Here is a 57,671-nt window from a genome sequence, read left to right as displayed (position 1 = left end):
CTGCTAGACTTCTGGAAAAGAGATTTTTTATTAAGTAATTTCTATGAAATCTACTCTTTCAAACCCAGCGCCCTCCATCCCATCCAGAGAATGTTGGTTGGGTAAGGAAACCCAACCTAAACCAGCGACAATTAATCAATTAGCGCATTTAACAAAACATCAGTCAAAGACATATTTTGCATATCCTCAAGGGTAACAGTATCAACGATGTCATATTTAGCGCCCGCCGACTCCAACAAATCATCTAATGCTTTAAAATACTCCGTAGCCCTTTTATCCTTGCCAACTTGAATAAAAGAAATACCTAACTCCTCATCCCGATCAATTTTTTCCGTAGCTTCCATGATAATGCGGATAATTTCCTTCGGCTCATCAGGGATACCATCAGTAATAATTAACATAGTTTCGCCACTTTTTGCCTCTCCCCTAGCCTTGCGCAGGAAATAATTATCTAAAGCATCCTCTAAAACGCTTCTCAAATCCGATTTTCCCATGGGTTCATTGTGGGCATAAATCTGCTCAATTTTACTGGCAGTCATGTTATCATAACGTTTAAAACGCCCTGAATAGAGATAAATCGTAATGCCATCCGGATCAATTTCTTCACATTTTTTAGCCAAGGCAATGGTGGATTCTTGAGCAATTTCCCACCTCGTTTTACCCTGCCCATCATCAGCATTTAAACTACTACTTTTATCGATGATTAAAGTATAATCACGATTCATCACCAAACTATTATTATCAGTATTCATCAGTATTAATTCCTAAAATTTCTGCCTACTCAGAATCATAGCGAAAAAAAAAGAAGCTAAATTGTAAATTGTTATTGCAAATCTGGGGAAAATCCTTAAATTTAAGCTAGAACGGACTTACAAGGTTAACTTAAATATAGAAAATTATTAGGATTAAAACAATGGATCAAGAAAAAAAATATCGCATGGTTTGTACCCTCAGCTTTGGGGATATTTACGCTCAAATTATCATTTGGCTAATCGTTATTTTTGTTAGTTTAGCAAGTACCCTAGCCCTGTGGAGTAGCACCCGTCAAATTTATGCTTTTGCCACCGTTGGCATCGTTTTAGTGTTATCTTTACCCTTCCTTCTCTTCGCTTTTGTCACTACTTTATTTAATCACATTGAATTTGTGCCTATGGAAGAAGTAGAAAATAATCGGGGGCGTAATCGAGAAAAAATGATGACTTCTAAACCAGCACAAGCCATTTAACAAAATTATATAGTAATGGGTTGAATAATATTCAACCCCTACGGCGTTTTCACTTCTCCAAAAATGCAGACAGGGTGACTGTTTCACCGTGCAATAATCTTTATATCTGCTTCTTCTTCCAAGATTTAGATTTTTGGTTCGACTTTGAAAATCCCCTGCTTAAACTTTTACGATTCAACTTCCACCGGTGCGAAAACTTTTAATTTGTGGGGAATTACTTTAAATTTTGCAGGGGTGATGGTAGTAATTTCCCCATCAGTGTTAATGCTGTAAGATTTACGGGTATGTACTTCAAATTCTTGCCCTTCTAAAGTCCTCACCCATTGTAACTGATGCTGTCTTCCTTCTGGTAAATGCCAAATTAAAGGAAAAATTTGCCACCAGTGTTTTAACTCTAAGCTATATAAATCTAATTTTTGGTCATCAATAGCAGCATTTTCTGCAACAGCCATGCCACCGCCATAATAGCGCCCGTTACCCACCGCAATTTGAATGGTTTTAAAGCTAGGTAAAGATTCCCCGTCAACTACCACAGTAGCAGTAAAAGGACGAGTAGAAGCTAATACCTGTAAAGCAGTTATGCCATAAGCTAAAACTCCCCAACGTCTCTTTAAACCCTTAGATAGTTTTTCGGTAATATCCACACTCAAACCAATACTAGCCACGTTAAAAAAATATTTACCGTTAACTAATCCTAAATCAATACACTTGAGATGACCATTAATAATAACATCACAAGCATCCTTAATATTAGTGGGTATTCCTAAAGTCCGAGCCAGATCATTGGCAGTGCCAAAGGGTAAAATACCTAAAGGTAAATTAGTTTCTACTAAACTATCCACCACGGCATTAAGAGTGCCATCTCCGCCACCAACAATGACTAAATCAATGCGAGAATGGTATTCTGTGATTACAGTCTTTAATTCTTGAATACTTTGAAGGGGTTTAACGATTAACTCAAAACCATGGGAGTAAAAATGTTCTACTGCCATGGGAAATAGTTTTTTGCCGTTACGAGAATGAGTATTGATCAATAACAAGGCTTTTTTTCCCACAGCGCCCTTCACCCCCTAATGATTTTGGACATAGTTAACTAAAGCACGTAAGCCAAGACGGTAACTATCCAGCCCAAAACCGCTAATTTGACCAATGGCCACGGGCGCTATATAAGAATGATGACGAAAATCTTCTCGCCGATAGATATTACTAATGTGAACCTCCACCGTAGGGAGATTCACCCCAGCTAAGGCATCTCGAATGGCAATACTGGTATGGGTATAAGCACCAGCATTAATCAAAATTCCCTGAGCATAACCCCTTGCTTGATGAATAAGATCGACCAATTCTCCTTCGTGGTTAGACTGATGGGCAAAAATCGTTGCCCCTAGGGTTAGACTATCGTTGACTAAAGTCTCATTAAGATCAGCTAAGGTATATTTACCGTAAATATCTGTTTCTCTAGTACCCAATAGGTTGAGATTTGGTCCATGTAATACTAGAATTTTTGATCTAGTATCCATTTGATCGGTTTCTACCATGTTTTCCACAGTTATTAACGATAGCGACGATCATTAACTGGAATAGGAATTAACTCAGGTTCAGGTTCGGCGGAAGGTCCAGCCAATGCCTCAATTAACTTTTGAGTCCACTCTTTGATTTTTTCGATGATTTTCTCTATTTGACCCATTAATAAAGAAGACTCCTTTTGATTGTTTTTAATCTTTACAATCCATCATAACTGTTCATATTCGGAAATGCAACTATTCAAAAGAATAGAAAACGAAGAATGTAGAAGTAATTGTTGTCTAAATTCTAACTTTTCTTGCCCTTTTGACACTATTTAGGTGAGTTGATCGACAAATCGAGCAAATTTATCTAAACCTTTTTCGATAGTTGCCATGTCAGTGGCGTAGGAAAAACGAATACATTTATCTTCTCCAAAAGCAATACCCGGAATGGTAGCAACTTGTTCTTCTTGGAGTAGTTTTTGGCAAAAATCAAGGGAATTTAAACCTGTGGCACTAATGTCCACAAAAAGATAAAATGCGCCGTCAGGGAGAGGGGCGCTGATTTGAGGTATAGCTTTAATTTTGTTGTACATTACTTCTCGGCGCACGCCGAAGGCTTTGAGCATTTCGCTGACGCATTCTTGGGAAGATTCCAGCGCACTTATGCCCCCATATTGAGCAAAAGTACAGACATTAGAGGTACTATGTCCTTGTATTTTAATCATAGCTTTGGTAATTTCAAGTGGTGCAGCTACATAACCTAAACGCCATCCCGTCATGGAGTATGCTTTAGCAAAACCATTACTAATAATAGTACGTTTAAAGATTTCTTCATTAACCGCACCGATACTTAAATGAGTGGCGCCGTCATAGAGAATTTTTTCGTAAATTTCATCGGATACTACTAAAATATCATGGTCAATAATCACTTGCGCGAGGGCTTTAATTTCTTCAGGAGTGTAAACAGCGCCCGTCGGATTAGAAGGAGAATTAAGTACAAATAATTTAGTTTGGGGAGTGATGGCGGATTTTAATTGTTCAGGAGTGATTTTGTACTGGTTGAGGGCGCTGGTAGGCACAATCACTGATTTTCCTGCGGCGAGTGTTACCATTTCGGGATAACTTAACCAATAAGGGGAAGGGATAATTACCTCGTCACCCGGTTCAATCAATGCCATGATTAAATTATAAAGAGAATGTTTTCCCCCGTTGGTGACAATAATATTTTCAGGTTGATAGCTAAGGTTATTATATTCCTTCAGTTTACGAGCAATAGCTTCTCTTAACTTTAATTCCCCTGCGGCAGCACCGTATTTAGTTTTACCTTCATCAAGGGCTTTTTTAGCTGCTTCTTTAATATGAATGGGGGTGTCAAAATCAGGCTCACCAGCACTAAAACTACAAACATCAAGACCTTCAGCCTTCATGGCTTTGGCGCGCGCCGTAATGGTTAAAGTAATGGATTCATTGACCTGAGCAATTCTCTGGGCTAATTTAATCATATCTTGCTATCAAATATTATTTTCTCACTATTTTAATTAGTAATTACCAGAGAAAACTCTAATTTTAACAATAAGTCAAGAAGTCAATACTTAGGCGTTGATAAAAAAGTATTTTGGGTGTCGGTGATGAGACATCTCCAAAAATTACTTTTCCTTAGCTTGTAGGGGTTGAATAATATTCAACCCTTACCGGATTCAGCCCTGAAAATAGCTCTAATAGAAGAAATCCAATAATTCTAAGGTTTTATTGTCTTGTTGACCATCAAAAAACTTAGCCAAAACCTCCTCAAAAACAGGAGACGAGTCAGAAATAAGGTTAAAAAGAGTCATAGATGACTGTAGTTTTTTATTGTCAGGAAAACCAAAGATACTGTCTGCGGATGTTTCTTCAATGTCTAATAAAATTTGACTACATTCTTTGAGTCTGCTTCCTAAGCAGGGCGTTTTCATTCTCAAAAATGTTAGTTTCTCAAACTAGCCAATAATCTGAAATTCAGAGGTTTTTAACTACTAATAAATCAATTAATAGTAAAAAATCCTCCTGTCTCCCTGAATCTCCCCCCTTTTTAAGGGGGGTTGGGGGGGATCATCCTTATATTGTCTTCTTGTCAAAAACAAATCAATTTTGATCCTGACTTTGAAAATCCCCTGCTTCCTAAGATGGCATGATCTAAATATGCTTCGGCTTCAAAGGGGAATTTACCCCTTATTTTTTTGCCTGTCTAGGGTGGGCGCTTAATAATGTTAAACAGATTTTAATAATTTAGTGATAAGATGCCTCGAATATTTTTTCTCGCCCCAGCGCCCTCCAATTACCCATTATCAATTATCAATTATCAATTGTTTAATGGGGTTCACCAAATAAAATAACCGAGCGCCGCAGTTTTTTGATAGTCTGAGTTGTGACATCACTAACGGATAAACCTCCAGCCGTGCGTCTTCTAACTGAACGCAATACAACTAAATCAAAATCATATTTATTAGCAGTATGAATGATCGCCTCTGCTGTATCTTCATAACGAAGAGTTTTGATGATAATTTCCACCTTTTCAGAAATTTGAGTAATAGCGCCCCTCAAGGCAGTTTGAAATAAAGTAATTTCATTTTTAGTGGCTTTTCGGTTGTGAATGTGCAAAAGAGTTACACTGCCATGGTTACTATCAGCAAAAATAGAAGCAAAATGGATCGTTTTAATAGTTTTTAGATCAATATTTTTAACCGGCACAAGAATACGGCGAATATTACTGGGTTCATCCAATAACTTCATCACTGCCACGGGGCAATGGGAAGACCAAAACACGTTATCAATCAAATTACCAAATAAACGAGCCTGAATAGTAGTAATAGGAGTCCAACCCATGACAATTAGACTAGCGTTATTTTCTCTTGCCGTGCGACTGATACCCTCCGCCACGTCATCATCAATACGCACCACAGGTTTTGAGGTAATGGCAAACTCTTCGCTATATCTCAGCGCCCTTGCCATTAATTTATCACTTTGGTTCATTTCTTCATCCAACTCCGGTTCATCCATGTGAACATGAGCCTTAGCCACCGACAGAGGAATAATCATCCCCGACTCATAACGGGCTAACATGGCTCCCATTTCAATCAAAAACTTTTCCGTATTAGGATTATTAATCGGCACAACTACGGTAAAAGGATGATTAATCAGAGAATCCTCACCAATAAAATTCTTCTCCTCATCGTTGAGGGGAAGATCAGTTGCTTTTGTAGTAGGTTTTTCAGGAAACGGAATAAGGGAAGGGCGCAGTTTGGGAGCAAATTTACCCGTTAAAATTGGTCCAGCCAAAGAAGTAGCCAACATTAATACAATTACCGCATTAAAAACCGAATCAGAAAGTAATCCAGCCTTAACACCAGCTAAAGTCGCCGCCAAAGTTGCTGCTACCTGTGGTAAAGATAAAGACCACATGGTCAAACATTGATCCCAATCATAACGAAACACATATTTAGAAGCTAAGGCCGCTAAAAATTTCCCAACAAATAAACCGACCACAATGGCAACAGTTAATAAGAAATCTTCGCTTAAAGTGGTGATAAAACTAGAAACATTCAACAATAAACCCATGGAAACGAAAAAACAGGGAATAAATAACGTACTACCCACAAACTCAATTTTTTCCTTAACAGGACCATTTCCCACCACATCATTAACAGCTAACCCAGCCAGAAAAGCGCCCACAATAATATCAATATTAATCACCTGAGCGCCCACCGACGCAAGAAAAACCGCTAAAAGAACAAATAAAAACTGGTTACTCTGCTCATCCCCCGTACGACGAAAATACTCTTTTCCCACCCGATCAAATCCATATAACACCACCACCGCATAAATAGCTAAACTTAACAACTGAATTACTAAACTAGCTAAAGAAAAATCACCACCGTGAATAGAAATACAAATGGCTAATACTAACAAAGCAGCAGTATCAGTAACAATAGTCGCACCGATGGTAACCACTACTGCTTCATTACCTACCACTCCCAAACGATTAACGATAGGATAACCCAACAGAGTATGAGAAGCTAAGAGAGAGCCAATTAACACCGAAGCATTTAAACCTATACCAAAACTTAATCCTAAAGCAGTGCCAATAATCAGGGGAAAAATGAAAGTAAAAACCCCAAATAAAAAAGATCGATTACGACTACGACGAAAATCTTCCAGATCAATTTCTAAACCAGCCACAAACATTAAATAAATTTTGCCAATATCCGCCAAGAGTTTTACTGACTCATTATTAGCCTCTAATAAGCCTAAACCATCAGTACCAAATACTACCCCAGCCACCAGCAAACCAACTAAACCGGGTAACTTAATTTTTTCAAAGATAGGCGGTACAGTGAGAATGATTAATAATAAGATGGTGAAGGTAATAACGGGACTACTGGGAATTGAAGATAATAAGTTTTCCATGAACCTCTTTAAATGGACAACAGTCAAATTGATCAATAATCTAACATTTATTAACCACTTCAATTGCAGAGGATTTTCCAAGTCGAATCAAACATATCAATTTTAGAAGGGGAAGCAGAGTCAAAAGTAATATAAAGTTCGGATAATTAGGGTTTGCTGAAAAAGTATTTTGGTGAGGGGAGGTATCAGGCTTCAGGTGTCAGGTTTCAGGTAGAATGCTGATAAATTAAAGACTTTAGCATAACTGAATACTGTGATAAATTTTGAGCTTTTATTAAAAATTGTCGATTAGTGACCAGAAAATACAGTATTTTCTCTTAAAAACCCCTATTTTTGGCACTTTTTTGGGTTTTTATGATGCTAAAAATGTTTATTTGACAAGATTTTTGATTTATTCAGCAACACCTAATTAAAAACAGCGCCCTCCACCGTAGCTTGAGAGAGACTGGTGTTAGTCAAATTAGTATTAATGAGATTAGCATAACTAAGGTCAGCGCCCATCACATTAGCCAAAGCCAAACTAGCCGATTGCAAATTACAGTAACGAAGATTTGCCCCTTCCAGATAAGCGCCCGTCAAATCAGCGCCATTGAGACGAGAATAACTCAAATTAGCCTCACTCAAATCAGTATCGGTCAAATCAGCGCCTCTCAAATTAGCATACTTTAAATTAGCACTACTTAGCTTTAGCCCACTCAAATTAGCGCCCGTCAAATCAGCACCGGCAAAATCCGTTAACAAATTCAACTCCGCAATATTTGCCAACTCGACAAAATTATCTTGATTAGCTTGATAAATTAACTGTAAAGTATCTTTTAAATTTTGGTGGAGGGCGCTGGTTAAAGTATCAGAATTATGATTAACTTCCCTGTCAGTAGTAGCAAAAATTACCTCACTAACAAAAGGATTTAACCTCGTTTGATAGATAAACTTAGCCAACTTTCTTTCTAAAATGCCATGTTTATTCGGGGTAATATCGTGACGCCATAACCCCTCAATATCGCTCAGATAGACGTGCGCTGGTTTACAAGTCAATGTTACTCCAAGACGAAAATCTTCTGCATTAGTTATCTTCACCACCCCCAAAGCAACATCAGTTAAATCATCCTGTAAAAACTTTTGGTTAGGTAAATGACGAATTTCCCAATGAGGCAAACGAGATAAAGGATTATTAACCCTTTTGATGAAAGATGAATCCAAATCTTTAACCGCCACCAAACTCACATCCTGCAAATCTAATCCCAATGTCAGCGCCCGTAACCCCAAGCGCATCTTCCCCGTTAGAATACTTATCTCAGGTTGTGCCAAACTAACATTAAGACGTAATTCAAACTGCTGACTGTCGAGAGGAATCATCTTTAAATCCATCGATACACACTCAGGGCAGTGATTTTCTAACTTTAATAAAGGGCAGTCTAACATCGTCTTAATTTAGTAGTAAAAAATATCTCTTCTGATACGTTTATGCAGAATAAAACGGCATATACCGTAATAAACTGCAATAGCATTTGAGTAAAATACTCAAAAGGAGGTATCCCTCAAAGCCTTAAAAAATATTTTTAAGACACTTATGTTATCTGATTTAACAGACTGCTTCACCCACGGAAGCGTTAATAGTATTACTATCCTATTTTTGTAAGGTACTTCCCCAAAAGGGGCAACCAAAATCTCCCTTTATCGTACATCAAATATTACTTTTCTGAAACCGAAATCGAATACTTTCACAAACTTTTTATTTATTTGTCCTTTTATGTCATTTTATATCCGTTTATATAGAAAATCTAAGATTTAGTAAATATCTCTTTCACCATATCACCGTTTTTCAAAAAACCTTATTTCATAACAAAATTTTACGCAATGAAATGTTATCATATTAATGAAACTTAACAAAGAGTTTTAGCAATAAATAACCACAAAAGGAAAAAATCATGGCAAATAACAAACCGACCACAACCCCCAATATGGAAGACCCTAAATTTGGTTTTAACCTTTATTCCGAAAAATTAAACGGTAGAGCCGCAATGATGGGCTTTATCATCACTCTCGCCATTGAATATACTACCGGACAAGGATTACTTTCTTGGTTAGGTTTAATGTAATGACTCATTAGTTTCCTTGACAATCACCCGTTTAATCAAATATGATGAAGGGTGATTTTTTTGTGCTGTAAAGGTGTCAGGTATCAGGTGTTAGGTATTAGGTGAAAGAATTGACAAAAAATATATCTTAATTCGGGTCTGCTGAATAAATCAAAACCCTTGTCAAATAAAGGTTTAAAGTCTATTACACATAAAAAAAAGTGTCATAAATTGACTTTTTTCTCTAAAAATACTCTATTTTTTCCATCCGAATCAAAAATAATTGATACAAATGAGCAATTTATAAAAAGTAACTATTTGGCTAAAGTCTTTAATTTATCAGCATTCTACCTGAAACCTGACACCTGAAGCCTGATACCTCCCCTCACCAAAATACTTTTTCAGCAACCCCTAATTCATTTCGTCGGTTCAACTTTTTGCTCGAATTATATCATCGTCTGAAAATTACACCTGAAACCTGCAACCTGCAACCTGAAACCTGCCCTTATCAGGCATTCTTGCATCCAACTGAGGTATTATTGTCAGAAAGCCAAGCGCCCGTCGTCTCAGGCACAATGGGGGTAATTAAATCAAGAATAGCTTGGGCATAAGCGCCGATTTCTGACTGCGCCCCGGCGCCCCTCCTCAAAGCAATAAAATTTAACAAAGCCTGAAGAGAAACAGTCCAAACCCAAGAAGTATAAACAGAAGGAACTAAAACCCCCCTAGCTTGTTCCCTACCTACTCCTAACTGTAATAATTGACTATAGGCTTCATAACTAGCCTGACACTGCTTTTCATAAATAGAAATCGCTAATTGATTTTCGGAGGGCGCTAAACTACCCTCCGTAGCCTGTTTATTATTGCTTGATTGCTGTCTGAAATTTTGGGGAATATAAAACTCATTACTATCGTCTATCGATACATAACGAAAACTTTTTTCATTCCAGCCTAACTGCTCATCATTGTGGTTACTAGCGATGACGTGTTTCCACCACTGACGGCAAATGTAGAGGGGCGCTTTTACCTTAAACTTAAACACCACCCCCCGAAAAGGGCTAGTATGTTCATGTTTGATCAAATACTTGATTAGCTTAATATCTTTTTCCTCTAACGCCGAAGAAACCTTGTCAAAAGAAGCCCTTGCATCATTAACAATACTTAAATCATTGCCTAAAGAATCAATTAACTCGATTCTACTCTTGCCATCATTTAAAGGGTCTCGATAATTCATTATAATTCCTCAATTTATCCCAGTTGCTTTTTTTTCTAACTACAATAGTTTTTTCTTCTTCTTGTTTTAATTCTTGCGCTCTTGCTATGATTTTGTTTTGACGTTCTTCCGGCATTTTTGCCATTATTTCTTCTAGTGTTATAGCCATTATTTTTCCACTAAAGTTCATTCAAATATTTTTTATAGCGAGAATCAGCTTTTTTAATCAATTTTTTATAAAACATTTTTTGACTTATACCTGATTTATCACCACCCACTAACAGAATAGCATTTCTTTGAGGATCAAACGCAAAAGCTATTCGCCAAACACCATTATCAGCATTGAATCTAATTTCTTTCATATTACTGTGTTTTGAGCCTTCCAATGTATCTACTAATGGTCTTCCTAGTCGTGGTCCTTTTTCTTGAAGGCGATTAGCAATAGCTAATAGTTCATTTTGTACATCTTGACTAAATTCATCAAATTCTGGCATGAAGTCATCGTGAAATAATATTTGCCAATTCATAGATTAAAATATAAAACTAATATCAAGTTCGTTTGATCACTTATAAATTAATTAAAATAATCTTAGTTCAATTTATTGAACGTAATTCCGTTGGTTCCGTGTAATTCATTACACGGTGGGTAAAGTGCGAAGCTAGAATCTCTTTGTAACTAATTATCCGAACTTGATATTAACGGTTTAACTGTTGGTTCTTGCTTTTTGCTTATCCTTACCAGTTAACTTAGATGTGCGCCTAGCTTAACGATTATCACCATCACCCTGTAAAGTTTGATTTTGCTTTCTTTGTAATAATTTGTCAATGTTTTGCTCCATCACCTCTTCAGGATTTAAGCCCAACTCATCACATAACCTTGCCCAATACCATAACACGTCGCCCAATTCCTTCGTTAATTTTTCCTTTGCTATATCTAGGCTAGTATCTTGACGGATATATTTTTTCACCACGCCACTAACTTCCCCCGATTCACTCGCTAAACCTAGAGTTAAATATTCTAAAAACCTTGCCGAAGGATAAATGGCTGTTTCTCTCGTTAACTGGAGATATTCTTGGATATTCATAAATTTTTTGACGAAAAAATCGACTATATAGGCAAAATGTCACAGAATTATTAACTGACGTTACGCACTGATTCAAATGTTACGTTAAGGGAGGTTTCAGGTAGCAGGTAGCAGGTTTCAGGTTTAAAACCCTTCCCTCAATAGACTCTTGTACAACAAAAAGATCAATAAACATAAGTTTCTTGTCAATTCTTTAACCTAATACCTGACACCCGACACCTGACACCTGACACCAACAATTAATTCTATATTTTGCGTAACATCAGTTATTAATATACCAAAAAAGGGCAAAGGTTTAAAAAGGGCAAAAAGCAAAGGTAAATTTAGCTTGAATTACCGTGTTTCTTTGCTTATGTCTCAAAAGACGAGGTTTTAAACTTTTTATTTTTCGATAAGATGAATAAGTAGTAAAAAGAACAAAAAATAGGAGTATTCTATTTTGGAACGTCAAAATGCAAACATTTCCTCCGTAATTGCCGCCATCGTGACGGCTTTTATCGTTTTTGTGGGGCTTAATTCCTTTGTGATTATTAATCCCGGACAAACAGGAGTATTAAGTATTCTCGGTAAAGCTCAAGATGGACCACTTTTGGAGGGAATCCATTTTAAACCTCCCGTGATTTCCAATGTGGATATTTACGATGTTACCGTACAAAAATTTGAAGTACCAGCGCAAAGTTCTACCAAAGATTTACAGAATTTATCGGCGAGTTTTGCCATTAACTTCCGTCTCGATCCCATTCAAGTGGTTGATATTAGGAGAACTCAGGGAACTTTACAAAATATTGTCGCCAAAATTATTGCTCCTCAAACCCAAGAATCTTTTAAAATTGCGGCTGCAAGGCGCACGGTGGAAGAAGCCATCACTCAACGCAGTGAGTTGAAACAAGATTTTGATGATGCTTTAACTTCTCGACTGGATAAATACGGTATTATTGTACTAGATACCAGTGTGGTTGATTTAAACTTCTCTCCTGAGTTTGCCAAAGCGGTGGAAGATAAGCAAATTGCCGAACAAAGGGCGCAAAGAGCTGTATATGTAGCGAGGGAAGCTGAACAGGAAGCTCAAACGGACATTAACCGAGCCAAAGGTAGGGCAGAAGCTCAAAGGCTTTTGGCGGAAACTCTCAAGGCTCAAGGTGGTACTTTAGTTCTACAAAAAGAAGCTATCGAGGCATGGCGCACGGGAGGCTCTCAAGTGCCGAAGGTGTTAGTTATTAATGGTGGGGATTCTGGTAATAGTCTTCCTTTCTTGTTTAATCTTGAGGATGTCAATAAGTAGAGGAAGGGAAAAGGGCAAAGGGCAAAGGGCAAAGGGCAAACGTTTGATTTATTTACCTAATTGGGGAAGGGGAGACAGGGAGAAGGGGAAACTGAGACAAGATTATCATTCATAATTCATAATTCATAATTCATAATTCATTATGCGTATAGTTTTTTTTGGCACTCCTGATTTTGCGGTGGTGACGCTTCAAGAGTTATTGAATGATAATCACCATGAAGTCTTGGGAGTAGTGACTCAACCTGATAAGCGCCGGGGAAGGGGTAATAAAATGATTCCTTCTCCTGTGAAAACGGTGGCACTAGCTCATAATTTGTCTGTGTGGCAACCAGCGCGCCTCAAACGAGATTTAAACACTCTGGACATATTACAACAATTAGAAGCGGATGTTTTTGTGGTGGTGGCTTATGGACAAATTTTGTCACCTCAAATACTACAAATGCCGAAATATGGTTGTATTAATGTTCATGGCTCGATTTTACCTGCTTATCGAGGCGCGGCGCCCATCCAATGGAGTATTTATCACGGTGAGGCGGAAACGGGAGTGACTACCATGTTAATGGATAAGGGTATGGATACGGGCGCTATGTTATTAAAAGCCACTACTCCCATCACTTTATTTGATAATGCTGATAGTTTAGGGGCAAGGTTGGCGGTGGTGGGCGCTGGGTTACTTTTAGAAACTCTGGCAAAGTTACCAGAAATTACTCCCATTCCTCAAGATGATAGTTTAGCTACTTATGCCCGTTTAATCACTAAAGATGATTATGTCATTGATTGGTCAAAATCGGCTTTGGCAATTCATCAACAAATTTCTGCTTTTTATCCTAATGGTGTTACCTCATGGCGCACTCAACCGCTCAAAATTACTCAATCTTTACCCCTTTCTGAGATAGTTAATATTAATTTACCGCCCCATTTAGAAAAATTATCTGCTTATCTTCAAGGTATGGAGTCTTGGCGGGGGAAAATGGGGGAAGTGGTGAAAATTATTAAAAATATCGGTATGGTAGTGGCGACGGGCGCTGGATTATTATTAATTTTAGAAGTGCAACCAGCCGGTAAAAAAACACAATCCGCATGGAGTTTTGCTAACGGTAATCGTTTGGAAATAGGTGAAATTATGAACTAGGGTTTGCCGAAAAAATATTTTGGTGAGAGGAGGTGTCAGGCTTCGGGTGTCAGGTTTCAGGTGAAATGTTTATAAATTATCTATCATTAATTATCAATTATCCATTGTCCATTATTCATTCCCCTAATCCTTTAACTGTAAATTAGCGCGACTCTCACAAGCAAAACCATCCACATACCACTGTTGCAAATCCACATCAGATAATGGAATTATATTATTACAAACAGGATTGACAAATTGCCCCAGCCATGCCCAAGCTACCGTGCGAATGACATCGAGAATAGTTTTAACAATATTCTCATGATTGGCAGGAATACCGTCAAATTCGGGGATACCTTCCACTGTTACCGCAAAGCCTTGACTGAGTAGGGCAATTTTTGCCATTAATTTAGCACGGGGAAAATGAGTATCGGAAGTAATTACAAAGACGTGTTTTTTTTGCCATTTTTTTAGTAAAGAAATAGAGAAAAAAAAGTTATCAAATGTAGAATTAGCGCACTTCTCCAACCAAACATTATCAATGCTTACCTTTTCTTTATCAAAGATTAATAAAATGCAAGGCTCTTGAGAACCCTGAGAAATAATAATCGGTATTTGAGGATGATTTTTTCTTATTTTACTAACATAAATCTCCCTTGTAATACTTCCCCCTAATACCAAATAAATATCGATGGGATCATGGAAATATTGCCAAGATTTGAGGAAATGATTAATTAAACTAAAGCTATTAATACCACTAATAAAGAGAATTATCCAAACACATAACTTCAAAATTGATTTTATAAAAAACTGGTCTTGCTTAAAAAACATTGATGATAATTTCTATAAATAAAAAAGTTTTTCTAGTAATTATTTATGATATGATAATAGCTGATGGTGCGGAAAAAATGAGGAAAATTTACGATTCTGTACCAGCCATAAAAGCACATTTCTAATGGTCAGATAATTTAATGTTACAAGAAGTATTACATCCCTCGATTGATTTCAGCATTGAAACGGTTTTCATTTTAATTATTCTAGTGGGTTTAGAAGCAGTATTGTCGGCAGATAATGCCATAGCTTTGGCATCTATCGCCCAAGGTTTACAAACCGAAAAAGAACAAAAGTACGCCCTAAATGTTGGTTTAGTCTTCGCCTACATTCTCCGAATTACTCTAATTATCACTGCTACATGGGTAATTAAGTTTTGGCAATTTTCCGTAGCAGGTGGCTTATATTTACTCTGGTTAACATTTCGTTATTATACCAATTCTAAATCAGAAGAAGGAGAAGAAAATCACTCTAGTTTAAATTTAAAAGGGCTTTGGCAAGCGATTCCCATGATTGCCGTCACCGACTTAGCTTTTTCTCTCGATAGTGTCACCACTGCCATCGCTGTAGCAGATGAAATTTGGTTGATTATCGCTGGTGGTACAATTGGAGTAATTGCTTTAAGATTTTTAGCTGGTTTATTTATCCGCTGGATTGAAGAATATACTCACCTTGAAGATGCCGGTTTCATTACTGTTGGTTTGGTGGGCGCTAGATTAATTTTAAAGGTAGCAATGCCAGATTTTGTCCCTCCAGAGTGGGTGATGATTATTACCATTCTTGCTATTTTTACTTGGGGTTTTTCTGCTAAAAATACTGAAGAAACTTCAACAACCAACAGCTAAATTAATTACTTTTAAATTTAATACTTATTTAATTGTTAAAGTCTATTTATAGCCATTAATTTTGGATAAAATTAAGGTATGAAATTACTCTTAATTAATCGTGGCACAAAACAAACAACAGAAAAAAGGTTGGGGATGGATAATTTTTCCTCTGGTTATTATAGGAGGAGGGGCGCTGGGTTTCTATTATGGAAAAAGTAAATTACTGGGAGAAAAATTAACTCCTTTCAGTGGTTTAGAAATCCTTCCTCCCAGCGCCCCTCTCACCGCTTTTATCAACACTGATTCAGCAAATTGGCAACAACTATCATAATTTGAATTAGCTAGTAACAGAGAAGATTGGCTGGAATTACCATCAGAAATTGACCCGAAGAATAACGATATTAACTATCAACAAGAAATCGAACCTTGGTTAGGGGGAATGATGATTACCATGTTACCCGGTGGTGAAACAGGTTTAGATTATAAACCTGTTTTTATTGGCGGTATTAAAAATAAATTAAAGGCTAAAAACTTTTTCGATAAATTAAGAAAGGAGGGCGCTAGTCAAGTTGTAGAAACAAAACATCTTGATGTTACTTTATATCAAATAACTTCTGCTGACAATACTTCTTATTGGTTAACATTTTTTGATAACTATTTAGTCGTAGGAGAGAGTGAATTTGGTGTTCAGCAAATTATCACAACATATAAAACAAAAAACTCTCTAGCAAAACAAAAAAAATTGAGTCCAGGCATTATCAAAAAATTACAAACACCCGATCCATTTGTGCAAATTCACTTGCTTGACTATCGGGAAATATTGGTTAATATTGCTAGAAACTCAGTTGGTTTGAATGAAAATGATATTCCTGAAACTCCTATTAATTCAGCTATAATCAATGTGAATATTGAAAATCATGGCTTAAATTTTCGCACGTTAATTAATCTCAATCAACCCTATATAGATATTAAAACTTCTAGTAATAACTTAGTTAAAAAAATTCCCGATGACACTATTTTTATGATTGAAGGTATTGGCATTGATAAACTATGGCAAGAAATAGAAAATAATGGAGAGACAATTCCTGAATTATCTCCTGAAATTGAACAAATAAAGTCATTCCTGAAAACTGTGTTAAACTTAGATTTAAGTAACGATGTTTTTAGCTGGTTAGACGGGGAATTTATCTTTAGTTTATCCCTTGATGAAAATAACCCTTTTGCTGATACGGGAATTAGAGGAAAACTAATTGTAGAAACCAGTGATAAAAACTTAGCAGAAAAAACAATTAAGCGTTTAGAAAATATTGCAAAATCAATTTCTTTATTGGAAATTAATCAAACTAATATCGAAGGAATAGATGTCACGACATTGCAGACTTTTAATCGGGAAATAATGTCTTACGGTTGAGAAAATGATCAATCTTTATTATTGAATTTTAGTGAAAATACTAACTTAATAAATACTTCCAGTAGCAGTAATTCTTTAGCTGAAAGTGCTACTTTTAAATTAACAACAGCAACTTTGCCTAAAAACAACTATGGTTATGTTTATTTTGACTTACAAAAAAGTGTTAATTTGATGATAGACATTAACCCCAGCATTTTTGATGACTTAGATAACGATACTGAGAAACTATTACAATCAATAATAGCAATAGCAATGACTTCGATAACGACGAATTCTAGCACTATCCAAGTTGATGTTAATGTCGCTTTATCAAAAAAAATGAACTAATTAAAGTCTGCGGAATAATTCAAAACCCGTGAAAAACAAAAGAATTAAACATATTACAAACACGACAAAGTGTAAAAATGGCTTTATTCTTTAAAAATACTGTATTTTTTCCATCCCAATCAAAAATTCTAAATTCTACATTCTACATTCTAAATTCCCTTCACGACTCCACTTTATCAGCACCACCTAGTTATCTTATCATCAATGAAAATTCAAGACACCATAGCGCACCTCAAATCTTTAACAGAATTAGATATTAAACTTGATTGGTATTTCACTGATGAAAAGTTAATCAATCCTCCTACAAAAATTGAGCAAAATTGGCAAAAAGCAATTCCCAATGAAAAAAATTATTTAATTTGGTCAAAAGGTAATAAAGTGAGATGGTTTGCTCAAAAAATTATGATTCCCCACGCTTTAAATGATTATCCTTTAGAGGGTTTAAATCTCAGAGTAATGCTAACATGGTGGGCGCACTCCGCCGAAGTATTTATCAATGAAACTAAAGTTTGTGAGGGGGATTTATTTGATTCCTCTAGTCGAGTATTAGTAGCTAATAATATTCAACCAAATCAAGAATATATTATCAGTTTACGCTTAATTAGTCCTAGTCATGATATTGGTGGTTTGATGGTTTCTCGTTGTCTTTATGAAAGTGAGTATAACCAAATTGATCCTAGTTTTGTCGCTCAAGAATTAAATATTTTAGCTAAATATTATGAATATTTTAATCAAGAAGAAAAAGATAATTTAATTACATCTCTTAATAACTTAAATTGGCAAAAAGTTAATCAACAATTAGCATTTAATCAAGAATTAATTAGCCTAAGAAATAACTTATTAAATTTAAGTAATACTATTAAAAAAAGAAAGTTTTATTTATTAGGTCATGCCCATTTAGATATGGCTTGGTTGTGGACTTTAGAAGAAACATATCAGGTTGGAGGGCGCACTTTCACCTCAGTTTTAAACCTACAAAAAGAATATAATCAACTAACTTTTGGACATACCACTGCTTATCTATATCAATGGTTAGAAAGTCATAATCAAGTCTTATTGCAGCAAATTCAATCAAGAGTACAAGAAAGAAAATGGGAAATTTTAGGAGGAATGTGGGTTGAACCTGAAGTAAATTTGATTAGTATAGAATCTTTAGCAAGACAATTATTATATGGTCAAAAATATTTTTTAAATAAGTTTGGTAAATATAACAAAGTCGCATGGTTACCAGATAGTTTTGGATTTCCAGCACAACTACCACAAATTTTATTACAAGGAGAAATAAAATATTTCGTTACTGGTAAATTACACTGGAATGACACCAATAAATTTCCCTATGGTTGTTTTTGGTGGGAATCTCCGGATGGTAGTCGTATTTTTACGGCAATGTCACCCCCTAACGTTGCTGGAGTAATGGATACTAACCCTGACACCATGACAGATTACAGTATTAATTGGGAAAAACAAACAGGATTAAAAGATATTTTTTGGTTGCCGGGAGTGGGAGATCATGGCGGTGGTCCGACTCGTGATATGTTAGAAGTAGTGAAACGTTATGATGAGTCACCTTTTTTTCCTCAAGTTAACTTTACTACGGCTGAAGACTATTTGGATAAAATTAGCTCTTATTTCCCTGAAAAATTACCCGTTTGGCATCAAGATTTATACTTGGAGTTACATCGGGGTTGTTATACTACCCATGGCGATCAAAAATATTTTAATCGCTATTGTGAAAGGTTACTTTATCAAGCGGAATTATTTTTATCAATTAATCATTTATTAGCTAAAAAATATAATATTAATGATGACAGTTTAGGTTCTAAACAAGAAAATATAGAGCTATTATGGCAAAAAGTATTATTAAATCAATTTCATGATATTTTGCCCGGCACATCAATTACGGAAGTTTTTACAGATGCAAATAAATATTGGCAGGAAGTTATAAAAGAAACAAAAAAGATTTTATCAGTTTGTTTGTCTAGTATTACTCGATATTTAGCACCTCATCATTCATCAGATTTAGGTAGTAAAGAGATTGTTATTTTTAATAGTTTAAATTGGTTGCGCACGGAATTAGTCGCCGTTAATTTAGATAGTATTGATTATGATATTTATGATAGTGAAGGTAATTTATTAACTACTCAGGTATCTAGTGACAAGCAATTTTTATTTTTAGCAGAAAATATCCCTAGTATTGGTTATAAAAGATTTCTGGCAATACCTAAATCAATTCAGACTGTCAACAATGATTTATTAAATAATTTAGCTGATTTTTGTTTAGAAAACGATTATATTAAAGCGGTAATTGATAGCCAGTCAGGGAATTTAATTAGTATCTATGATAAAGTTAATCATCGAGAAGTTATCAAAGGACAAGGGAATGAGTTACAATTATTTCAAGATCAAGGACAATATTGGGATGCGTGGAATATTGATCCTAATTATGAGCAGTTTCCCCTAGAAAGTCCTAGTTTAAGTAAAATTCAATGGTTAGAAAAGGGCAATTTAAGACAAGTTATCGAAGTGGTTAAAATATATCACAATTCTACTTTTACTCAGCGTTATATTTTAAATGTGAATAGTGCGATTATACATATCGAGAATAAAGTTAATTGGCAAGAAAAATATACTTTATTAAAAGTAAACTTTCCTCTAAATTTTAGTAGTGATAATGTAAATTATGAGGCGACGGGCGCTGTTATGAGTCATACTACTAATCCTCAAAAGGCTGAAGAAAAAGCAAAATGGGAATTATGCGCCCACCACTGGCTCAATTTAACTGATAATAATTATGGAGTTAGTTTGCTGAATAATTGTAAATATGGTTATGATGTTAAACCTAATCAAATTAGACTTAGTTTGTTGAGAAGTCCAAATTGGCCCGATGCTTTTGCTGATCAAGGATTACATTATTTTACTTATGCTATATATCCCCATCAAGGAGATTGGAAAAGTGCTAAAACTATTCATCATGGCTATGAATTAAATACACCACTATCGGTAATTATTCAAGATAATTGTCATGAGAAAATAGGTGATTTGCCCAGCGCCCTTCCCTTCTTAACTATCAACTCGAATCATTTAATAGTGATTGCCTTCAAAGAATCAGAAAATAATCAAAATGAGTATATTTTGCGCTTATATGAATGTGAAGGAGAAAAAACAGAATTGATAATTAATAATGATTTTAATTTAAAAGTCAAGAATAGAGTCAATTTCTTAGAAAATGTAGTGAATAATGACGATGAAATTATTAATCCTTTTGCTATTGCTAGTTATAATTTGATCACGAAAATTCAATAAACTAAGACACATTTACCGCAGTTTTCATTTCCTTAAAGTATACTTTGGATTATCGCAAAGATTCTCTTTGCGTCTTTGCGCATCGAGGCGAGAAACAAAAAACGTGATTTTAGATGCGCACCTAACAGAACAATGATGCAATTTTCGCTTACGATAGGTAAAAATGTCATAAAAGTTACTAAAAACTGGATATAATTTGCTTAAACTGCCAGAAGAAATGCGCAACAAAAAAATAATCCCTCATGCTTAATCAAACCGCTTCAATGATAGAATCACCTTTCCCTGCTGAGGAATCCAGCGCCCTTCACCCCGCCATAGAGATATTATTGACAGGAAATTTTGAAGAACGTTGGGCAATGTCTAAATTTTTGGTAAAGTATGGTGAAACCGTCATTATCCCTTTAGCTGAAAAATTATTTGATAGCAATACTGATAGTGATGGGCGCTGGTATATCCTCAAAGTATTAAGTGAGTTTAAACATCCTCAAATTACCCTAATTATTAGTGAATTATTACAAGAAAATATTGATGACGATTTAATTATATTAGCTACTGAAATCTTAGCGAAACAAGGCAAAGACGCATTACTTCCCCTCTTACCTCTCCTCAATAACTCTCAATATCGCCTTTCAGTAATTAAAGCTCTCGCCCAAGTTACCTACCCAGAAATTATTTCTCCCCTCTTAAATATCATTAACGATGATAACCCAGAAGTACGGCGAGGGGCGCTGGCACTATTAGGCGGTTTTAATCGCCCCGAAATTACCAGCGCCCTCATCCACGCTTTAGGAGATTATAACGGTATAGTGCGCCAAGAAGCTATTATGGGATTGACTCGGCAAATGCGCTTTGAAGACACAGAAACCCCCGTTAAACTAATTATCCCTTATCTTGATGATGTCGCTCTCAATGTAGCGCAACAAGCCTGTTTTTCCCTTAGTCGTTTTGCCACCCCTTCAGCAACCCTAGCCCTTTATACTACTTTAATCAGCGATTATACTCCCACCGTATTACAAAAGAGTTTAATTCAAGCTCTGGCATGGCAAGAAACTGCTTTTAGTATCGAGTGTTTAGGGAAAGCATTATCTCTGGTGAAAGAATCCATCATCAGTGAAATAATTGCTAGTTTTGGCAGAATAAATAATCAAGCATTATATGCTCAAATTGCGAGAATTACCATTGAATTTTATGAAGATAACTACCCTCGTAAAGATGATATATTAATCTGGCAAAATCTTTGTTATACATGGCAAAAATTAGAGATTAAAGAAAGCATTAATCAGTTAAAATATATGGAAGAATCTGCACAAAATAGTGTTAAATTTCATGCACAATCAGCTTTAAAGGCATTGCGATAGAAAACTAGATAGAATTTTAAAGTAACAGCCAAACAAAATATGTAGGTTTTTGGCAAGGGGTTTAAACCTCTTGTTTTCCTTCAAGTCTTAGAATATTAAATAATTAATCATGAGTGCAGAATTTAGAGAATTATTAAAAAAAATTGGTAGCGGCGCGCACACTCACAAAGACTTAACTAGAGAGGAAGCCTATGAAGCTACAGAAATGATGTTACGGGGTATTGCCACCCCCGCACAAATTGGCGCTTTTTTGATTGCGCACCGCATCAAGCGCCCCACGGGGGAAGAATTGGCAGGAATGTTGGATGCCTACATGGATTTAGGCTCAAAATTATCCCCTCTTACTGCTACCAATCAGCCTTTGACAATTTTAGGCATACCTTACGATGGGCGCAGTCGTAGCGCCCCTATCTCTCCTATTACCGCTTTAATGTTAGCCTGTTGTGACGTACCAGTTTTAATGCACGGTGGTGCAAGGATGCCCACTAAATATGGTATAACATTGGCGGAAATATGGCAATATTTAGGCATTGATTTTACCCTATTATCTCTCACTCAAATTGAAGATTTACTGAATCAAACTAATTTAGGATTTCTTTATTTACCCACTCATTTCCCCCTTGCCCATAGTTTAGTAAAATATCGGGATGAAATCGGTAAGCGCCCTCCCCTCGCTACTTTAGAATTAATTTGGCAACCTTATCTTGGCAACACGAAATTAATCGCTGGTTATGTGCATCCCCCCACAGAAAATATGGTGCGGAGGGCGCTGGAATTGAGAGGAATAAAAAGTTTTACCATGATTAAAGGATTAGAAGGAAGTGGAGATTTAAAATTATCCCAAACTACTATTATCGGGGTTAATAGTGAAGACAATTATCAATATTTGAAACTTAATTCCCATGAATTTAACCTCAGTCATCATGATGTTTCTCTAGGGAGTGACGCAGAATATTACCAAGAATTAACTAAGTTAATTAATGGAGAAAAATCATCTCTTTTTGATAGTGCTATCTGGAATGGTGCTTTTTATCTTTGGCACTCTGCTTTAACAAAGGATTTAGCCACAGGGATTGATTTAAGTAAAAGCCTTTTAAGTAGTGGTCAAATTAGAGAAAAAATTGCTCAAATAAAAAGTTTTCTATAACAAATAATTAGGGGGTGCTGAAAAAGTATTTTAGTGAGGGGAGGTGTCAGGTGTCGGGTGTCAGGTTTCAGGTGAAATGCTTATCAATTAAAGAGTTAAGCCAAATAGTTATTTTTCATAAATTGCTCACTTGTATCAATAATTCTTGATGGGGATGAAAAAATACAGTATTTTTAGAGAAAAAAGTCAATTTATGACACTTTTTGTTATGTAAAATAGACTTTAAACCTTTATTTGACAAGGTTTTTGATTTATTCAGCAAATCCTAATTAATTATTAATTTCCTTTGCCCTTTAAAAAACTTTGCCCTTTGCCCTTTTATCAATTACTAAGTTTTCTTAATCTATACTTAACCAAGTTCCTGACTTTTCTTGATATATTAAAACCAGAATAAAACAAGGAAAATTGGTATATAAAAAATTTATGGCGATTAGAGTAGGAATTAATGGATTCGGTAGGATAGGAAGACTGGCGATGCGCGCTGGTTGGGGAAATCCAGCCATAGAATTTGTGCATATCAACGAGATAAAAGGTGGTGCGGTGACGGGCGCCCATCTCCTCACCTATGACTCCGTGCATGGGAAATGGGATCGAAAAATTGACGTAGAGGGTGAAAAAATGACCATAGAAGGTCAAGAAATCACCTACAGTGAATTTTCTACCCCCCAAGAAGTGCCATGGGCAGACTACGGCGTGGACATCGTTATTGAGAGTTCAGGAAAATTCCGCACTCCCGAAACCCTTAACCCCTACTTTGATTGTGGTGTCAAAAAAGTAGTAGTAGCAGCGCCCGTCAAAGAAAACGCTTTTAATGTCGTTGTGGGAGTAAATGATCACTTATACGATCCTGACAAAGATCATATCTTAACGGCTGCCTCTTGTACCACCAACTGCCTAGCGCCCATCGTCAAAGTCATTCAAGAAGGGCTGGGCATCAAACACGGTGCCATCACCACTATTCACGATGTGACAAATACTCAAATTGTCGTCGATGCACCTCATAAGGATTTAAGAAGAGCAAGATCATGCCTAGAATCCCTCGTGCCTACCACCACAGGATCAGCCACCGCCATCGCTATGATTTACCCTGAACTGAAAGGAAAAATTAACGGATTAGCGGTCAGAGTACCTTTATTAAACGCTTCGTTAACGGACTGCGTTTTTGAGGTAAATCGTCCCACAACCGTAGAGGAAGTCAATAAAATGCTCAAAGAAGCATCAAATAAAGAACCCCTCAAAGATATTTTAGGTTATGAAGAATTACCATTAGTATCTGTGGACTACAAAGACGATCCCCGTTCGAGTATTGTGGATGCACTTTCCACCATGGTAATTGACGAGACACAAGTAAAAATTCTGGCTTGGTATGACAACGAATGGGGTTATTCTAATCGTCTTGTGGAATTAGTCGCCAAAATCGCCTCATCTTTATAATTTCGCCCTTCCCCCTCTTTTTCTTGTTGGGTTTCGTAAACTCAACCCAACCTACTTCTTTCGTTATTGGTGTTGGGTTTCATAAACTCAACCCAACCTACTTCTTTCTCCCCTCTCCTATGGGAGAGGGGTTGGGGGTGAGGGTAATTGATTATTGACAACAAACAATACATCAGCAAAAAAAATGGATAAAAATATTAGAAACTATTGCCTAGTAACCGCAGCCTACTGGGGTTATACCATTACGGATGGGGCGCTGAGAATGATAGTATTATTGCGATTCAACCAACTTGGCTATACTCCCATCGAAATCGCCTTTCTTTTCCTCTTTTACGAAGTTTTTGGCGTTGTTACCAACTTCTTTGGCGGTTGGATTGGTTCAAAATTTGGCTTACGATTAACCCTTTACGGCGGTATTGGTTTACAAATTTTCGCCCTTGTCATGTTAGGATTTCTTAACCCTGATTGGGCAACACCGGTACAAGTTTTCTATGTTATGGTTTCCCAAGCCTTCTCGGGAGTTGCCAAAGACTTAACCAAGATGAGTTCAAAAAGTGCCGTGCGCTTGGTTGTGCCAAAAGAAGCAGAATCAAAATTATTTAAGTGGGTGGCAATTCTCACCGGTTCAAAAAATGCCCTCAAAGGTTTAGGGTTTTTTGTGGGTGCGGCGCTTTTGGAAATTTCAGGGTTTCAAAATGCTTTATTCATTCAAGCTGGGGTACTATTTATCATCTTCCTGAGTGGTCAATTTTTGCCGAAAAATATGGGCAAAATCAAAGCTAAAATTAAATTTAAACAGCTATTCTCAAAAAGTAAAGCTATCAATATCTTGTCACTAGCCAGATTTTTCTTATTTGGCGCTAGGGATATATGGTTTGTGGTGGCTTTACCCGTATTTTTTCAAAGTGAATTGGGTTGGACATATATTCAAGTTGGTAGTTATATGGCTTCTTGGGTAATTGGTTACGGCTTTATTCAGTCTTTTTCCCCAGCTATCCTAGGGCAAAATCGCAAAAGTACAGCACCTCAAGCCAAAACTATTCAAATTTGGACTACCGTCTTAACCGTTGTGCCTGTGGGCATTGCTTTAGCATTTCACGCTGGAGTTGACCCCCAACTTACTATCACGGGGGGATTAATTATTTTTGGTATCGTCTTTGCTTTTAATTCTGCGGTGCATTCCTACCTCGTGTTAGCTTATACCGAAGATGATGACGTGGCGCTTAATGTTGGTTTTTATTACATGGCTAACTCCGGAGGGCGCTTGTTGGGTACAATCACTTCTGGTATTTGTTATCAACTATATGGCATTGTCGGCTGTCTATGGTTTTCCGCCTTTTTTGTCTTAGTGGCATCCTTAGTTTCTTTTAAATTACCCTCGCCGAAACAGCATAAAGAGTTAATGGCGGAGAATAATTAGGGGTTGCTGAAAAGTGGTGAGGGGAGGAGTCAGGAGTTAGGATTTAGGAGTCAGGAGAAATGCTTATAATTAAAATCTGCCGTTGCTGATTTAAGCTATGAACATAAAAATTTCATAATCTCAAATATTGGTTATTTAATCGTTTACTGATAGGTATTAAATATAAATCATATTTAAAATCAGCAACGCCTAAAATCTTTATTTGACAAAGTTTTTGATTTATTCAGCAAACCCGAATTAATAATGGATCAAAAGGTTAAAGGGCAAGGGGCTTAAGCCCCTTGTTATCAAAATTCAATTGCTAATAATCTCACAACTCAGATAGGATCGCTATATATACAATTATTTTGCACGAGAACTTAAAGTTAATCCACACCATGAGCAAAACGATTGTACAGAAAGTCTAAAGCATGATTACGCAAATCGTAATAGCTAGGGTCTTCCATCATTCTTTCTCTGTCTCGTGGGCGAGGAAACGGAATGTGCATAATTTCTCCGATGGTTGCTTCTGGTCCATTGGTCATCATCACGAGGCGATCGCATAAAAATAACGCTTCGTCTATATCATGGGTAATCATTAAAACGGTGCAACGGTGTTCATTCCAAATATTGAGTAATTCCTCCTGTAATTCCTCTTTCGTAATGGGGTCAAGGGCGCCAAAAGGTTCATCTAAAATCAATACTTCTGGGCGTATTGCCAAGGCGCGCGCTATGGAAGTGCGCTGTTTCATTCCCCCCGAAATTTGATCTGGCTTTTTCTCAGAGGCATCAGTTAAGCCCACTAAAGCTAAATGATCTCGCACAATGGCTCTTTTTTCTGCTTCTTTTTTGTTCGGGTGAACAGAATCCACCCCTAAATAAACATTTTCAAAGACTGTTAACCAAGGCAATAAAGCATAGTTCTGGAATACTACCATACGATCTGGACCTGGTTTCGTGATGGCTTTACCTTGCACATGAACAGCGCCCCTCGTCGGTTCAGCAAAACCAGATACCATATTTAAAAGGGTGGACTTACCACAGCCAGAATGACCAATGACGCAAACAAATTCTCCTTCTTCCACCACCAAATTAACATCCTTGAGAACCGTTACAGAACCTTTGGCTGTGGGATAAACTTTAGAGACATTATTAATGGTTAAAAAAGAATTCATGTGTAATTGTTGCTCCATTTGGTTAATGATTTTTCTATTTTTTGATACTTGCATAGTGCATCTCCGCAATTCAGTCATTGAACAAAGTATTTTTCTTTTTTGAAATAGAAAGACGCTGATAGGAAAGGGAAGCAGAGAGGAATGGGAAGGAGGGGAGAAAGGAGAAACAAGGAGATATTATTCATTACTTCTTACTTCTTACTTCTTACTTTTTACTTATTCACCCTTTGCCCTTTCCATCAATTTAGGCGGTAACCAGAACACGAGAATTAAGAGCAATTTCCGCCATAGTAATATCACGTTTAATGGTTAAGCTATTTAAGTAACCGACAGGATCTTCTCCATCAAAAGGAACATCATCAAATAGTTTAATTGCCTCACGGCGATATTTTAAATCAGTTAAACCCAATTCCCGACAAGCGGTACTAAAAACACTGACTCGACAAACTCTTTCTAAAATTTCTACCCAGTTACGGGGGAAAGGAATATCACCCCAGCGCGCCATCTGTGTAATCATCCATAAATGTTCCGTACGACTAGGGCGATTCATACCATCACCAAAAAAGTGATGGTGCGCATACTGAACATTATCACCTAAATTACAACTGTAGTTTTGGGGATCCCCTAGTTGGATGTAATCAATATTGGTACTAAGGTACTGGCGAGAAGCGAGAATCTCTCTAATTTCCTGATGATTTTGCGGATTGGCGCAATATTGACAGGCTTCTAATAAGGCTTTAACTAAAGCAATGTGAGTATTAGGATATAGCAGAGCCCAATCTTCTCTTACACCTAAAACCTTGCCCGGATGTCCATTCCACACTTCCAAGTCAGTGGCGATGGTAAAACCAACATTTTCCATGGCAGCGCGTAAGTTCCAAGGTTCTCCCACACAATAGCCATCAATACTACCAGCTTTTAAATCTGCTACCATTTGGGCAGGGGGAATAGTTTGCAAATGAACATCTCGGTCTGGATCAACCCCTTCACCGGCTAACCAGTAACGTAAGAGAAGATTGTGCATTGAGGAAGGATGCACCATGCCAAAGCGATGGCTACTATCAACGGACTCCAGAAGCATTCTTTTTAGTTTTTGTCCGTCATAAATACCTTGATCATAAAACTGTTTAGCGAGGGTAACGGCATTTCCGTTACGAGTCATGGTTAAACCCGTGACAGTGGGTAAAGGTTCATTATTATTACCACCGATAGTTAGCCAACTGGGCATCCCTGCGGGCATTTGCGCACCATCGAGGTAGCCTCCAGCGATACCATCGACAATACCGCGCCAACTGCTTTCCCTAACAAGATTAACTTCGTCTAAGCCATGTTTACGGAAAAAACCCTTTTCTTGGGCAACGGCGAGGGGCGCTGAGGCAGTTAAAGGCACAAAACCGATTTCTAGGTTAACTTTTTCTAAGCCATGACGGGCAACAACTCCTTGTTTTTGGGCTCGGAATTTTTTAATGCGTTTTTGTTGATTGAGAAAATAAATAATTTCACTGCGTAAACTGTAATAACTAGGATGATTAACTACTTCTAAACGTTTACGAGGGCGAGATATATCTACTTCTAAAATACCACCAATTTTTGAACCCGGTCCATTAGTTAGCATCACAATGCGATCGCTCAGAAATACTGCTTCATCAACATCATGAGTTACCATGACGGCAGTGATTTCATTTTGGGCGCAAATTTCCATCAGTTGTTCTTGTAAATTACCTCTGGTTAAAGCATCCAGCGCCCCAAATGGTTCATCGAGTAATAGTAGTTTGGGACGAATTGCCAGCGCCCGTGCAATAGCAACTCGTTGTTTCATTCCCCCAGAAAGTTGATTGGGTAGTTTATCGGAGGCTTGGGATAAACCGACGAGGTTAATATGCTCATTAACTATGTCTTTTTTCTCGCTTTCGGAGTAACCTTTCATTACTTCATCCACAGCGAGCGCGATATTTTGACGGACAGTTAACCAAGGTAATAAACAGTAACTTTGAAAAATTACCATTCTTTCTGGTCCGGGTTTTTGGATTTTTTTGCCTTCTAAAGTTACAATGCCTTCACTGGGTAAGTCTAACCCGGCAATCATGTTTAAAAGAGTGGATTTCCCACAGCCAGAGTGACCAATCAAGGAGATAAATTCACCTTTTTTGATCTCTAAATTAATGCCTTTGAGGGCTAAGTATTCACCGCCACCCGTGAGGGGAAATACTTTTTCGATATTATCAATTGCTACAAATAAGCTCATCTTTTTTCCTCAATTTTTTATTTAAAAAGTTAAAAGGGCAAAGGGTGAATGAGTAAGAAGTAAGAAGTAATGAAATAAATATCTCCCTGCTTCCCCCTCTCCCCTGCTTCCCCTTCTAGTTCAAAACAAATGGGTTTTGTAATGACAAGCCTTGATTTAGCGCCCGGGGGCGATCACTTTCTGTAAATAGGCGATGGCACGATCAAGAATTAAACCGACAGCACCGATATAGATAACGGCTAAAATAATTTCACTGATATAGTTTTGTTGGTAAGCATCCCAGATAAAGAAACCAATGCCGACAATACCTGACATGACAATTTCGGCGGCGATAATTGCTAACCATGCTAAACCAATACCAATTCTTAACCCTGTAAAAATGTAAGGTAAGGCTGAGGGTAATAAGATTTTGAAGAAAAAGTTTTTATTCGATAACTGTAATACTTTTCGTACGTTGATGTAATCTTGAGGGATTTGTTTTACTCCCTCGGTGGTGTTGATGAGAATAGGCCAAACAGAAGTAATAAAGATAACGAAAATGGCTGCTGGTTGGTTTTGTTGTAGGGCAACGAGCGCGATAGGTACCCAGGCGAGGGGCGCTACCATGCGCAAAAATTGGAAAATAGGGTCAAGGGCTTTGTCTAAAAATTTGTTTGTACCCACGACAATTCCCGTCGAAATTCCCACGATAGCGGCAATAGAGTAACCTTGGGCAACTCTGCCTAAACTAGCCATAGTTTGCCAAAATAAACCCTTATCTAAACCCCCTCGATCATAAAAAGGATATAGCAACAGGATGCGAGTGCGTTCCTCTGTAAATAGGCTCGTTGGACCGGGTAAGCGCATACCGGGCAGTAGGGAAACCATTTCCCAAACGAACAGAAATCCAATTACGCCGATAATAGGGGGAATTAAGTTTCCTTGATACTTTTGCCAAAAAGTTATAACGGGGTTACTACTCTTTTTTTTGCTAGAAACTCTCACGGAAGTGGTCATAATTTAGTCCTCTTTTTTCTCAAAATCAATATTGCTATTAAACTTTTTTAATTTCTAGGCTATCGAGATAGGCTTGGGGATTATCAGGATCAAAGGTTTTTCCATCAAAGAATGTTTCTACTCCCCTTGAGGTGGTGGCTGGAATATCGGCTGTAAATCCTGCTTCGGTGGCTGCTTCTTTCCATAAATCTTCTCGATTTACTTTGTCAATAATCTTTTTGATTTGATCAAAATCTTTAATTTTGCCATCGTGAAATCCCCATCTTAAGGTTTCGGTTAAAAACCATAAATCATGACTTTTATAAGGGTAAGAGACACTACCTAGGTCGTCTTTCCAATATAAAGGTCCCATTTTGAAGTCTTTTATTTCCGCTTGTCCATCTCCCATGATGTAATTTCCGTTGTAGGGAGGGGTAACAACTTCTGCGGGAATATTAAAGTAATTTCTACCAGAGACGATGGTAACTAATTCGGCTCGATTATTAGGATCATCGCACCATTGTTGGGCTTCCATTAAACCTTTTAAAACGGCTTTAGTTGCTTTGGGATTTTGATCAACCCAATCGGCACGAATGGCAAGATATTCTTCGGGGTGAAATTTCCAAATTTGGGCCGTTAAACATGCCATGTGACCAATTTTATCAGCAATAATACGATAGGGCCAAGGATCACCTGTACTAAAAGCATCCATTGTACCGTTACGCATTCCTTGTACTGTTTCGGCGGGAGGCACTGCTAATAAATCAATATCGGTATCTGGATTTATTCCCCCGGCCGCAAACCAATAACGAATCCAAAAGTCTTGGTTAACGTTGGGGAAGGTGTGGGCAGCTTTAAATTTTCTGCCGTTGGTACTGGCAAAACCTTTGATGTAATCGGCGGCGTTGCTAAGGTCTAAATGTAATCCTTTTCCTGCATGAATCCCTGCTACGGCGACACCGTTACCGTGGGTAATGAGTTGTGCTAAAACGTACATAGGTACTTTGTTGCCGTTGGTGATAATGCCTTCGCTCATGAGGTGAGGCATGGGCATTTGCCATTGTCCACCGTCGATACCTCCTCCTTGTGAACCGATGGTGACGTTATCTCTGGCTGAAGCCCAACTGGCTTGTTTGGATAGTTCTGCTTCTGTCATGCCATATTTGGCAAAAAAGCCTTTTTCTTTAGCAACAATTAAGGGCGCTGATTCAAAGATAGGTATATATCCGAGTTTAACTTTAGTGGTTTCTGGCATCATTTCTGGGCTGATGGCGGAGGGCGCTGGGGTGGCTGGAGTGGTAGTTCCTGTATCGCTCCCTTGTGGTTCTGGTGGATTTCCTGCACATCCTTTGAGCAAAACTGCTCCAGCTGAAATACCTGCAGTCACCATAAATTTACGACGAGAAAAGTATGACATTTAAAACCTCTTTTACTATGTGTATATCTAATTTTTGATAAGCAGACATAGCATTATGACTATCTGTAACTCAATAATGATTGTCTTTTATCTATAGCAAATAGTATATCGCTAGGATTAATCCTTGTCTATAATTTCGTTTTACTATTTTATATTTTTTTGATAAGCTTAGATTATAGCATTTTCTATCCTTACGAGGTACGCTTAATTCTTTTAATGACAATAACTAATAACTTTAATTTTATTTTTGTACCTCGTAACTATGAAAAACGCTATATCCCTCTTTTGTCACTACCCGAAAACATTTGCCATTCTGAAATTACAAGACCTTGATCACTAAACTACTTCAGAAGTTTTTAACTAATAACAATTATCAGAATTTAAAAATGGCTGAAACTATATCTATTAAAGCAACTTGATCGGAAAGTGACAGATCAGGGATATTTAGGGTTTGCTGAATAAATCAAAAACATTTATTCATAAGGGTTAAAACATAGTACAAACATTAAAAATCCCCAAAATTAGGCTTTTTTCGGGGAACAAGGAACTCAAAATACTGACTATATAAGCCTTATTATGAAACGCTTTATTGAGAGTATTTAATATGTTAGTTATGTTAGTACATATTACCTAGTGTCATTGTAATTCAATCTATCTTACAGCAGTTTTCAGATTAATGAACCACAATTCTTCTTATAAAGATCGGGCGATGCACCCCTCACCATTGGAAGGTGTGGTTTACCCAATTAAAAAGCGCTGTAAATGTAATCAGTTATCCTCATAAGATATTAGACAAAAGCAAAGAATAAATATTAAATTTGAATAATCTCAAAACCTTCTACTTAAAACCTTTGCCTCTGCCTATAATATCAAACTAAGAGCGATCATCCCCCACTTTAAACCTTTCCACTGAAGAAATTAAATCTCTAGCGATACCCACCAGATTCTGTAATGAACCAGCCACCCGCTGAGACTCTTGGGAAGTGGCTTGAGCGGTTAACTCTACCGCCTGCATAACCTTGGCTACACCCCGTGAGTTTTCCCTTTGTTCGTCTGTGTCAGCAGTGATAGAGCGCACCAACGCATCAATACGATTGGATACTTGAATAATATCCTCCAGCGCCCGTTTCGCCTGTTCAGAACGATCGGTTACATCCCTTACCTGTTGGATACCTTCTTCCATGGCCGTCATAACTGAGCCAGTTTCCGTTTGAATTTGTAATACGATTTGCTCAATTTCTTGCAAAGATTTCGCAGAACGATCCGCCAACTGGCGCACCTCATCCGCTACAATAGCGAAACCTCTACCAGCTTCCCCGGCGCGCGCCGCCTGAATAGAAGCATTTAACGCCAAAAGGTTAGTACGAGAAGAAATGTTAGAAATTACCGCTACGATAGTAGAAATTTGTTGAGATGCCTCCGCCAAACGTTTTACCTTTCGGGTAGTTTCTGACACCGTTTCCCTAATCTGTAAAATCCCAGCTACCGTTCTTTCTACCGCATCACCACCTTTTAATGCCGTGACACTGGAGGAGCGCGCTACCTCTTCCGCTTCCCGGGCGTTTTCTGCTACCCTCTGAATAGAATCAGTCATCATCTGTACCGAATTGAGCGTTACCGCCAACTCTTCCGCCATGCGTAACGCATCACTAGACTGATTTCGAGCAAATACTTCACTATCTGTACTCGCTTTATTCACCTGCACCGCCGCCTGTTTCACCTGACGAACGATTTTGCGCAAATTAAAAATAGTATTGTTAAAAGAATCAGCAACCGCCCCCAAAACATCCGCCGTTACTTCCGCTTTCACCATTAAATCACCCCTAGCAGCGCCCTCCACGTCATCCAAAAGGCGAATAACTTGCTTTTGTAAATCTTCCCTTGCTTTTTCTGTTTCTTCTACCCTTTTTCTAGCCTCAGCAGTGGTAGTTTTGATCATTTTTGCCATCTGATTAAAACTAGATGCCAAAGAGCCAAATTCATCTTGGGAATAAATAGTGATTTTCACATCATAATTACCTTGATAAATAGACTCAAACTGATTTTGCAACTCCGTAGTATATCGCTTAATATGGCGAGTTTGGAAATAACCAGCGCCCGTCGTCATCGCCCCAGCACTCACCCCCGTCAACAAACCTAGTAAAAATTTATTACCAAAAGATAGTCCCCGATTTTCTTCCGTAGAACCAGCAAAAATGGTACTAAAAACCATTACCGCTATGAAAGTGACAACACCAGTAACCGCGCCCTGAAGCAACTGTTTAGAGAGTAAAGGTAAATTATAATACTTGGATAAATTGCCCGTTGGCACTTCTACCTCTGGAGCAAAAATGACCGATGTGGGCAAACTAGCTATTTGAGGAGAAATTTGTGCCGTGCCAATTTCCTCATCATCAATATCTAGGGATAAATTTTCGCTGTCAAAACCAAAACTCCCGGTAATATCAGCGTCAAAACCACTATCATCATCGTCCCCATAACTCTCACTCCTTTGATCTTTAGTAAAAATACTTGATACCGGTAACTCATCGGCTGTAATATCGGGAATATCGTCCAACTCATCCGGCACAAAGAAAAAGTCATCATCATCATCCCCCATGAATGAACCATCGTTGTTGCCAGTGGTTTGCGGTAGCGGTGAAGTGCGCCCTCCAGAAGTCAGAGGCTCAAGAGCAGAACTATAATCCCCATAGTCATCATCTAAATCATCGAAAATATCTCCCCCCGTATTAGTGAGCATTTTTTCCAAATCACTCAACTCTGAATCTTCCTCAGAAGAAACAACGAAGGTGGGGGCGCCCGTCTCATCCCCATCAGAAGGCACATCGTCAATACCCCGTTTTTTCAGATCAACCTGATCGAAACTCAAGTCCAAGTCTTTGGGATGAAAATTGAAATCACTATCATCATCATTACTATCCACCCCTAAACCAAAAGACCGAGAAGGGGGGTCAAAACTAGCAGCCGTTTTTTCATCTTCCAATTCTTCATCTTCAAAACTAAAGGAATCTGATTCATTAGCACTGGTTCTAGGCAGAGTATCTTCCCTTAAGGGGTTATTTTGCTGAAGGGTCGGGTCTTCCACCTCCTCTTCTTCTAATTCTTCAGCATCCCAATCCAAATTATCAAAATTAATGCTATTAGTCCAATTATCCCCCACTTCATCTTCATCTAACTCCTCAATCTCATCGGCAAAATTAGGGTCGTCCAATTCCGCTGGATAGATTTGTTCTTCTTCAATTTGGGCTAAACCTTGTTGAGCTAAATTGACCAACTCAGAGCGATCAGTTAAATCTAAAACTTCTTCATAACTTATTTTCGCCTGACTGAAGTCTTCTCTCTGTAAGCAAATATGCCCCTTTAGTAGTAAAATTGTAGGGTCATCAGGATAATCCATGATCAGGTCATCTGTGATACTCTGAGCTAGAGTTAAATCACCTTCGAGATAAGCATTTTGTGCCTGTCCATATCTTTGTTGGTAGTCGCTTTCCGATGCCATTTGTTTTCTCCGTCCACTGCTATATTGTAGGTTTACTGAATAATAAAATTTAACGTCAACTAGGCTACCCAACGAGCGGATCGTAGAATAGCTATATGGTCTAATACTCTGACCCGATGATTTCTTCCCTCTAACCATTCCCCTTGTACATAGGGGGCAATGTGATCGGGCATTCCTTGAGGTATTTGTAAGTTTTCCACTTCTAACCAGTGGATCGCGCCTAATGATTGTACCGCTAAACCTAAAACTGTTTCCTGCTCTTCCACAGCAATGACGGGAACTTCTCCCCGATCAGTATTCAATAGATTGGGATAACCCAAAAACTGTCCCAAGTCTGCCACCCAGATAATTTCACCCCGCAGGTTTATGGTACCTAACAGTAGAGGAGAAGCATTAGGGATGGGAGTTATTTTATCTGGTTCTTGTTGCATAATTTCCCTGATGCCCAGTGCTGGTAAGGCAAATTCATCTCCAGAGGGCAGAATAAAACGAAGATGTGATTCTCCCTCCGGTGCTTCTACGGGCAGTTGTTCTTCTGCGCTCAAGTCAATAACTTGATCTTCCAAAGATTCGGGGAAATTTTGATTATCTACCATGGTCAATACTGTAGTTATGGGTGGTTAGTTGATTATTTTTTTACATTCAGTAACAATCATCTGTTCATCATGAGAAAATATTAGGGAAGATGATCACTAATTTACTTTCTTAATAACTGCTTGATGGTAGCAACTAATTCACTAGCTTGAAACGGTTTGGATATATAAGCATCCGCTCCCTGTTTCATGCCCCAGTAACGATCAAAATCTTCTTTTTTTGATGAACAGATAATTACAGGTACTTCTTTAGTTTTGGGGTTAGATTTTATTTGCCGACAAACTTCATAACCGTTCATCTTCGGTAAAATTATATCTAATACTACTATATCAGGAATCATTTGTTTTATTAATTCTAATGCCTGTTCTCCATCGGGGGCGCTGCGAACTGTTAGTCCTTTTTTCTTTAATAATTCTGTCATCACTTCTCTGGTGGATTGACTATCTTCAACCAATAACACGGTACTCATATTTTGTTTTTAACATTAATACTGTTAAGCTAATTGTATCTTTATCTTAATCATTCGAGAGAGTAAGTTTTGAGTAAAAAGTAAAAACTTTTATTTTCTTCGTCAGGTCATTATTAGTTGTTTATTATTAATAATTCATCATCTTCAAGCATTAATTATCTATGAGTGTCGCTTTGAGAAAATCTAAGCAATCATGCTTAAAAATCCTTTCTTCCACAAGTTTTCGCCGTTATAGGGAATTACTTTTGGTCTTGATTCCCCAAAATCTCCACACCCGTTATCGTGGTTCATTTTTAGGAGTTTATTGGTCACTCTTAAATCCTCTTACTATGACGGCTTTATACACGGCTATTTTTGGGGCTGCTTTTGCTTCTTATTATAATGATTCTATTCTAAATTATATGTTAGCGGCCTTCACTGGTTTATTGGTGACCAATTTTTTTAATAGTTCTACAACCCAAGCCCTTGGTAGCATTGTGGGTAATGGAGATTTACTAAATAAGGTTTATCTGCCCCCGGCGGTTTTTCCTTTGGCTATGATTGGGGTTAATATTTTTCAATTTGTGGTGGGTTCTTTACCCCTATTGATTATAGTCACTTTAATTAATAGTGATAATTTTTTCTCTGTTTTTTTGTTATTTTTTCCTTTTTTCTGTCTTGTTCTAGTCTGTACAGGCATCGGTTTGTTAATGTCGGCTTTGTATGTTTTCTTCCGTGATTTAGGTTATTTCTATGAAATTGCTACTTTTGTGGTGTGGATTACTAGCCCTGTTTTTTATCCTGTCGACATTGTACCCGAAAGGATACAACCTTTTTTGAAGTTTAATCCCCTTGTGCCGATTATTGAGAGTTTTCGTTTGATTAGTTTACAAAACAGCGCCCCTCCTCTTAATTATTATCTCTGGAGTTTATCTAGTGGCTTAATCATTCTTGCTCTTGGTTGGTTTTTCTTTCATCGGGTGAAGGGCGCTTTTCTTGACCTCTTATAGCAGGGCGTTTTCATTCTCAAAAATGTTAGTTTCTCAAACTAGCCAATAATCTGAAATTCAGAGGTTTTTAACTACTAATAAATCAATTAATAGTAAAAAATCCTCCTGTCTCCCTGAATCTCCCCCCTTTTTAAGGGGGGTTGGGGGGGATCATCCTTATATTGTCTTCTTGTCAAAAACAAATCAATTTTGATCCTGACTTTGAAAACACCCTGCTCTTATAGTGGAAAGGGAGAAGGGGAAGCAGAGGGAGAAAGGAAGATAATTAATAGTTTTTCATTGTCAATTATCAATTATCCATTTATCCATTGCCCATTAATAACTAGCCATTTCAAGTTAAAATAAGATTATGAAAGCTCAGTATTTCATAAATTTTATCTTGAAAAACTAGCCAAATTATAATGATAATAACAGATACAACCGCAATTAGATACTATCAAAAATTAACCGATGGTCTGGTAGATTTGTGGGCTAGGGGCAGTCGCTATGATGAACTAAGAGTTTATATGGAAGGATACTTGGCTTGTTTACGTCAAACGAATCTAGTTGAACCCTACTTAATTCATCGCTTGGAGGAGGAGGCTTTTCGTTTTTTGCGAGATCCATCTAACTTTGAGTTGGCAATGCCCCAAATGCAACCAGAGCATGACTATTACTAAAAAAAAGGCGTAGCCCTGCCACGCCTGTATATTCACTTAAATAATTGGTTTTTCTACTCCCCTTCTTCTTCTTACGGGAGGTTGAGGGGCGCGGTGAGGAGAATCACTAACAAGATTGGGGGGATTTGCTTTAAAGTTATTTCTCCCTCTTCCCCTACCTTCTTCTTCATGAATTTCTAAGTACAAGTTATCTCCAGCCATTTGGGCGGCAGTTTGTAATACTGTTCTAATTGCCTGAATATTTCTTCCCCCCCGACCATAAATCTTACCTTTTTCTTTATCTTCTAGGGCTAAACGAATCCATACCTTCTTGGTACTCGCCAGATACTCACAGTTAAAGCTGAGTAACTCTGGAGACTCTAACAATGGTTCAACCAAAAAACGAATTAGCCCATCATAATCAGGTGCGTTATGGTTTTCTAAATTCGATAATGATTGATTATTAAGCATTGACCTGTTCAAAAACTTTAGCTTTGTCTAAAATACGGCGCACAGTTTCTGTTGGTTGAGCTCCATCTTTTAAACGGGTAACTATTGCTGGCACATTTAATCTGGTTTCGTCAGTGCGAGGATTATAAAATCCTAATTCTTCTAAAGCTCTGCCGTCACGACGGTTACGACTATTAATAGCGACAATACGATAACTTACTTCTCTTTTTTTTCCTAATCTCTTTAAGCGTAGTTTAACCATAATAATTTTTTACTTATTTTTTCATTTATCCAATATTGACCTATACTATGATACTGAAAAATGTCCTTAATTGCTACAAACTACTTAGGGTAGTAATGCGTAATTATCACCATTTCCCCCTCTTCTTCCCTTTCTTCCCTTTCTTCCCTTTCTTCCCTTGTTAGCCCATAATTTGGGGAACTCTAAAAAAGTCATCTTCTCTTGCTGGGGCTGAGTCTAGCAAACTTTCTTTTTCTGGTGAAGGGCGCTTCTTGTCAGGGCGCATGATGTTACTCACATCGATAGCTCTCGTCGTTGGTTCAACTGTACTGGTATCTAATTGATCTATTTGTTCAAAGTAATCGAGAATACTATTTAACTGTAAGCCAAATTCTTCTTCTTCGGTGCTACTGATTTCTAAACGAGCAAGGTTAGCAACTTTTTTGACTTCTTCTTTACTAATACTCATAGGTTAACTGGCTACTTTTTATTAGATTCTATCACGGTAAGGGTAAAATTCATAAACCTCTCCAGAAATACAGGCAAGATGCCTGTATCACCGTGCAACAATCCTAATTGTTGGAGAAGTCTATTGCTTACTGAATTGTGAAGGAAAGTTTATGTTTAAGCATTAATGCTCAGATCAGGTCTAAGATCAAAATAAAGGAGCATAAGACACAAAGTTATTAGAATCTTAGATCGATCTTTGCTTCCCATAAGATGTATTTTATAACTCCTTATTTACACCTAATTGTTAAGGAGTTGTTATGAGCGAAACTAACCAAAATTTAGCTAACCTAGAAACTTTAATTAGTGAAGTTAAAGAAGCTCAAAAAATTTACGCAAATTTCACACAAGAACAAGTAGATCGTATTTTCAAGCGCGCGGCTTTAGCTGCTAATGATGCTCGTATTCTTTTAGCGAAGATGGCTTGTAGTGAAACAGCCATGGGAATTATTGAAGATAAAGTAATTAAAAATCACTTTGCTTCTGAAATTATTTACAATAAATATCGAGATGAAAAAACTTGCGGAATTATTGAAAAAGATGATTTTTATGGCATAGAAAAAGTAGCTGAACCTATTGGCATTATTGCTGGAATTATTCCCACTACCAACCCCACTTCTACGGCTATTTTTAAAACTTTACTAGCCCTGAAAACTCGCAACGCTATCATTTTATCTCCTCATCCACGCGCCAAAAAATGCACCATAGAAGCCGCTAAAATTGTTTTAGATGCAGCAGTAGCCGCCGGCGCCCCTCCCCATATCATCAGTTGGATTGCTGAACCCACATTGGCAGTGTCTCAAGCCTTGATGCAACATCCTGATATTAAGCTAGTTTTAGCCACAGGTGGACCGGGTATGGTAAAGGCGGCCTACTCATCCGGGCATCCTTCCTTGGGGGTGGGCGCTGGAAATACCCCTGCTTTCGTTGCCAGTAGTGCTGATGTGAAAATGGCTGTTTCTTCCGTCATGATTAGTAAAACCTTTGATAACGGCACGATTTGCGCTTCTGAGCAATCGGTAATTGTGGATCAGAGTATTTATGATGAGTTTAGGACAGAATTTGCGGTGAGGGGCGCTTATTTCGTCACAGGAGAAGAAACCGAGAAATTAAGACAAGTCGTCTTGAAAGATGGTCATTTAAATGCTGATATTGTGGGGCAATCGGTGTTAAAAATCGCTGAATTAGCCAATATCATCATCCCCCCAGAAACAAAATTATTGATTGCAGAAATCGAAAAAATCGGTTTTGATGAGCCTTTATCCTACGAAAAATTATCCCCCATCCTCGCCATGTATCGAGCTGAAAACTTTGAAGATGGCACAAATAAAGCGGCACAATTAGTGGAATTTGGTGGTAGAGGTCACACTTCCGTGATTTATATTGCCCAAGATGATCATGAGAAAATCGAGTATTTTGAAGAAAGAATGCAAACCAGTAGGGTTTTAGTTAATACTCCTTCTTCCATGGGCGCTATTGGGGATTTATATAACTTCCGTCTCGATCCTTCTCTTACTCTTGGTTGTGGCAGTTGGGGCGGTAACTCTGTTAGTGGTAACGTGGGAGTAAGCCATTTACTCAATATTAAAACTATTACTGAGCGACGGGAAAATATGCTCTGGTTTAGAGTGCCTCCCAAAGTATATTTTAAATATGGTTGTTTGCCTGTTGCTCTGGGAGATTTGAAGGGAAAACATCGCGCTTTTATCGTCACTGATCATCCTTTATATAATCTCGGTGTTACTAATAAAATTGAAAGCGTTTTAGAACAATTAGGCATTAAATTTGATGTGTTTTATGATGTTGAACCTGATCCTAGTTTAGCCACTGTTAATCGTGGTTTAGAGTTGATGAAGAGTTTTAATCCTGATGTGATTATTGCCATTGGTGGCGGTTCGCCCATGGATGCCGCTAAAATTATGTGGTTATTATACGAACATCCCGACATTGAATTTGAGGGCATCGCCACTCGTTTTATGGACATTCGCAAACGGGTATATGATTTGCCACCATTAGGGGAAAAAGCTATTATGGTAGCCATTCCCACCACTTCTGGCACAGGTTCAGAAGTAACGCCTTTTGCGGTGGTGACGGATGAGCGCACGGGCGCTAAATATCCTTTAGCTGATTATGCTTTAACCCCTAATATTGCCATTGTTGATCCTGAATTGGTGTTGCATATGCCCAAAAGTTTAACGGCTTTTGGTGGTGTTGATGCTTTAACCCATGCTTTGGAGTCTTATGTGTCGGCTTATGCTACGGAATTTACTAGCGGTTTATCTTTAAAAGCTATTGGTTTAATTTTTGACTATTTGCTGCGCGCTTATGAAAATGGGGCGAAGGATATTAAGGCAAGGGAAAAAGTCCATTATGCGGCAACTATTGCTGGGATGGCTTTTGCCAATGCGTTTTTAGGGGCGCTGGATGCTTTAGCGGAGGAAGCCTTTGATGATCAATGCACTGGTAGTAATCCCCGTTATCCTCTCATTAAGGATATGAAGGATTTATATACTACGGCTTATTTTGGCGCATAAATTAGGTGGGTTGAACAATGTTCAACCCCTACAAGGGGATATTGAGAGGTGGAGGGCGCTGGGTTGGTATCGTTACCCACCGTGTAATGAATTACACGGAACCAACGGGCAAATCGTTCAATGAATTGAACTAAGATGGTATTTATTATCTTTTGGTGTGGCAATTAAGAGTTCAATTTATTAAACGAAAAATTCTGTAGCCGTGAAATTTATTACACGGCGATATTAAACGATAGTCGTAATATTTTGGGTGTGATGGAGGGCGCTGATGGGGAGGTGATTTGTCAATTACTGATCAAAACTAGGAATTTATAAGGCTTGAAACCTTTGCCCCTTGCCCCCTGCCCTTTGCCCTTCACTTCACCACTCCACTTTTTCACCAAACCTTACTTATTTGCTGTTTTGGGCAAAGGTAATGGCGTTGGTTAATCCTTCGGCAAAGGTTAAGGGAGAGTAGTTTTGGATATGTTGCAGTGATGCTTCCCCCATGGCTTTTAGGTTACAGTGAGGGGCGCTAATTTTCATCATTAAATCACTTAATTCTTTTATATTTTCTGGATCGAAACCAAAACCATTAACTCCTTCTCTGACTAAATCATTAAAGCATCCACAACAACGAGAAACGATGACGGGTAATGAAGCGCCCATCGCCTCATTCACGACTAATCCCCATTGTTCTTGTTTACTAGCATGAATGAAACATTGAGCATGACCAAAATAGGGTAATAATTCTTGTTGTTGTAAAAAACCTGTTAAATGTATATAATCTTTTAATTCTAAATCTGTAATTAATTGTATAATTTGTACTTTTAACTCTCCATCACCACAAAGTATTAAATGCCATGGGTTGTTGCTTTGTTGATGATATTGATGATAGGCATGGATCAGGTTAAAAAGATTTTTTTTAGGTAAGAAGCGATTAACAGTGAGAAAATAAGGGAAGGTGAAGGGCGCTGGTAATTTCTTAATTACGTCAGGGTGAAAAGTTTGGTTATCTACCACATCATATCCCGTAAAAATCCCTTCGGGTTTCATGCCTAATTTAATTAAATAGTCTCGGTGTAATTTACCGCCGACGTGCGCTGATTGATACGATTTCAGCCATAATTTTTTCGCCTTTTCTACCAACCATTTACGACTGCTATCATCTTCTTTCGACTCTGACATCAAGACTACGGGGAAGCCAGAAGCACGAAAAACAAGAGTAGCTAATATCATTATTTGACGATGATAACCAGCTACTACTAAAACATCCGGGCGAAATTGTCTTAATTTATTAAATAATTGTTTGGCAATATCTGAAAAACGAACCTCATCTAATTTATGATTACCTAGTAAAGAAATTATTGGTACATCATTATCAGTTAATTGATTTTGCCATTGATAATCAATACCATCTCTGGTGATTTCCATGCCCATAACTTCCCAGTTTTTCGACTTGACATGATCTCGTAAAGCGTTGACGCGCGCTAGATGATAATGACTATAATTATCGAAAAATACCAAGATTTTCGTCATAGTTTTTTCTGGCTAATATTGCTAATTTGATTATTTTCCAAAAATCCCTTGAGGGCGAAATAATAACACCGCAATCATTACTAATAAAGCTATCCCTAACTTATATTCAGCGCCCACCACCGACACACTCATCTCTTGGATTATACCAATAACCAAACCTCCAGCAATGGCGCCATAGGGATTACCAATGCCACCGAGAGTAACCCCAGCAAACATCGGTAAAATTAAAAACCAACCCATATTCGGGCGCACCACCGTGATTAAACCATACAACGCCCCACCAAAAGCCGTTAATACCGCCGTCAAAATCCAAGTAAATAAAATTACTTGCTCCACATTAATACCCGAAACCCTAGCCAAATCGATATTATCCGCCACCGCGCGCATCCCCTTGCCGATTTTGGTATTCTGTAAAATAAAATGTAAAGCCACAATAGCAATAACCGTAAGAATCACTACCAAAACACGAAAATAAGCGATTCTAACGCCACCAATATCTAGCGCCTCCACTAATGGTAAATCATAGTTTTGATTAGCACTACCCCAAATCAATAAAATACCATTGCGCAAAAATAATGCTAAACCGATGGAAATAATAATTAAAGTTGTATCACTAGCCCTTTGATCGCGCATGGGCTTCCATAACAACTGTTCTCCCAACAGCATTAGCACTATTGTACCAATAACTGCAACTACCATAGAAAGCCAAATATTGACACCACTGCGATTAACTAACCAAGTCAAATAAGCGCCCACCGTCAAAAAATCCCCGTGCGCAAAATTGGACAAACGCAAAATTCCCATACTTAAAGTTAAACCTACCGCCCCTAAAGCGATAATACTACCCACCGCCACACCATTAAAGAGAGTTTGTATTACATCCATTTGTCGTTCAAATATTAAATTTTGCTAAAAATTGACCTAATTTGATGGCACGTTAAAATATTAGCAGTACAATGAACAAAATAGTCTAACGACAGTGACAATCACTGACTATAATAGAAAATGACTTTGTAAAAAACAAAGCAAGTAAATTTTATTAACCCTTAGTAAATAGTAAAAAACTTTCGCATATTGGAGAACTTAAACAAAGCCTGTGACCTATAGTACTAACAAAAAAAATCAAAGAGATTTACCGAAGATTAACGATAACATCCGTTTCCCGCAAGTCCGTGTGATCGGTGTGGATGGAGAACAGTTAGGCATTCTCGACACCAGAGACGCTAATCGCATGGCAGATGAAAAAGAGTTGGATTTAGTCCTTGTTAGCGAAACTTCAGACCCTCCTGTGTGTCGAATTATGGACTATGGTAAGTATAAATTTGAGCAGGAAAAAAAAGCAAGGGCAATCAAGAAAAAACAGCACACTGCCGATGTAAAGGAAGTGAAAATGCGCTACAAAATTGATGAACATGATTATCAGGTGCGCGTTAGTCAGGCTAAACGCTTCCTTGCTTCCGGTGATAAGGTTAAAGCTACCATTAATTTTCGAGGTAGGGAGGCACAACACGTTCATCTCGGACAAGAATTATTAGAGAGAATGGCTCAAGATTTAGCTGAATCGGCAGAAATTCAACAAAAGCCGAAAAAAGAAGGGCGCAATATGATTATGTTTCTTTCTCCGAAAAAACAAGTCTAGTTTTGAGTGACAGGGAAGAAAAGCAGGAAAGGGGAGATGGGGAAGACTGCGAGATGTGCTGATAATAATTCATAATTCATAACTCATAATTCATAATTCATAATTCATGACACAATGGCATCACATAGAGGGGTCTATCACAGCCCCTAAAGGGTTTCAGGCTGTAGGGATCACCGCAGGGCTAAAAAAGTCTAAAGCTCCTGATTTGACCCTTATTTATTCGGAAACAGAGGCAATCGCTGGGGGTCTATTCACCATGTCAGAGGTGAGGGCGGCCTGTGTGGATTATTGTCGGCAACGATTACAGCACAACAAAAGCGCCCGTGCCATTTTATGTAATGCTGGTCAGGCAAATGCGGCCACGGGAGAACAAGGTTGGCAAGATGCCATTACTTCGGCGAATCGCATTGCGGAGTTACTTAATATTTCTCCTGATGAGGTGTTATTAGCTTCTACGGGGGTAATTGGACAACGGATCAAAATGGATGCCATGTTGGGTGCTATGCCTGAATTGGTGGCGCAGTTGTCCTCTGAGGGGGGAGAATCGGCGGCGCGCGCCATCGTCACCACTGATCTAGTGCCAAAATCCATCGCTTTGGAAACCATGATAGATGACCGCCCGGTGCGTATTGGTGGCATTGCTAAAGGTTCGGGGATGATTCATCCTAATATGGCAACGATGTTGGGTTTTGTTACCTGTGATGCCATGGTTTCTACTCAGCTATGGCAGGATATGCTTAAACGGGCGGTGGACGCTAGTTTCAATCAAATCACGGTGGATGGTGACACTAGCACCAATGATACTATTATTGCCCTCGCTAATGGTCAATCTCGCACTCCTGTTATTACCACAATGGATGATAATGGGCGTAAATTACAGGGAATGTTAACGGAAGTGTGTCAATATCTGGCGAAGGCTATTGCTAGAGACGGGGAGGGCGCTACTTGTTTGATTGAAGTACAGGTGACGGGCGCTGAAGATGATGCTTCCGCTAATAAAATCGCTAAAACCATTGTTGGTTCTTCCCTCGTGAAATCTGCTATTTTTGGACGTGATCCCAATTGGGGCAGAATTGCGGCGGCGGCGGGGCGCGCTGGAGTTAAGTTTAACCAAGATGATTTAAGGATTAAGTTAGGAGATATTCTCTTAATGGAATTTGGTCAACCTTTACCTTTTGATCGTCAAAGTGCTAGTAATTATCTACTACAAGCCTCCCAAGGAGAATACCTTAAAAGTGATACGGTGTTAATTTCTGTAGCTGTGGGGGAGGGCGCCGGGGTGGGGTGCGCTTGGGGTTGTGACCTCAGTTATGATTATGTCAAAATTAATGCTGAATACACTACTTAGGTGATGCTGAAAAAGTATTTTATTGAGGGGAGGTGTCGCGGTGAAATGCTTATAAATTAAAGAGTTAAGCTAAATAGTTATTTCTCATAAATTGCTCATTTGTATCAATAATTTTTGATTGGCATGGAAAAAATATATTGAGTAGGTCAGCAAAATTAATTGGGTATTTTCCTGTTAACGTGGGGACGTTGCATGCAACGTCCCTACTCTAATTTTTTTATTTATTATACAATTCAAATTATTTTATGAGTGAACAATGGTGGGAAATAAAAGTTAATCATCTTCCCGAGTTAGAAGAAACTATTTCTTGGCGCTTACAGGAGTTTGGTTGTCGTGGTACAGCTGTACTAAAAGAAGATGATGAGTTGTGTATTAAAGGTTATGTGCCTTCTGTTACCATAGCGCCCCTCGACCTGTCAGCTTTAACTCTGTGGTTGCAACAAGATTTTACCCTTGCCGGAGTAGATTTACCGCAAGTATCATGGCGTTTGATTAATAACGAGGATTGGAGTAGTAGCTGGAAACAACACTGGCAACCCATGGAAATTGGGGAGAGATTTTTGGTTTACCCTGCTTGGTTTGAACCAGAGGCGAGGGGCGCTAGATTAATCATTCGTTTAGACCCCGGATCAGCTTTTGGCACAGGAGTACACGCTACCACTCAACTATGCCTAGAATCGCTGGAAATGCGCCTTGACGACAATGAAAACTCCGATATAACCATTGCTGACATCGGTTGTGGTTCAGGTATTTTATCCATCGGCGCCCATCTCCTCGGCTCAAAAAAAGTCATTGCCACCGATGTTGATGCCCTTGCCGTCAAAGCAACCAAAGAAAACAGCGCCCTCAACCACATTGATGATATTACAGTTTTTCAAGGTAGCCTAGGGGAAGTTAAAGAAAAATACGGACAAATATTTGATGGTGTAGTATGTAATATTTTGGCTGAGGTGATTAAAATTTTAATCCCTGATTTTGCCTCTATCGTCAAAGAAGGGGGATGGATTGCCCTTAGTGGTATTTTAGTAGAACAATCCGCCGAAATTAGTGATCTTTTAGTAGAATATGGTTGGACAGTTGCAACTGTGTGGAAAAAAGATAATTGGTGTTGCATTAACGCGCGCCGTTTACCAAGCAATATGAGGGGTATGTAATATCAAGTTCGGATAATTAGTTATAAAAGATTATATCTTCGCAATTTACCCACCGTGTAATGAATTACACGGAACCAACAGTATTCCGTTCAATAAATTGAACTAAGATGTTGATATTACTAATTTGTAAGTGTTCAAACGAACTTGAGATAAGAGGTTATTTTTAACAGTATCACTAAAAAATATGTCAAAATTTTAGTATGAACACCACTAAAAAAAGACAATGTTACTACAACCCCACCAGCGCGCGAAATTAGATGATAGTGACGATGGCTTATTCTATGCCATGCCTCGTTTTGTTACCCATGTGGACGATAGTTTTATTGAACAATTAACGGAACTATATCGAAAATTATTAAAACCCAACAGTCGTATTTTAGATTTAATGAGTAGTTGGGTGTCTCATCTTCCAGCTGAAATGCAGTTTTCTCATGTGGAAGGTCATGGTATGAATGAGGCAGAATTAGCAAAAAATCCCCGTTTAGACCATTATTTTCTACAAAATCTTAATCAAAATTTACAACTTCCCTGCCCTGATGAAGATTTTGACGCTGTATTGTGTACCGTTTCCATGCAATATTTGCAATATCCTGAAGCTATTTTTGCGGAAATTGGGCGCATTCTCAAACCTGACGGGGTGGCTATTTTTAGTTTTTCTAATCGGATGTTTTATCAAAAAGCTGTCACCGCTTGGCGTGATGCCACCGATAGACAAAGAATATTTTTAGCTAAATCTTACTTCCAATCCACAGGGCAGTTTAAGCCTCCAGAAACGGTGATTCAAGTGCCTGAAACTCCCACTTTCCTCAAAATGTTGGGCATGGGCGCTAATGACCCTTTTTATGCTGTTTATGCTTATGTAAATAGGGCTTGATGAAAAAATGGCTTCAGGGAGAGGAGGTGTCAGGTTTCGGGTGTCGCGGTGAAATGCTTATAAATTAAAGACCTTCGCCAAACGGAATAATCTTGGTAGGGGTTGAACATTGTTCAACCCTCATGGTTTAAATTCGGGCAACTCCTGCTTCTCGGGCTGCCTGTTGCACTGCAGCCGCCACCGTAGGCACAATGCGACTATCAAACACAGAAGGCACAATGTGTTCTTTATCTAATACATTCGGTGGTACAAGGGAAGCGATGGCGCGCGCCGCCTGTAGATACATTTCTGTGGTTAGGGTTGTGGCGCGACAATCCAGCGCCCCTCGAAATAGCCCGGGAAAAGCTAAAACATTATTAATTTGATTGGGGTAATCACTTCTACCCGTAGCGATAACGGCGGCATCCTGTTGGATTAATTCTGGTTGGATTTCGGGGATAGGATTCGCCATGGCAAAGACAATACAATCAGTAGCCATGGAGCGCACCATGTCAGGAGTAACTACTTTAGGGGCGCTAACACCGATAAACACATCGGCGCCCTTCAACGCATCAGCAAGATTGCCAGTTTGAGCGACAGCGAAAGATTGTTTTTCAGCCGTCAAATTCTTTCTATCTTTACTGATAATCCCCTTAGAATCACACAAGACAATACCGCTACAATCAGCTTTTTGTAATAAACGAGCAATGGCCACACCAGCCGCGCCAGCGCCATTAATCACTACCTTGATTTTTTGAATGTCCTTTTTGACAATTTTCAGGGCGTTAATAAGTGCCGCCATGGTGACAATGGCAGTACCATGTTGATCATCATGAAAAATAGGAATATCCAACTCCTCTTGTAATCGGCGCTCAATTTCAAAACAACGAGGCGCAGCAATATCTTCTAAGTTAACTCCCCCAAACACAGGAATCATATTTTTAACCGTTTTGATGATTTCCTCCACATCCTGAGTGGCTAAACATACAGGAAAAGCATCAATATCCGCAAATTCCTTAAATAACATCGCCTTGCCTTCCATGACAGGTAGCGCCGCTTCAGGTCCTAAATTTCCCAAACCTAGTACAGCAGAACCATCGGTAACAATGGCAATGGCATTACTTTTGATGGTGAGGGAAAAAACATTTTCCGGATTATCCGCAATGGCGCGACAAATGCGCCCGACACCCGGCGTATAAGCCATAGCTAAATCAGAAGAAGAACTAATTTTGATACGATTTTGGATGTGAATTTTCCCTCCCCTATGAATATCAAAAGTGCGATCGCTGATATGTAAAACTTTGATTTCTGGTAAGGCTTTAATGGCTTGAACAATTCTCTCGGCGTGTTCGGTGCTAGATGCGTCAATATGTAATTCTCGGCGGGTAATTTTCAAACTGCGCTCGATTAATAATACTTCTCCTAAGCTACCACCCACATCAGCGATGGCTTGAGTAACTTTCGCCAGTGTCCCGGCTTTGTTGAGTAATTCTAAACGGACGGTTAAACTAAAACTAGGATTGGGAGTTAATTCTGCCATTATTTTTAACGGTTGATGTAATTGGATGTTAGTATCCAATAAATTGTATATCTTTTCTCGTTATTCACCTTGTCAACTGTTACACAGAAACCATAGAAATAGTATTTTGTCTTCCTCCTACACCCCACCGTGTAATGAATTACACGGAACCAACAGGTTTACGTTCAATAAATTGAACTAAGATGTTGAGATTACTCAATTATTTTCCCTCTTCCCTCTTCCCTTTTACAATAAGATAATTCTCACAACTGATTTAGGATTGCTATATTAATTATTAATGAAAAAAACTTTTAAAAAACTTAAATATTTGTTGGTTGCGGTGATGTGCGCTGGGCTAATTGTCGCTTGTAACACCAGCAATAATACTAATCTCAACCCATGGGAGACGGTAAAGGAAAACGGGCGTATTAGTTTTGGCACTACTTTAAAACCGCGCACTTTAGACCCTGCAGATAGTTATGATCTGGCTGGAATGAATATAATTTATAATGTGGGGGAAAGTCTCTACACTTATGAGTTAGGCTCAACTAATTTAACTCCTCTCCTAGCTACGGATTTACCTACTATCAGTGATGATGGTTTAGTTTATACCATTCCTTTGCGTGAAGGGGTGAAGTTTCATGATGGAGAGGTATTTAATGCTGAAGCCATGAAGTTTTCCCTCGATAGATTTATTACTAATGGTGGGAAGCCCTCTTTTTTATTAGGGGATATTGTTTCAGAGGTAGCAGTAACGGGGGATTATGAGTTACAAATTACCCTCCAACAACCTTTTTCTGCTTTTCCTGCTTTGTTGGCTTTCCCGGGCGCTTGTGCCATTTCCCCAGCCAGTTATACCATCGGTGAGGGCGCATTTAAACCTAATGAGTTGGTGGCGACGGGTGCTTATCGTTTAAGTAGTTTTGATAGTGATGGGGTTAAGTTGGATGTGTTTAGCGATTATTGGGGGGAAAAACCTCTTAATGAAGGGGTAGATTTACAAATTTATGGTGATAACCCCGCCAATCTCTATAATGGCTTTTTGACGGGCGCTGTGGATGTAGCTTATCAGTCTTTCGCACCCGAACAAACTTTGGATTTATTGGCTAAAGCCCAGAATGACGGGGCATTTCAAGCCATCGAGGGGCAAGGCACGGTAATTACTTATTTATCTATGAATCTCAATCAAGCGCCCCTCACCGCTTTACCAGTGAGACAGGCTATCGCTTCCATGGTAAGTCGAGATTTATTAGTAGAAAGGGTAGCACAAGGTTTATCGGAGCCTTTACATAGTATGATTCCCTCTGCGTTTGAAGTGTCAGCGCCCGTCTTTGCTCAATCTTATCCTGATAGTAATTATGAACTAGCCAAACAATTATTAACGGAAGCTGGTTATTCTGCAGAAAATCCGGCAGTGATTGAATTGTGGTATCCTTCCACATCGCGCCCTCGTGCCGGTATTGCTAATACTTTACGGGCGCTGGGGGAACAGGAGTTAGATGGTATGATTAAAATTGAGCCTCAAGGGGTGGAAAGTGCCACGGCTTTTAGTAATTTGGGGAAGGGCGCTTATCAAGGCTTTTTAGGTGACTGGTATCCTGATTTTCTGGATGCTGATAATTATATTCATCCTTTTCTCAGTTGTAGTGAAGGTAATGATAGCACTGGATGCACGGCGGGGGGCGCTCAAAATCAAGGCTCTTTCTTTTACAGTCAATCCTTAAATGATTTGATCAATCAAGCCCGAAAAACTAATGACAGTCAGCAACTGAAGGAAATTTTTGCCCAAATTCAAGCAATTTTGGTGGAAAATGTGCCTTATATTCCCCTTTGGCAAACCAAAGAATATGCTTTTGCCCAAAAAAATCTTTCTGGGGTGGTGATTAATCCTAGTCAGACTTTTCCCCTCAAAAATATTACTAGGGTTGAGTGATTTTTCTTATTCTTTTGGTGTGGGAAATTGGTTAACTATATCTATGCTAAGGTGGAGGGCGCTGGCTACTTGTTCTCTACTTAATCCTAACTTTAATAGTTCAGGTATAGTTTCCATTTTGCCTTCGAGTTTGCCTTTCATTGCTCCTTGTTTTTCTCCATCAGCAAAAGTTTCTTGATAAAAACGAGTCTTTTTAAAGTCTGTTAAAGTAAACATTTTATCTAATTCCTCCCTTGAGTATTGCTTAAATTTATAGATTAAAATCTTTTCAACTAATTCTATGGTATTTTTTCTTTTTGTGGTATTGTCAATATTATTCTCAGTTAACTCAAACAGATATTTTACTTGAGTTTTAGCTTTTTCTTGTTCTGCTACAATTAATTTTACTATTTCTAGTCCAATATTATCAGTGGGTTCAGGTTCTAGTTTGTCAAGATAAACTATCTCTAGTTTCCCTAATTGTCGGAAACTTTCATAATACTTTGGTAGAGGATAATCTAATTTCTGATTTGCCCACAATACCAGCGCCCGAAAGTCGTTAGGGGGCTGATATTGTCCTAAGTACATAAATATTTCTGTAAATAAACGTTGATATAAGTTCTGATCATTTTGAAATTGTACTTCTACAAAATAGATGGGTTGATGGATATTATCAGTGAGAAAAACCCCATCAATTCTTTTTGATAGTTGTTTTAATTCTTGGGAGAGAAATTGATATTCTTGAGCTAATTCAGATGGTAAATTAAGTAAACTAAAGAGAGTTTCTGGTAAATATTGAAATAGTTTATAAAAGATAGAATCAGTTTTCATGCCCTTATTTTTTCCCGTGACTATTTTTATTTTACAGTGGAGGGCGCTGTTATTATATTATCCGTAAAGAAAGGAAATATAGGTTTTGATTTATTTAAGACTGCTATAAATTTAAAGTAATTTCTTCCACTTGTCCTATTTGACCAACTTTTTGGGGTGTTTCCTCATTGACACTTAATAATATTCCTCCCGCATTTCCAGCGCGAATAGTTAGCTCTTTTTTTGCTTTCCATTCCCTTTCCGTGCCTTTCTTTAATATCCCCTCAAATTCTTTCTCTCCATCCACAACAATTCTTATCCAAGAATCATCTTGAGCTTTTATTTTTACATTTAATTCATCTATTTTTTTAGGCTCATCAGCTTTTTTTTCTGCGGCGGTAATAGCCTGATTATTTTCTGAATTATTACTGTTAATTTCTTGAGTAACTAATTTGTCATTAGTATTAATTTGTTGATCGCTAGAATTATCAATAATAAAAAAATTAGGCTGTAAAATATCATTAAGACTACCCATAGAAACAAAAATTAGTAGTCCGTAAACTACATAAAGATATTTGGTATTTATTTTTAAATTAAAGTTAAATTTCTTTCTTTGTTTGAAATATTTTTGCTCAACAACAACTTTTTTATCAAGATTAAAATTAAGAACTAAATTTTCGCCATCTAAATGAAGAAAGTTAGCATATTTTTTGATCAATTCTTTTGTAAATACAGGCTCAGGTAAGAGGCTTAAATCAGCATTTTCCAGCGCCCGTAACACAGTCAGAGTAATCTTAGTTTGATGAGAAATAGTATCTAAATCATAATCTAAAGCATTACGCTGATTTTTTAAAACAGAACTGATTTTATTAAGAAATTCTTGTCTTTCTTGTTCTGGATCGATGGTATCTTGTTCTTTAGACTTAAAAAAATTCATATAACCCCCCCTATGTATAAATAACTATCGTTAGCTTATTTTTAACGTTTTTTGTCAATTTTTTCACTAAAATTTATTGATTTTTAGCTAACCTAATCAATTTCTGCACCTCTTGGGCAGTTAAATTACGATATTCCCCCGTTTTTAACTCAGCTAACTTGATAAAACCGATAGCTTGACGGTGTAAACTAACCACAGGATAACCTAACAATTCAGCAATACTACGAATTTGACGATTACGCCCTTCTTGTAAGGTGATTTCAATTAAACTGCGAGTATTAGTGATTTTTTTAACGGTGATGGGCGCTGGGAGAGTCATTTTTCCTTCCCACACAAAACCCTCTGACCATTTTTTGATCACATCTTCCTTAATTACTCCATCTAACCATACTTGATAAATTTTTGGCACATGGTAACGAGGATGAGTCAAAGCGAGAGTAAAATCACCGTCATTACTAAGAATCAGCGCCCCTGAAGAATCCCTATCTAGTCTTCCCACGGGATGAATACCTTGCCCCCATTTTAGCTCAGGAGTTAGCAAATCTAACACTGTAGTTCTTTTTTTTGGGTCATCACAGCTACAGATTACCCCTTTGGGTTTATTCAGTAATAAATAGGTGGATTTCGGTAGTTGGGAAGTTTTTAAAACCTTTCCAGCCACTTCAATTTTATCTCTTTTTATATCAGCTTGATGTCCTAAAGTGATGACAACCCCATTAACTTTTACCTTTCCAGCTTCGATCATTTTTTCGGCTTCCCGACGGGAGGCAATACCCCATTGACGTAAAATTTTTTGAACTCTTTCTGACATTTTTTCCTTTTCTCTTTGTGACAATTTTCAAAGAGTAACACTATTTATTATACCTAAAAAAATTCTCTGTTATTATTCAGTTAATAATTATAATCTAATCGTTAATTGATGTAAAAAATGCGGCGTAAAATTAACAATTTATTGGGGACTTTTTTTGCTAAATCAAGAAAAATAAATGATGAACCGATTAATAAATTTAGTTTAATTGTCATCATTATTATTGATCTATTTATTTTGTTTAATGTTTTTTCTGGTTTGAACGACATCGGGCGCTGGTATATCAGTCCTAATGAGGCTTACCCTTGTTATTCCAGTTGGCAAAGTTATCAAAATAGCGATGCTTCAGAAAAAGATTATCAATTTATTAAAGAAGCCCTTGATCAACGAAATAGCTTAACAACTTCTATTATTGAGCGTAAAAACTTAGGTACTATTTCGCCTCTTTGCATAGAATTTAACCAAGTTAAAACACAGCTTAATCAAGCTAAAAATCAAGGTTTTATAAAAATAATTACTGACAAAGAAACAGAAACTAATCGCATCCTTGAAGCAACTCGAACTATTCGCTCTCAATATGATTCTACATTACTGGAACAAATCGCAGGACAACCAAAAGAATTATCAATTAATGAAGTAGAGGCACAACAAGCGAGAAAAGAGATTGAAAAGAATAATCAAAAAATAGGTCAATTAACAAAAGAAATCAACCAAGCCAAACAAGATTTATTAAGACAAGAAGAAAGTCAAAATTATCTTAACTTATTAAAATCTTCCGCACAATTTACCACTGTTGAAAATGGTTATGAAAGGGCTTCTTTTTGGTATCCCACTATTCAACTCATATTACAAGTTTTCTTTCTAGCGCCCCTCATCCTCATTGGTTTATTTATTCACAAGGGAGCTGAAAATCGAGGAGATGGTTTACTAGCATTAATGAGTTGGCATTTATTGGTAATCTTTTTTATTCCTTTAATTATCAAATTTTTTGACTTTTTACAAATAGGGGTATTCTTTGAATTTTTATTAGAATTTGTTCAAGTATTTCTAGGAGGATTAGTATTTTTAATTAATTATCTGTATATCTTTATCATTCCCCTAGTGGGATTTTTGATGATTAAATTCTTTCAAAAAATAGTTTTTAATACCAAAAATCAAGCGAGTAAAAGAGTAGAAAAATCAAAATGTCTGCGTTGCGCCAGAAAAATTCCCCCTCAAAGTGCTTATTGTCCTCATTGTGGTTATAATCAATATGTGGAATGCGTAAATTGTGATAATTCTACTTATAAACATCTAGGCTATTGTGTCCATTGTGGCGCTGTTCAAAATACAGAATCATCAACGTAGTACAAAAAAGGCTAAGGAGGGGTTGATGAAAAAGTAGAGTCGTGAAGGTAATGGACAATTCACAATGGATAATTGACAATGGATAATCATGGGTTTTCCCACCTCACAGTAGTATCTATTATTTTCTCATGTATAACCAAGAAGACTACCCCCTCCTCCCACCAAGACGCCCTAAAGCACCTCCCGAAAGAAGGGCTTATGCTTTTTTAGTCGATTTTATTTTAGTGTGGCTATTATCCTCTTTGGTAAAAAATATTTTGGCTGAATTGTTGGTATTTCTTCTGCTATGGTTAACTTTGCGTGTGGTGGTAGTTGACAAAAATCAAGGTCAAAGTATCGGGCGCTGGGCATTTGACCTAAAAATTAGTAACTTTGAATCAAATAAACAGCGCCCTCCCCTCCTCACTTTACTAAAAAGAGAAAGTATTGTTGCTGGGGTGGCATTTCTGGCAATGATTGGTTTAAAAGTCAACTTTCGTGACTTTCTTTTGATGCTATTATTTTTAGCGCCCCTCATCGCAGATGCCTTCACCGCTTTAACTGATGATGAATATAATCGCACTTTTCATGACCGTAATGCTAATACGGTAATTATTCAAACTCGGCGCGGATATTCCCTCGATTTAAGACTAAAAAAATGGACAAAAGAAATTAAACGTAACTGGCAACGCCGACAACGTAAAGATTAAAAGAAATTAATGATTGAATATTTCAACCTGGTTATTAATACAGATGTATATGTAATACCATAAATGTTCTGATACGTTTATGCAGAATAAAACGGCATATACCGTAATAAACTGCAATAGCATTTGAGTAAAATACTCAAAAGGAGGTATCCCTCAAAGCCTTAAAAAATATTTTTAAGACACTTATGTTATCTGATTTAACAGACTGCTTCACCCACGGAAGCGTTAATAGTATTACTATCCTATTTTTGTAAGGTACTTCCCCAAAAGGGGCAACCAAAATCTCCCTTTATCGTACATCAAATATTACTTTTCTGAAACCGAAATCGAATACTTTCACAAACTTTTTATTTATTTGTCCTTTTATGTCATTTTATATCCGTTTATATAGAAAATCTAAGATTTAGTAAATCTCTCCTCAAACAGGTTCTGACACTAGCAACCCAATTAAGCTAAGATTACGTTAGTTGTTAGCAATAATTCATGGTACAAGAGAAAAAATTAGGTTGGTCTTTAGATTACCGAAACCCCGACGTAATCAGGAGTATGATGCCTTTGTGGGATTTTTTATATAAATATTATTTTCGGGTGGAAACCGATGGTTGGGAAAATATCCCCGATCAACAAGTTTTGTTTGTCGGTTCTCATAACGGCGGTTTAACAGCGCCCGACATGGTCATGATGATGTATGATTGGTTTCGGCGTTTTGGGGTCGAAAAGCCTGTGTATGGCTTAATGCACCCCAGTGCATGGACTCTTTATCATGGGGTTACTGATTTAGCTGCTAAAACTGGAGCGGTGATAGCGCACCCCAAAATGGCCATAGAAGCTATTGAGTCGGGTGCTAATGTGTTAGTGTATCCGGGGGGCGCTCAGGATGTCTTTCGTCTCTATACAGAACAAGATAAGATTAAGTTTGTCGGTCGTAAAGCATTTCTGAAGTTAGCAATACGTTATTCTTTACCCATTGTACCGCTTGTGTCGAAGGGCGCCCATGAGAGTTTAATCGTTTTAGCTGATATTTATGAATATATTAAGCAAATTCCTGATTTTGGCTTGTTTAATAATCTTTCCATTCTTGATCCTGAAGTTTTCCCCATTTATCTCGGTTTACCTTGGGGAATAGCCTTTGGTCCTATCCCTAATATACCTTTTCCCACTAAAATTTACACAAGAGTATGTCCGCCAATTTATTTTGAGCGCTATGGTTTTTCTGCTAGTAAAGACAAGGATTATATTGACGAATGTTATCATCAGGTAGTCAATGCGATGCAATATCAACTAGATGATTTATTTGCCAATCATTAGGATGCAAAGTTTATATTATCTTGAAATGTGAGTGAAAGACCCCCGTTGAATTTCTCAACAAAAAAATACCCACTGAAATCAACGGGGGATGTAAACGAACCAACAAAAAAATCG

At 37.8% G+C, this 57,671-nt stretch carries 53 protein-coding genes (1 of these 53 running past the window's edge); 25 read left to right on the top strand and 28 right to left on the bottom strand.

Going from position 1 to position 57,671, the window contains the following annotated elements:
• Positions 1-38 carry the end of a hypothetical protein gene (locus IGQ45_13925; GenBank protein ID MBF2058275.1) on the top strand. 505 nt of this gene lie to the left of the window's left edge, so the window shows 38 of its 543 coding nt (coding positions 506-543); its start codon lies off the left edge, out of view; its stop codon occupies positions 36-38.
• A gap of 93 nt (positions 39-131) precedes the next feature.
• Here IGQ45_13925 and IGQ45_13920 read toward each other — a convergent pair whose 3' ends face one another.
• Positions 132-752 (bottom strand): hypothetical protein, encoded by a 621-nt coding sequence (locus tag IGQ45_13920; GenBank protein MBF2058274.1) that lies wholly within the window; start codon positions 750-752, stop codon positions 132-134.
• Between the two features lie 161 nt (positions 753-913).
• Here IGQ45_13920 and IGQ45_13915 point away from each other — a divergent pair, with 161 nt between their 5' ends.
• A complete protein-coding gene (locus IGQ45_13915; protein ID MBF2058273.1) occupies positions 914-1,225 on the top strand; it encodes a hypothetical protein in 312 nt (103 codons plus the stop codon).
• A 167-nt stretch (positions 1,226-1,392) separates the two neighbouring features.
• Here IGQ45_13915 and IGQ45_13910 read toward each other — a convergent pair whose 3' ends face one another.
• The 6 genes from IGQ45_13910 to IGQ45_13885 all read right to left on the bottom strand — a co-directional run bounded on the left by IGQ45_13910 (position 1,393) and on the right by IGQ45_13885 (position 8,598).
• Positions 1,393-2,280: a lipid kinase gene (locus IGQ45_13910; protein MBF2058272.1), complete on the bottom strand. Its 888-nt coding sequence runs from the start codon at positions 2,278-2,280 to the stop codon at positions 1,393-1,395.
• 15 nt (positions 2,281-2,295) lie between these two features.
• Positions 2,296-2,745 carry a type II 3-dehydroquinate dehydratase gene (aroQ, locus tag IGQ45_13905; protein MBF2058271.1) on the bottom strand — a complete coding sequence of 150 codons (450 nt, stop codon included), beginning with the start codon at positions 2,743-2,745 and terminating at the stop codon, positions 2,296-2,298.
• A 320-nt stretch (positions 2,746-3,065) separates the two neighbouring features.
• Positions 3,066-4,232: a pyridoxal phosphate-dependent aminotransferase gene (locus IGQ45_13900; GenBank protein ID MBF2058270.1), complete on the bottom strand. Its 1,167-nt coding sequence runs from the start codon at positions 4,230-4,232 to the stop codon at positions 3,066-3,068.
• Between the two features lie 216 nt (positions 4,233-4,448).
• Positions 4,449-4,685 carry a DUF1810 family protein gene (locus tag IGQ45_13895; GenBank protein ID MBF2058269.1) on the bottom strand — a complete coding sequence of 79 codons (237 nt, stop codon included), beginning with the start codon at positions 4,683-4,685 and terminating at the stop codon, positions 4,449-4,451.
• A 394-nt stretch (positions 4,686-5,079) separates the two neighbouring features.
• Positions 5,080-7,176, bottom strand: coding sequence for a cation:proton antiporter (locus IGQ45_13890; protein MBF2058268.1), 2,097 nt, complete (start codon positions 7,174-7,176; stop codon positions 5,080-5,082).
• A 405-nt stretch (positions 7,177-7,581) separates the two neighbouring features.
• Positions 7,582-8,598, bottom strand: a complete 1,017-nt coding sequence (locus tag IGQ45_13885) for a pentapeptide repeat-containing protein (GenBank protein ID MBF2058267.1) — start codon at positions 8,596-8,598, stop codon at positions 7,582-7,584.
• Positions 8,599-9,104: 506 nt separating this feature from the next.
• On the opposite strand from IGQ45_13885, the gene IGQ45_13880 reads away from it, so the two are divergent.
• Complete coding sequence (locus IGQ45_13880) at positions 9,105-9,275, top strand: hypothetical protein (protein ID MBF2058266.1); 171 nt, start codon at positions 9,105-9,107, stop codon at positions 9,273-9,275.
• Between the two features lie 487 nt (positions 9,276-9,762).
• On the opposite strand, the gene thyX is transcribed toward IGQ45_13880, so the two are convergent.
• The 4 genes from thyX to IGQ45_13860 all read right to left on the bottom strand — a co-directional run bounded on the left by thyX (position 9,763) and on the right by IGQ45_13860 (position 11,552).
• On the bottom strand, positions 9,763-10,488 hold the full coding sequence (thyX, locus tag IGQ45_13875) for an FAD-dependent thymidylate synthase (protein ID MBF2058265.1): 726 nt from the start codon (positions 10,486-10,488) through the stop codon (positions 9,763-9,765).
• Complete coding sequence (locus IGQ45_13870) at positions 10,463-10,636, bottom strand: hypothetical protein (GenBank protein MBF2058264.1); 174 nt, start codon at positions 10,634-10,636, stop codon at positions 10,463-10,465. Before IGQ45_13870 ends, thyX begins: the two co-directional genes overlap by 26 nt.
• Positions 10,637-10,646: 10 nt before the next feature.
• Positions 10,647-10,994: a type II toxin-antitoxin system RelE/ParE family toxin gene (locus IGQ45_13865; GenBank protein MBF2058263.1), complete on the bottom strand. Its 348-nt coding sequence runs from the start codon at positions 10,992-10,994 to the stop codon at positions 10,647-10,649.
• Between the two features lie 237 nt (positions 10,995-11,231).
• The gene (locus IGQ45_13860) at positions 11,232-11,552 is read right to left on the bottom strand and encodes a nucleoside triphosphate pyrophosphohydrolase family protein (GenBank protein ID MBF2058262.1); all 321 of its coding nucleotides are present in this window, start codon (positions 11,550-11,552) and stop codon (positions 11,232-11,234) included.
• Between the two features lie 439 nt (positions 11,553-11,991).
• Between IGQ45_13860 and IGQ45_13855 the strand changes: the two genes are divergently transcribed.
• Both IGQ45_13855 and IGQ45_13850 read left to right on the top strand, forming a co-directional pair.
• Positions 11,992-12,834 (top strand): prohibitin family protein, encoded by an 843-nt coding sequence (locus IGQ45_13855; protein ID MBF2058261.1) that lies wholly within the window; start codon positions 11,992-11,994, stop codon positions 12,832-12,834.
• A 142-nt stretch (positions 12,835-12,976) separates the two neighbouring features.
• Positions 12,977-13,966, top strand: a complete 990-nt coding sequence (locus tag IGQ45_13850; protein ID MBF2058260.1) for a methionyl-tRNA formyltransferase — start codon at positions 12,977-12,979, stop codon at positions 13,964-13,966.
• Positions 13,967-14,089: 123 nt separating this feature from the next.
• Here the strand turns inward: IGQ45_13850 and IGQ45_13845 are convergent, their stop codons facing one another.
• Entirely contained in the window at positions 14,090-14,776 is a 687-nt protein-coding gene (locus IGQ45_13845) for a YdcF family protein (protein ID MBF2058259.1), read from the bottom strand.
• Positions 14,777-14,916: 140 nt separating this feature from the next.
• Here IGQ45_13845 and IGQ45_13840 point away from each other — a divergent pair, with 140 nt between their 5' ends.
• The 9 genes from IGQ45_13840 (at position 14,917) to arsJ (ending at position 26,003) form a co-directional block, all read left to right on the top strand.
• Entirely contained in the window at positions 14,917-15,621 is a 705-nt protein-coding gene (locus IGQ45_13840; GenBank protein MBF2058258.1) for a DUF475 domain-containing protein, read from the top strand.
• 100 nt (positions 15,622-15,721) lie between these two features.
• Positions 15,722-15,934 carry a hypothetical protein gene (locus IGQ45_13835; protein MBF2058257.1) on the top strand — a complete coding sequence of 71 codons (213 nt, stop codon included), beginning with the start codon at positions 15,722-15,724 and terminating at the stop codon, positions 15,932-15,934.
• A 30-nt stretch (positions 15,935-15,964) separates the two neighbouring features.
• Positions 15,965-17,014 carry a DUF3352 domain-containing protein gene (locus IGQ45_13830; protein MBF2058256.1) on the top strand — a complete coding sequence of 350 codons (1,050 nt, stop codon included), beginning with the start codon at positions 15,965-15,967 and terminating at the stop codon, positions 17,012-17,014.
• Between the two features lie 21 nt (positions 17,015-17,035).
• The gene (locus IGQ45_13825; protein MBF2058255.1) at positions 17,036-17,341 is read left to right on the top strand and encodes a DUF3352 domain-containing protein; all 306 of its coding nucleotides are present in this window, start codon (positions 17,036-17,038) and stop codon (positions 17,339-17,341) included.
• 204 nt (positions 17,342-17,545) lie between these two features.
• Positions 17,546-20,644, top strand: coding sequence for an alpha-mannosidase (locus IGQ45_13820; GenBank protein ID MBF2058254.1), 3,099 nt, complete (start codon positions 17,546-17,548; stop codon positions 20,642-20,644).
• A 242-nt stretch (positions 20,645-20,886) separates the two neighbouring features.
• The gene (locus IGQ45_13815; GenBank protein MBF2058253.1) at positions 20,887-22,002 is read left to right on the top strand and encodes a HEAT repeat domain-containing protein; all 1,116 of its coding nucleotides are present in this window, start codon (positions 20,887-20,889) and stop codon (positions 22,000-22,002) included.
• Positions 22,003-22,111: 109 nt separating this feature from the next.
• On the top strand, positions 22,112-23,149 hold the full coding sequence (locus IGQ45_13810; GenBank protein MBF2058252.1) for an anthranilate phosphoribosyltransferase family protein: 1,038 nt from the start codon (positions 22,112-22,114) through the stop codon (positions 23,147-23,149).
• A gap of 423 nt (positions 23,150-23,572) precedes the next feature.
• A complete protein-coding gene (locus IGQ45_13805; GenBank protein MBF2058251.1) occupies positions 23,573-24,583 on the top strand; it encodes an ArsJ-associated glyceraldehyde-3-phosphate dehydrogenase in 1,011 nt (336 codons plus the stop codon).
• A gap of 184 nt (positions 24,584-24,767) precedes the next feature.
• On the top strand, positions 24,768-26,003 hold the full coding sequence (gene arsJ / locus IGQ45_13800; protein MBF2058250.1) for an organoarsenical effux MFS transporter ArsJ: 1,236 nt from the start codon (positions 24,768-24,770) through the stop codon (positions 26,001-26,003).
• A gap of 365 nt (positions 26,004-26,368) precedes the next feature.
• Here arsJ and IGQ45_13795 read toward each other — a convergent pair whose 3' ends face one another.
• From IGQ45_13795 to IGQ45_13765, 7 genes are all read right to left on the bottom strand, one after another.
• Positions 26,369-27,211 (bottom strand): ATP-binding cassette domain-containing protein, encoded by an 843-nt coding sequence (locus IGQ45_13795; GenBank protein ID MBF2058249.1) that lies wholly within the window; start codon positions 27,209-27,211, stop codon positions 26,369-26,371.
• A 190-nt stretch (positions 27,212-27,401) separates the two neighbouring features.
• A complete protein-coding gene (locus IGQ45_13790) occupies positions 27,402-29,402 on the bottom strand; it encodes an ABC transporter substrate-binding protein (GenBank protein ID MBF2058248.1) in 2,001 nt (666 codons plus the stop codon).
• 156 nt (positions 29,403-29,558) lie between these two features.
• Positions 29,559-30,398 (bottom strand): nitrate ABC transporter permease, encoded by an 840-nt coding sequence (gene ntrB / locus IGQ45_13785; protein MBF2058247.1) that lies wholly within the window; start codon positions 30,396-30,398, stop codon positions 29,559-29,561.
• A gap of 37 nt (positions 30,399-30,435) precedes the next feature.
• Complete coding sequence (locus IGQ45_13780; protein ID MBF2058246.1) at positions 30,436-31,794, bottom strand: ABC transporter substrate-binding protein; 1,359 nt, start codon at positions 31,792-31,794, stop codon at positions 30,436-30,438.
• Positions 31,795-32,668: 874 nt separating this feature from the next.
• Entirely contained in the window at positions 32,669-35,293 is a 2,625-nt protein-coding gene (locus tag IGQ45_13775; protein ID MBF2058245.1) for a HAMP domain-containing protein, read from the bottom strand.
• Between the two features lie 59 nt (positions 35,294-35,352).
• The gene (locus tag IGQ45_13770; protein MBF2058244.1) at positions 35,353-35,889 is read right to left on the bottom strand and encodes a chemotaxis protein CheW; all 537 of its coding nucleotides are present in this window, start codon (positions 35,887-35,889) and stop codon (positions 35,353-35,355) included.
• 101 nt (positions 35,890-35,990) lie between these two features.
• Positions 35,991-36,356, bottom strand: a complete 366-nt coding sequence (locus tag IGQ45_13765) for a response regulator (protein MBF2058243.1) — start codon at positions 36,354-36,356, stop codon at positions 35,991-35,993.
• A 161-nt stretch (positions 36,357-36,517) separates the two neighbouring features.
• On the opposite strand from IGQ45_13765, the gene IGQ45_13760 reads away from it, so the two are divergent.
• Both IGQ45_13760 and IGQ45_13755 read left to right on the top strand, forming a co-directional pair.
• A complete protein-coding gene (locus IGQ45_13760) occupies positions 36,518-37,345 on the top strand; it encodes an ABC transporter permease (protein ID MBF2058242.1) in 828 nt (275 codons plus the stop codon).
• 404 nt (positions 37,346-37,749) lie between these two features.
• Positions 37,750-38,004, top strand: a complete 255-nt coding sequence (locus IGQ45_13755; GenBank protein ID MBF2058241.1) for a hypothetical protein — start codon at positions 37,750-37,752, stop codon at positions 38,002-38,004.
• Positions 38,005-38,040: 36 nt separating this feature from the next.
• On the opposite strand, the gene IGQ45_13750 is transcribed toward IGQ45_13755, so the two are convergent.
• The 3 genes from IGQ45_13750 to gatC all read right to left on the bottom strand — a co-directional run bounded on the left by IGQ45_13750 (position 38,041) and on the right by gatC (position 39,143).
• Complete coding sequence (locus tag IGQ45_13750; protein ID MBF2058240.1) at positions 38,041-38,454, bottom strand: KH domain-containing protein; 414 nt, start codon at positions 38,452-38,454, stop codon at positions 38,041-38,043.
• A complete protein-coding gene (gene rpsP / locus IGQ45_13745; GenBank protein ID MBF2058239.1) occupies positions 38,447-38,695 on the bottom strand; it encodes a 30S ribosomal protein S16 in 249 nt (82 codons plus the stop codon). Before rpsP ends, IGQ45_13750 begins: the two co-directional genes overlap by 8 nt.
• 160 nt (positions 38,696-38,855) lie before the next feature.
• Entirely contained in the window at positions 38,856-39,143 is a 288-nt protein-coding gene (gatC, locus tag IGQ45_13740; GenBank protein MBF2058238.1) for an Asp-tRNA(Asn)/Glu-tRNA(Gln) amidotransferase subunit GatC, read from the bottom strand.
• A gap of 298 nt (positions 39,144-39,441) precedes the next feature.
• On the opposite strand from gatC, the gene adhE reads away from it, so the two are divergent.
• Complete coding sequence (gene adhE / locus IGQ45_13735) at positions 39,442-41,715, top strand: bifunctional acetaldehyde-CoA/alcohol dehydrogenase (protein ID MBF2058237.1); 2,274 nt, start codon at positions 39,442-39,444, stop codon at positions 41,713-41,715.
• Between the two features lie 390 nt (positions 41,716-42,105).
• Here adhE and IGQ45_13730 read toward each other — a convergent pair whose 3' ends face one another.
• Entirely contained in the window at positions 42,106-43,233 is a 1,128-nt protein-coding gene (locus tag IGQ45_13730; GenBank protein MBF2058236.1) for a glycosyltransferase family 4 protein, read from the bottom strand.
• Positions 43,234-43,263: 30 nt separating this feature from the next.
• Positions 43,264-44,118 carry a branched-chain amino acid ABC transporter permease gene (locus tag IGQ45_13725; protein MBF2058235.1) on the bottom strand — a complete coding sequence of 285 codons (855 nt, stop codon included), beginning with the start codon at positions 44,116-44,118 and terminating at the stop codon, positions 43,264-43,266.
• Between the two features lie 211 nt (positions 44,119-44,329).
• Between IGQ45_13725 and IGQ45_13720 the strand changes: the two genes are divergently transcribed.
• The 4 genes from IGQ45_13720 to IGQ45_13705 all read left to right on the top strand — a co-directional run bounded on the left by IGQ45_13720 (position 44,330) and on the right by IGQ45_13705 (position 48,248).
• On the top strand, positions 44,330-44,872 hold the full coding sequence (locus IGQ45_13720; protein MBF2058234.1) for a translation initiation factor IF-3: 543 nt from the start codon (positions 44,330-44,332) through the stop codon (positions 44,870-44,872).
• Positions 44,873-44,978: 106 nt separating this feature from the next.
• Positions 44,979-46,220: a bifunctional ornithine acetyltransferase/N-acetylglutamate synthase gene (gene argJ, locus IGQ45_13715; GenBank protein MBF2058233.1), complete on the top strand. Its 1,242-nt coding sequence runs from the start codon at positions 44,979-44,981 to the stop codon at positions 46,218-46,220.
• A gap of 245 nt (positions 46,221-46,465) precedes the next feature.
• On the top strand, positions 46,466-47,374 hold the full coding sequence (gene prmA / locus IGQ45_13710) for a 50S ribosomal protein L11 methyltransferase (protein MBF2058232.1): 909 nt from the start codon (positions 46,466-46,468) through the stop codon (positions 47,372-47,374).
• Between the two features lie 223 nt (positions 47,375-47,597).
• The gene (locus tag IGQ45_13705; protein ID MBF2058231.1) at positions 47,598-48,248 is read left to right on the top strand and encodes a methyltransferase domain-containing protein; all 651 of its coding nucleotides are present in this window, start codon (positions 47,598-47,600) and stop codon (positions 48,246-48,248) included.
• 127 nt (positions 48,249-48,375) lie between these two features.
• On the opposite strand, the gene IGQ45_13700 is transcribed toward IGQ45_13705, so the two are convergent.
• A complete protein-coding gene (locus tag IGQ45_13700) occupies positions 48,376-49,518 on the bottom strand; it encodes an NADP-dependent malic enzyme (protein MBF2058230.1) in 1,143 nt (380 codons plus the stop codon).
• A 526-nt stretch (positions 49,519-50,044) separates the two neighbouring features.
• On the opposite strand from IGQ45_13700, the gene IGQ45_13695 reads away from it, so the two are divergent.
• A complete protein-coding gene (locus IGQ45_13695) occupies positions 50,045-51,679 on the top strand; it encodes a peptide ABC transporter substrate-binding protein (protein ID MBF2058229.1) in 1,635 nt (544 codons plus the stop codon).
• A 6-nt stretch (positions 51,680-51,685) separates the two neighbouring features.
• On the opposite strand, the gene IGQ45_13690 is transcribed toward IGQ45_13695, so the two are convergent.
• From IGQ45_13690 to IGQ45_13680, 3 genes are all read right to left on the bottom strand, one after another.
• The gene (locus IGQ45_13690) at positions 51,686-52,489 is read right to left on the bottom strand and encodes an Rpn family recombination-promoting nuclease/putative transposase (protein MBF2058228.1); all 804 of its coding nucleotides are present in this window, start codon (positions 52,487-52,489) and stop codon (positions 51,686-51,688) included.
• A 103-nt stretch (positions 52,490-52,592) separates the two neighbouring features.
• Positions 52,593-53,405, bottom strand: coding sequence for a helix-turn-helix domain-containing protein (locus tag IGQ45_13685; GenBank protein ID MBF2058227.1), 813 nt, complete (start codon positions 53,403-53,405; stop codon positions 52,593-52,595).
• Between the two features lie 73 nt (positions 53,406-53,478).
• Positions 53,479-54,216, bottom strand: a complete 738-nt coding sequence (locus IGQ45_13680) for an rRNA pseudouridine synthase (protein MBF2058226.1) — start codon at positions 54,214-54,216, stop codon at positions 53,479-53,481.
• Positions 54,217-54,333: 117 nt separating this feature from the next.
• On the opposite strand from IGQ45_13680, the gene IGQ45_13675 reads away from it, so the two are divergent.
• From IGQ45_13675 to IGQ45_13665, 3 genes are all read left to right on the top strand, one after another.
• Entirely contained in the window at positions 54,334-55,560 is a 1,227-nt protein-coding gene (locus tag IGQ45_13675; GenBank protein ID MBF2058225.1) for a hypothetical protein, read from the top strand.
• Between the two features lie 128 nt (positions 55,561-55,688).
• Positions 55,689-56,249, top strand: a complete 561-nt coding sequence (locus IGQ45_13670; protein MBF2058224.1) for an RDD family protein — start codon at positions 55,689-55,691, stop codon at positions 56,247-56,249.
• Between the two features lie 483 nt (positions 56,250-56,732).
• Positions 56,733-57,557 (top strand): glycerol acyltransferase, encoded by an 825-nt coding sequence (locus tag IGQ45_13665; GenBank protein ID MBF2058223.1) that lies wholly within the window; start codon positions 56,733-56,735, stop codon positions 57,555-57,557.
• Positions 57,558-57,671: the final 114 nt, after the last annotated feature.

The organism is Cyanobacterium sp. T60_A2020_053 (assembly GCA_015272165.1).
In the GTDB taxonomy this organism is placed as follows: Bacteria; Cyanobacteriota; Cyanobacteriia; order Cyanobacteriales; family Cyanobacteriaceae; genus Cyanobacterium.
Note: the sequence above shows the minus strand (reverse complement) of the source record. Positions and strands in the feature narration are given on the sequence as shown.

Bases quoted from the DNA above. Each gene is read 5' to 3' on its own strand.
- IGQ45_13920 (MBF2058274.1), bottom strand. From the start codon at position 752: ATGAATACTGATAATAATAGTTTGGTGATGAATCGTGATTATACTTTA.
- IGQ45_13915 (MBF2058273.1), top strand. From the start codon at position 914: ATGGATCAAGAAAAAAAATATCGCATGGTTTGTACCCTCAGCTTTGGG.
- aroQ (MBF2058271.1), bottom strand. From the start codon at position 2,745: ATGGATACTAGATCAAAAATTCTAGTATTACATGGACCAAATCTCAAC.
- IGQ45_13895 (MBF2058269.1), bottom strand. From the start codon at position 4,685: ATGAAAACGCCCTGCTTAGGAAGCAGACTCAAAGAATGTAGTCAAATT.
- IGQ45_13890 (MBF2058268.1), bottom strand. From the start codon at position 7,176: ATGGAAAACTTATTATCTTCAATTCCCAGTAGTCCCGTTATTACCTTC.
- IGQ45_13885 (MBF2058267.1), bottom strand. From the start codon at position 8,598: ATGTTAGACTGCCCTTTATTAAAGTTAGAAAATCACTGCCCTGAGTGT.
- IGQ45_13880 (MBF2058266.1), top strand. From the start codon at position 9,105: ATGGCAAATAACAAACCGACCACAACCCCCAATATGGAAGACCCTAAA.
- thyX (MBF2058265.1), bottom strand. From the start codon at position 10,488: ATGAATTATCGAGACCCTTTAAATGATGGCAAGAGTAGAATCGAGTTA.
- IGQ45_13870 (MBF2058264.1), bottom strand. From the start codon at position 10,636: ATGGCTATAACACTAGAAGAAATAATGGCAAAAATGCCGGAAGAACGT.
- IGQ45_13865 (MBF2058263.1), bottom strand. From the start codon at position 10,994: ATGAATTGGCAAATATTATTTCACGATGACTTCATGCCAGAATTTGAT.
- IGQ45_13860 (MBF2058262.1), bottom strand. From the start codon at position 11,552: ATGAATATCCAAGAATATCTCCAGTTAACGAGAGAAACAGCCATTTAT.
- IGQ45_13850 (MBF2058260.1), top strand. From the start codon at position 12,977: ATGCGTATAGTTTTTTTTGGCACTCCTGATTTTGCGGTGGTGACGCTT.
- IGQ45_13845 (MBF2058259.1), bottom strand. From the start codon at position 14,776: ATGTTTTTTAAGCAAGACCAGTTTTTTATAAAATCAATTTTGAAGTTA.
- IGQ45_13840 (MBF2058258.1), top strand. From the start codon at position 14,917: ATGTTACAAGAAGTATTACATCCCTCGATTGATTTCAGCATTGAAACG.
- IGQ45_13820 (MBF2058254.1), top strand. From the start codon at position 17,546: ATGAAAATTCAAGACACCATAGCGCACCTCAAATCTTTAACAGAATTA.
- IGQ45_13815 (MBF2058253.1), top strand. From the start codon at position 20,887: ATGCTTAATCAAACCGCTTCAATGATAGAATCACCTTTCCCTGCTGAG.
- IGQ45_13810 (MBF2058252.1), top strand. From the start codon at position 22,112: ATGAGTGCAGAATTTAGAGAATTATTAAAAAAAATTGGTAGCGGCGCG.
- IGQ45_13805 (MBF2058251.1), top strand. From the start codon at position 23,573: ATGGCGATTAGAGTAGGAATTAATGGATTCGGTAGGATAGGAAGACTG.
- arsJ (MBF2058250.1), top strand. From the start codon at position 24,768: ATGGATAAAAATATTAGAAACTATTGCCTAGTAACCGCAGCCTACTGG.
- IGQ45_13795 (MBF2058249.1), bottom strand. From the start codon at position 27,211: ATGCAAGTATCAAAAAATAGAAAAATCATTAACCAAATGGAGCAACAA.
- IGQ45_13790 (MBF2058248.1), bottom strand. From the start codon at position 29,402: ATGAGCTTATTTGTAGCAATTGATAATATCGAAAAAGTATTTCCCCTC.
- ntrB (MBF2058247.1), bottom strand. From the start codon at position 30,398: ATGACCACTTCCGTGAGAGTTTCTAGCAAAAAAAAGAGTAGTAACCCC.
- IGQ45_13780 (MBF2058246.1), bottom strand. From the start codon at position 31,794: ATGTCATACTTTTCTCGTCGTAAATTTATGGTGACTGCAGGTATTTCA.
- IGQ45_13775 (MBF2058245.1), bottom strand. From the start codon at position 35,293: ATGGCATCGGAAAGCGACTACCAACAAAGATATGGACAGGCACAAAAT.
- IGQ45_13770 (MBF2058244.1), bottom strand. From the start codon at position 35,889: ATGGTAGATAATCAAAATTTCCCCGAATCTTTGGAAGATCAAGTTATT.
- IGQ45_13765 (MBF2058243.1), bottom strand. From the start codon at position 36,356: ATGAGTACCGTGTTATTGGTTGAAGATAGTCAATCCACCAGAGAAGTG.
- IGQ45_13760 (MBF2058242.1), top strand. From the start codon at position 36,518: ATGAGTGTCGCTTTGAGAAAATCTAAGCAATCATGCTTAAAAATCCTT.
- IGQ45_13750 (MBF2058240.1), bottom strand. From the start codon at position 38,454: ATGCTTAATAATCAATCATTATCGAATTTAGAAAACCATAACGCACCT.
- rpsP (MBF2058239.1), bottom strand. From the start codon at position 38,695: ATGGTTAAACTACGCTTAAAGAGATTAGGAAAAAAAAGAGAAGTAAGT.
- gatC (MBF2058238.1), bottom strand. From the start codon at position 39,143: ATGAGTATTAGTAAAGAAGAAGTCAAAAAAGTTGCTAACCTTGCTCGT.
- adhE (MBF2058237.1), top strand. From the start codon at position 39,442: ATGAGCGAAACTAACCAAAATTTAGCTAACCTAGAAACTTTAATTAGT.
- IGQ45_13730 (MBF2058236.1), bottom strand. From the start codon at position 43,233: ATGACGAAAATCTTGGTATTTTTCGATAATTATAGTCATTATCATCTA.
- IGQ45_13725 (MBF2058235.1), bottom strand. From the start codon at position 44,118: ATGGATGTAATACAAACTCTCTTTAATGGTGTGGCGGTGGGTAGTATT.
- argJ (MBF2058233.1), top strand. From the start codon at position 44,979: ATGACACAATGGCATCACATAGAGGGGTCTATCACAGCCCCTAAAGGG.
- prmA (MBF2058232.1), top strand. From the start codon at position 46,466: ATGAGTGAACAATGGTGGGAAATAAAAGTTAATCATCTTCCCGAGTTA.
- IGQ45_13705 (MBF2058231.1), top strand. From the start codon at position 47,598: ATGTTACTACAACCCCACCAGCGCGCGAAATTAGATGATAGTGACGAT.
- IGQ45_13695 (MBF2058229.1), top strand. From the start codon at position 50,045: ATGAAAAAAACTTTTAAAAAACTTAAATATTTGTTGGTTGCGGTGATG.
- IGQ45_13690 (MBF2058228.1), bottom strand. From the start codon at position 52,489: ATGAAAACTGATTCTATCTTTTATAAACTATTTCAATATTTACCAGAA.
- IGQ45_13685 (MBF2058227.1), bottom strand. From the start codon at position 53,405: ATGAATTTTTTTAAGTCTAAAGAACAAGATACCATCGATCCAGAACAA.
- IGQ45_13680 (MBF2058226.1), bottom strand. From the start codon at position 54,216: ATGTCAGAAAGAGTTCAAAAAATTTTACGTCAATGGGGTATTGCCTCC.
- IGQ45_13675 (MBF2058225.1), top strand. From the start codon at position 54,334: ATGCGGCGTAAAATTAACAATTTATTGGGGACTTTTTTTGCTAAATCA.
- IGQ45_13670 (MBF2058224.1), top strand. From the start codon at position 55,689: ATGTATAACCAAGAAGACTACCCCCTCCTCCCACCAAGACGCCCTAAA.
- IGQ45_13665 (MBF2058223.1), top strand. From the start codon at position 56,733: ATGGTACAAGAGAAAAAATTAGGTTGGTCTTTAGATTACCGAAACCCC.